The sequence below is a fragment of the Pedobacter duraquae genome (genome assembly GCF_004362245.1).
GTDB classification, from domain to species: Bacteria; Bacteroidota; Bacteroidia; order Sphingobacteriales; family Sphingobacteriaceae; genus Pedobacter; species Pedobacter duraquae.
Map to the genome: position 1 here is coordinate 346,029 of NZ_SNWM01000005.1, position 57,523 is coordinate 403,551.

The following is a 57,523-nucleotide window of genomic DNA, read 5'->3' on the forward strand; positions in this document are numbered from 1 at the left end:
TGGATACCTGCTCAATACAATCAATTATTTTGTCGAACGCAAAGGTACCCTTCACGGAAATTTCGCTTCGAATTCAAACTATATTCTGGTAGATGAGTTTATGGCGCTTAAAAGCGGAGATAATAAAGATCAATCCCTGGCTATTGAATATGCTAAAGCTGAAAATCCTAAAAGTAGTGGGGTGATTATTGTTCCTAAAAACCTGGATGTATCCCTGACAGTAAATGCCAAGAAAGTTGGATTCAAAGGACTTGAAATTAATCAGCTCAATGGGCAGGCAGCGGTCACAGGCGGACAGATATTTTTAAAGAATACGGCCTTTAACCTTATCGGGAGCAGGATGAATATCGATGCACGGTACAAAGATGAAACGCCCTTAACATCAAACTTCGATATTGCATTTAAGGTGCAGGATTTTAACGTCCAACGTGCGTATAAGGAAATTGATATGGTGCGCGAGTTGGCAACATCTGCAAAGGATGTGACGGGGATTGTTTCTTTAGATTATAAACTTAAGGGCGATTTCAACGAAAATATGATGCCCATCTATCCTTCATTGGAAGGAGGCGGTGTGGTTAACTTACGGGATGTAGCAGTTAAAAACCTGAAAATGCTGTCGGTAATCGGTGATAATGTTGGCGCCGATGCGTTTAATAATCCTGATATGAAAGGTGTCAATATTTCCACGCAGATCAAAAATAACCTGATCCATATCGATGAGTTTAAATTTAAAGTGTCAGTACTCAGGCCTTCTATCAGCGGTACAACGAGTCTTAATGGACTCTTGGATATCCTGGTTAAAGTAGGGCTTCCGCCAGCGGGATGGATCAGTATCCCTGTTGCAGTAATCGGAACGGCAGAAAATCCAAAGATTAAGTTTTTTAGCCGCACTGGACAGGGGATCTTAACCGCAATTTATAACAGGAAAATCAACAAGGTGATCCGCGGAGAAAAACGTGATGTTAAAAAGTCTGGTAGCGAGCAAAGGCAACTTAAACGGGCGCAGGAGAAGAAAGCTGAAGCTGCGGAAAAACAAGTTAAAAGGAATGTTCAGGGTTAAAAAGGTGTGGAATTGGGATCGTGCGGAGGAAATAATGATGCTGTTTTCTTCCTCAAATCTTTGAAGAAAAGATTTGCATGTCATCAAACAACATCATTATTTCTAGAACACGTCTCCGAAGGTGTGGAGCTGAAGATGCAGGGTCCATATTTATAGGTCATCAACAACCTAATTGTTTCTAGGCTGTCTCATCAAAATCCCCCAGTTTGCGGGATTGTGGGATGCTTTAAGGAGCTCTACTTTTGGGTATTATTAATCCCTGATGAAAAGAATTCTCCTCCTTATTTGTTTCAGCATCCTGGTATGCGCCTGTAAAAAAAATCCAAATCATGACAGCCTTATTGAACCTGCAAATACTAAAGGATCACTCTCAGGGATATTACTCCCGCTTGGGGCATCCGCTAACATTTACGCCACGGATGTACAAGGAAAAATTTACACAGCATCGGTCAATACAGTCGTCGGATCTTTTCAATTTGATCAGCTACCTGCCGGCGATTATCAATTATCCGTCCCTCCAAGCACGATTTATTACCCGCTAACAAACAGATCAGTCAGGGTATTAGCCGGCCAAACAATTGGTACAGGCCCAATCATGCTTGATCAGGTTCCTGGTGCGATGGGAAGTGTTAGCGGAACACTGCTGCCCGTCGGTTCTGGTACAAGTGTAACTGCCACTAACAAAAAAACAGGCCAAGCATTTGTTGTGATACCTGAGAAAGCCTATGGCGGTTTTAATCTTGGGTTACCAAGCGGCGATTATACCCTCAGTTTTACTGTGGCTGCACCGCTTGAATCTCCTGATGAAGTTTCCATAACGATTTCAGGCAAACCAGTAAGTTTGGGAACCATGAACTGCAAGCCAGGTAACTCAGGAAGTATCACAGGATCGTTTAATCCTGTTGCCAGCGCAGCAACTATTCAGGCCATTCATAATCTATCAGGTACGGTAACTTCCGGCTTTATAGATCGGTATAAAAATACATTATTCTTTCCAGTACTTTTACCCGGTACTTATACCATAAAAACCACTGCTTACACACCATACCTTTCGCCTGCTGATATTACAGCGGTGGTTACTAAAGGCAATACCACGGATGTTGGTATGATCACCTTGCCTTACAATACAGATGTTCGGATATTAAGTTATAAAATGAACGGTCTTGCCACGGTGCGTTATAATCCACCTGCAACTTTTATAGATGGAGTACTTAAATTTTCAGTAAGTACATCAAATCCACCCGCTACTCCCGAAAGCCGCAATTCTTCTTCAACAGCTATGGTGTTTTCCCTCGACGGAATTACTGGTCCTGGCAAATATAACTTTACCGGTACAAATGTATCCAACATGAGTTATACGGCAACTACCTCTAATGGGTACTCAAAAACGGTCACAAACTGGGGTGTTTATGGGCCCGGTGCTTCCGCCCAGGTGGAGATCACCGCAATAGATGCTGCAAAACGTACAATTAAAGGAAAATATGCTGCTGTTCTTGTGGCCGATAAAATAGGAACCGCTAACAAATCAATCACCGAAGGTGAATTCTACTTGAACTATTGATAACATCGTTTGAAGATCCTAAATTCGATAATGATGTCATTTGATCAATTAGTAAGTTATTTCCTGCCCGCAGTAATGCGACAGAATAAAACCCACCCCCAGCATGATGAGTTCAGAGTGATCGTCAGTTCGGCGCTATTTGCCATCCCGCTGATGTTTCTTTTTCCTGTATTCCTATTGCTGCTGCACAAGCCGGTAGTTGGTTACTTCATCAACGATATCCTGCTGATCATCATGCTAATCTCCATTAAAGTATATGGGCATTACCGGATTCCAATGACCATCACGGCACTGGCCACCTATTTCATCATTTATGGATGGATCAGCGATTCGGGTTTAATCTATTCGTCTAACGTCGCGATCCTACATATCTACCTCCTTGCAGCCGTATGGGCCGACAGGAAATATGGCTGACTGGCAATATTCGGTAACCTCGCTGTGTTTGGATACATCTACTACCAGACGCTTCATGCCGGGTTGCCAGATATTGTCGACATGACACTCGGCGGACCATTATATGCCTTGGGAATGAACTGCCTCATTACTGTGTTCCTTGGTGGTTTTATGGCCTATCAACAACATGACCAGGAGTGCGACCGTGCCAATATTAGGGCCTTGCAAGACCAGAAAATCAATATCCTGGATGAGGCTGTAAAACAACGTACCGAACAGCTGAATAGCATGCGCGAGTCCATCGCTACAGACTTCCATGATGAAACAGGCAATATGCTGTCGACCATTACCCGGCAGGCGGCACTTCTCAAAATGAAACTTAGTCAGGATCACCAGGTGCAACCTATCGTTGATCAGATCATCATCAACAGCAATGCACTATATGCCAGTAGTAAAGATTTTTTATGGCACCTCAACCATGATAGTGATAATCCGGAGGAAGTCTTTGATTACCTCACTGCTTATGGGCAGTTGTATTACAATCAATTCGATATTGCCTTTTCGTCAAATACCCTCTCAAACATTCTCACAAACGCGGATTTAGATGCGCAACAGTGCAGGCTCCTGCAGCTGGATCCTCGGGCAGCGTTACACATCATTTATATTTTTAAAGAGGCAATGACCAATGTTGTTAATCATGCCGGTGCTACAGAAGTTCAGCTCAGCATGAGTTGTACTGCTGAAGCAATTACTTATATCCTGACTGATAATGGTAGTTGGAAAAATGCCGATGCAGGGACGGAACATTATGGACTCGGTAATATGCAGCGTCGTTGCTTAAACAATCAGTTTGAATTCGACCTGGTCAATGCCTCCCATGGCACGCAGATTATGATCACTGTTCCTGTTAGCACCCCTGAAAATCTCGTACATGGATAAGCGAATTACCATTGTCGAAGATAACAGCAAGATCCGAGAAGGATTTGCTGCAGTTATTGAAAATACTGATGGCTATAGGGTATGCGGTCAATATGGTAATTGTGAAGCAGCTTTGAAGAATCTACACGTAGACCTGCCAGATCTGGTGCTGATGGATATCGACCTTCCGGGGATTGACGGTATTGAAGGGACCCTTCGCATCAAAAAGCTGTATAAAGACTGTATTGTTTTGATCATTACGGTGCTGGAAGACAGTGATAAAGTATTTCGTTCACTTTGTGCAGGTGCAGGGGGTTATATTGTTAAAAATTCTGACACCCACGATATAATTAAAAGCATTGCTGAAGCCCTTACCGGAGGTGCCCCCATGAGTCTGCATATCGCTAAAATGGTTGTACAGTCGTTTGCCCGCGCGCAGGATTCCCCACTTTCAGGACGTGAGCAGGAGGTGCTGCGGGGTATTGCTGAGGGGAAAAGTTATTCCAAGATTGCACTGGATCTGTTTATCAGCAAAGAGACTGTGCGTAGCCATATCAAAAATATCTATCAGAAACTGGCAGTTAATAGTAAGGCCGAAGCGCTGAAGGTTGCCGGGCATAACAAGTGGTTTAGGGGTTGACCGAGCGTGAGGGTGAAATGATGATATTGTTTTCTTCCTCAAATCTTTGAAGAAAGATTTACATGTCATCAAACAACATCATCATTTCCAGAACAGCTCCGAAGAGCGTAGTGCCAGGGTGAAATGATGTATTGTTTTCTTCCTCAAATCTTTGAAGAAAGATTTACATGTCATCAAACAACATCATCATTTCCAGAACACCTCCGAAGAGCGTAGTGCCAGAAGGCATGAAGCCTAAATTCTTATGGCGCTGCTACAAGAAGCACTGCATCGGCAACAACTTTCGTCCCATTTGCGAGGATTTCTATATAGGGATTTCCCGCTCCTGTAAAGGTATATTGGCCCAAGGAAACCCATTCTCCGGAGGTTTGTCCAACCACTTTAACATCTGAATCTTTTAATGTTATGGTTTGTTTTACTTTGCCGTCGAATACGTTAATGGTTGTTTGAGCGCTGTGATCCTCGAGTTTTGGGTAATAGATATATACGGTGTATTTTCCACTTACTGTCTTTCCGGGGCTGTAACGTACAGACTTCACCTGATCTCCACTTGGCAAGGCCTCCAGGTAGTCAGGGCCATAACCTCCTTTTTTCTGAACTGACCATTCGCCGGTAACTGCAACCTGAGCAGTGTTGTTGTCAATCAGAATATCGGGCTTGGTGCCGTCAGCTAAAGGGTTATTCTTGAGTTGCTGTTGTAAACCTTTCACATCGATGTTCTGAACGGCTACTTTCCTGTCTATTGCTTGTGCAGCAGCGATGGCCGCAGACTGGCCCAGCACCATAAACACAGGTTCCATACGAATGGAGCCATAGGCAATATGGGTTGCCGAAAGACAAACCGGAACAATCAAATTTGAAGCTTCACTTTGCTTGGGCACAATAGCTCTGTAAGAGATAGGATAGGGGCCAAAACCACCTTCTTCAACATTGCCTTCGTTTTTTACTACGCCGTTAACTATAAGTCGGTCGCAGTTGTGCGAATCCATTGTATATGCTGCCATGCCCACACCGTCAGTTACTACTTCTTGTCCCTGACAGTGGTGCTGGGTCATCACCAGTTCGCCTTTCATTCTGCGTGCTTCGCGGATATACAGCTGGTGAGACCAGTTTCCGTTATCGGTATATTCATCTTTAGGATATCCCCACGCACTGATTTCTTTTCTGATGTGCTGCGGAACACGCTCATCATGCCCAACAAAATAGAGCAGCCCTTTCGTGTAATCGGTATGGCTCTTCCATATCGCGGCACGTTTCGCATAGTCTGCATCGGGATAGTCCCAATTCATACCGATCATATCTGTTGAGAACCCGTTCCTGTTATTGATATCTGTCTTTTGGTTCGGCATCCCACTCCAGATAAATACATCCTGCAAGGATTTCCAGGTTCTTTTTTCCATTTGCCTGATCAGTAGCTCGTACCGTTCCGGCTGGTAGTTCTCAGGCTTCGTAATGGGAATCATGTTCGCGGGATTATTGGTCAGGCAGATCCTGAAATTATAAGCCTGCACTTTAGCATCACCACTTCCCTTTGCCGCCAAACTCCCCGGGGTTATTCCCCAGAGTAGCCCACTGGCCGCTTCTCCCTTAATTGTGTACGGATCTATGCCCTCTGGTAACTGGTGACCGTTCATGAGCTGTACGCCGTTAAAGGTTTCGTTGTAATCACTGTTGGCCTCTCTGCCAACGGCATACGAAACACCTGCCCTAGCCATCAAATCCCCCTCGTAAGAACAATCTATAAATACTTTGGCGCTTACTTTTCCTCCGGCTTTACTAACAGGGTTTTCCAGTATGATGCCAGTTATCACTGTTCCCTGTTTTTGTACCGAAACAAGCCTGTTCTGGTACATTACGGGAACCTTTCCTTTTTTGATATATTCCTTAAAAAGATTCTCGGCCACATGAGGTTCAAAGATCCACTGTTCAAATCTGCCGTAATGCTGTCCAATTCGTCTGTAGAAATCAAGCGCAAGTCCGCTGATGGCATATTTGTTGCCAATATCAGTCAAACCCAGTCCGCCAGAACTCATCCCGCCCAGGTTTTTACCAGGCTCAACCAGAAGTACCGATTTGCCCAACTTAGCGGCGGTATACGCCGCAATAACGCCCGACGATGTTCCGCCGTAAATGCAGATGTCGTAATTCTTATATAGCGAACTTTGGGCCCTTAAGCCTGCAGTAGGCAACATGATAACGCATAGCATGTACAGCAGTAATTTCTTCATCATTAGTATTTAGGGTTTTGAATCAGTTTGGGGTTAGTTACGATTTCTATATTTGGAATCGGCCAAAGGTAATCTCTGGCGGGATCAAAAGTACGTACTTCGATCACCCTCAGGTCGGCCCGATTGGCTACATTATCATAATTGGCAAGTCCATTTTCATCAATCTGGGGCGCTCCGGCAAGCAATCCTTTCTGTACTCTTCCGTAAAAATTGCCAACCATAGCTTTATCAGCAATCTTCCACCTGCGCAAGTCAGTTAAGCGTAAACCCTCCATAGCAAGCTCATATAAACGTTCTTTTCTAACCAGACTTCTAAATTCTGCGGTGGTCTTTCCTAGTGTTATTATTGGCATATTAACACTGGGACGCGACCGGATCAGGTTGATGGCGTCATATGCCGACTGGTCCAGTTGTCCAAGCTCATTTTTAGCCTCCGCATAAATTAACAGGATTTCTGCATACCTGATCTGGATCACGTTCATGTCAGAGTTTGTACGATCTGCTTTATCCTCCAGATCAACATATTTCTTCCAGCAGTAACCGGTAAAGGTCGCAAAAGCATTGAGGGCATCCTGGTTGTCAACACGTGTAGCCGGCGTAGTATTGTAATTCCAGCATTTCACGCTGTCGCGATGTGTTTCAAACTGGTAATTGTAAAAGATAGATCCGGGCACAGCAATGGTGAAGGTAAGTCGGGGATCTCTGTTTTTGTAGGGCGACTTGGGGTCAAATAACGGTGATTTATCGATATTAAGTCCGTCTGTACAGGTATAGGCATCTACGAGCGACTGTGATGGTACTTTATTGGTAAAACCAAGGCCATTTCTGGATAGCAGATTGTTGGGTGTCGAATGCATCTTTGTTTTCATACAGGGTAGCCTGCAAATTATTTGCGCTTGAAGCAGGTGCATAACTTAATGCGTTCACTTTAGTCTAGACTATCACGCTGTTGATCTTAATAGTTTGGTTATTTGCCAGTGCAAGAGTTTTCCGTCACTTGTTTTAAGTATACCTGCTCTCCGGAACTTGGTTTAACAGCGACATTTTTTTGCTGGGGCGAGTGCAATGAGTTTGTTAACAGAGGCAAAAATGTCAAGAAAAGCCGAATTAATGGAATTCCAAAAAGGAGCATAACTCAACTGTCCAATAAGGATTGTAGCGCATCAAAAATGATGTAGTACATGCGTGTTCAATGTTCTCCAATAGTGGCTCTACTTCCATCCATAATCATTTTCATCTAACGTAGATAACAATGATACCCGCTTCCAGTTTGTTATTTTTAACCCAAGTGCATATACTATTCGTTCAACTCTGGGAAGTCGGCGATTCCCTTTTCGGCGATATGGTTATCATCCTCGCTGAGTATGCCCGCAACTTTTTCGAATAATAGTGCCTCAAAGTAGTCCTGATTATATTCCATATGTAATAAGTAAATGCATTTAAGGTGTAATTAGGTGAATGGTTATTTAAAAGTGATTAATTTTTCCTGTAACAGTTTGACTGCTAATTTCAAATGGGTCTTTATGGAGTTAACTGATACCCCCATTTCCACTGCAGCTTCTTTATATTTTTTATCTTCGAGGTGTACCAGCTTAAATGCTGTTTGCCGTTTTACGGATAATCCGTTTAGTGCGAGATTAATGGCTTGTTCGTTACACAGATCAATGATGAGTTCGGAGTCACCTGCCTTGGTAACTGCTTCTGTATACGCATCAAGCCTCCGCTGTTCCACTTTTCTTGCCCGCAGGCACATCAAGGACTGGTTGTTTACAGCCCTGAAAAGATAAGATTTTAGCGATGTTTTGATGGAAATGTACTGCGACTTTTGCCACATGGCGACAAATAAATCCTGGACTAGATCTTCGGCCTCCATTTCGTTATCAATTATCAGATAAGCTTTGAGGACGAGGGGTTTGTAATATTTTTTAAATACCGCTTCGTAGGCAGTTTGTTTACCGGCAATAAGGTTATTCAATAATATTCGGTCAGAAGCCTCCATTAAAATGAATTAAAGCAGGTGATAAATATATAAGTTTAAAACAGAAAAACAACTAATAGTTGTATTCCTGTTTCGTGGAGGGAGAATTTTCAATTAGCTTCCTGTAAAAGCAATTTGCAATATCAACTGATAGCTTTTTCTACTATAGAGAATACCAGGATGCAGCCGGTGATGAGTTTTCAATTAATTTGATTATGATAAATCTGAAGCTCGGGGTTAAAGTATTACAGGAAAAATTATCACTGTCAGATGAGCGTTCACCCAATATCATAGTAAGTGCATCTAAAAGCTGGTAACCTACTTACACTTAAAATCTTAAATTATGAAAAAAATTATCATGACCTTTTTTTTATTGGCTTTTTACCCTTTTAAAAATGAGGCGGGCAGTATTTCAGGCAATGTTTCAACTACAATTTATTGTGATGCTTATGAGTCTGATTATCAAAACGGTACTATTGAGAATGAACTATTTGGAGGTGAATTAATAGACTACTATATGTGGGTTCAATACGAATCCTGGCCAAGAAATGGGCATGCCTCAGTTCGTTTTGGCAATGAGACGATTGCAGCAACCATAACTAACCCTTCTCAATATTACAGAAACAAGAAACAGTTCACGAAAAATATTGGGATAGACGTGAGCTACGGTGTATATGTAATCGATACTGGTGCGGCTGGTCTTGAAATATCTTGGTAAAAAAATAATATTACATCCTTCTTAAGGACGTTAAATATTTAATTTATAATATTTCAAATACTAAGGGTATGATTAGAAAATTATTAATTATTATAACTCTTTTTACACTTTATGGTGTTTTGTATTTGAAAATCAACTTGAAATCTGACGACATTGTCATTGAAGTTGGTGACTATAAAATAACAAAATATGAGTTAGATGTTCGATTCAAGCGATACTATGATGAATACTATAGTAAAAACAATTGTCCTCCTTTAAACATAGAGTACAAAAAATGGTTTGCGCGTCTAATTAATAATTCGTATATCTTAGCTGACGCACATAAAAATAACCTCTATGAAGATTCAACGACTAAGCAGGCCATAACGTATCTAGAAAGGCGAATGGTTAATCAAAGTTTTGGACTCTATTATGAAAAAAAGATAGCCTCAAAGATACCAATTGATGAGAAAGAAATTGAGAATCTTTATTTGGAGAGAAAGTATAAATACAACATCGACCTTCTAGTATTGCCTGATCGCAGATCTTTAAAGGCGTTGGATTTTGATTATATTAAAGAAAATGGATTTGATTCAAATTTAATCAAACGAAGTGTTCCCAATTCAATGGTAATGAATAATGCAATTCTGTGTTTTCCTAATAGTTTTTTTTCAGAAGTGGAGCGTGATGTAAGGAATTTAAAGATTGGAACTATTAGCTCTCCTCATTCGACAAAAAAAGGGGTTTTTATAATAAAATTGTTAAATATTGATTCTGCTAAAGATTTATCGTTAAAAGAATCACGACAGTTTTTAAAGTATATTTTAAGAAAAGAAGAAATAACGAAAGCAATCACTATCGATGAAAACAGAATTTTAAATGTTGCTAATATAGTTTTCCATGAAGGTGGCTTATCTGTCGTCCTAAAAAAAATCAAAAGCAAATCATTACCGCTCCCCCAGGTAAGACTCGCTGAATATTTTGAGAATGGTCATCGAAAATACTTCTTTTCAAATCAGTTGTTTACTTATCAAAAGTACCTACCACTTAAACCAAATATCCACACGATAGGAGATCTAAAGAAACAAATTAGTAATTTAATAGTTGAGGATAATAAATATAAAGAGGCAATACGAAACGGTTATTTAGACCGACGTTTTTTGACTAGTAAGAAAATATTTTCAGATAACCTTATCTTTAAGACATATTTAGAAAACCTTATAAAGGACAAGACTAGAAAACAGATAGAACATAGGAATCCAAATATTGACACTAGTGCTATTTTGACACGTACGATAGCAAATTTAAAACTTAAATACAAACTAAAGCTGACTTTACAGCCAGATATTTATTACCAAGATCAGAATAAAAGTTCCATAGCGCCAGAGGAACAAGGTCATCGTGAAATCTTTAACTCAAATTAATCATTAGAACCCTTGTTAATATAGGTAAATATGCGACATAGGTCTATCTTTAAAATATTTCATTATAGAGAACAAACTTGATAACAAGTATTTTTTAGCTATCTCTCCGAACTAAAAAATCCATTGGTTGTGCGTTTAAGTGCGGTTTTAACGTCCTGTCGAAGTGGCCTTAATTTGCCAACACGTTCGCGCTCAGATTTTTTTCTTAAATATTAGGGTAATAATCAAACTTTGTAAAATTGATCAATCAATGCACCTATTTTTTGTGCAAGTTCGGGTTTAAGGCGGGTTGTTGAAATCCACTTAGATTGACCGTTTACGATTGTTCTGGAAAGGTTTCCTATGTCAATATCAGCCATCGAAACTCTGTATCGCCCCTTTCCAAGCTCCCTAACATGTACGGCATGACCATTCAGAATAATTTGAAAAGAGCCCATAGTGCAGCTATTTTCATAAATTTAGTATAATTACTTCATTTTATCGTAAAAATACTATAATGTGAATCCAGTTGATTTATTAATTTTTGTTTTAATACCGTTATATTGATTTAATACGTGCATCTGTATATCTTAAATGTCAGAAATTTCGTAAGTGAATTGTTTACCAATGCTTTTATATGCCACATAGAGAATTACAAAGACTTCAGGAAGTACACAGATACCTGAAATTGAAGATTAGCAAAGAGAGTGAGCTACAGGAGATCGCTGAATTTGCTGCTCAAATTTGTGGTACCCCTATTGCGTTAATTACGCTGATAGATCATGACACGCAGTACGTTAAATTCAGAGTTGGTACCGATCTCGCTGAAACAACCAGAACAGATGCTTTTTGCAGTCACGTAATTACACAGGATGAAGTGCTCATCGTACCGAACACTGGCCTCGATTCAAGATTTAGTAACAATCCTTTACGCAAAGGAAAAACAGATATTCAATTTTATGCAGGGGCGCCTTTGAAAACTCAGGATGGTATGAACCTGGGTAGCCTTTGTGTCATCGATCATCAAGCGCGACAACTAACCGATGTTCAGGTTAATATGTTGACGATCCTCGCCAAGCAGGTAATCCACATTCTGGAATTCGATCTCAGTTTACAGATACTGAAAGATCAATACCTGGAAACGAAAAAAAACGAAATCACGCTTAGATCCGTTTTCGAAAGTTCGGGATCCTGTCATATGCTGCTCGATCTGGATCTAAACATGCTCTTTTTCAATAAAACTGTTTATGATGTTATGCTTGATACTTATAAAAAGGAATTGGTTGTCGGTAACAGCATCATGGAAATTATTGACACAGATTTTAGGGATGAGTTTTTATCAAATATCAATAGGGCCTTGGCGGGGGAGTCTATCACCAGAGAGTCTAGCTTAAGGCACGAGGGTAAAGTGTATTTTTGGCGATTCAATTACTTTCCCGCTTATAATTCAGCGCATGAAATTATTGGCGTTTCCTATAATGCCACTGATGTAACTGATATCAAAACCGCTGAGGCACAAACTATAGAACACGAGCAAATGCTCAAAGCTATCGCCTTTATGCAGGCACATGAAATCCGCAAACCTGTATCTTCAATTTTAGGCTTGATGAACTTAATTAAGCTTGATCCAGAACTGGCAGCTAAAGAAGAAATAATGATGATGGACCTGGCCGTTGCTGAGCTCGATGCGTCAATTAAAAAAATCGTATCTTCAGCAAGTGCGAGCTGAGTGCTGTCATTAAAATGAAATTGCAGACCTTTATCTTATTTATTTCTAAATTGCTCGGGTGTCTGCCCGGTTTGCTTCTTAAAAGAAGTAACGAAATAGGAAAGACTTTCGTAGCCTAACTCATTAGCGACTTCATTAACGGATAAATTTGTATACTGCAATAAACGCTGCGCCTCAACGATAATGCGCTTTCGGATCAATGCACCTGCTGTTTGTCCGGTTTCCGATCTGCAAATCTTATTCAGATAATTCGGACTCAGATTTAATAGATCAGCATAATGAGAAGGCATTTTATTCATTGTAAAGTGTCTGTCTATCAAAGTCTCAAATTGGTGGATCTTTTCTTGCTTGATGTTTTTACTTTTCAGAAATCCGGATGGATGATATAGCCTGTCCAGTTCAAATAAGATAATATTCAGATAAGAACGAAGAACAGTTTCAGCTTCCGAACGCCCCAGCGTAAACTCTCCATAACATAAGCTGATCAGCTCGTGCCAGTGTATGGATTGATCGGTTAGGTCAATATGCGGCACTGCTTCCCTTTTTAAAAGAGAGAACTGGTTTAGGATATTTGCATTATATCTGAGTAAAAAAAACTGTTCTGTAAAGCAGATGATATATCCTTTAGCCTCGCTATTTATAGCTATGCAGGAAATACAGTCCGGTTTAATAATAATCGCCGTTGCATTGTAATTTAAGGGAATACGTTGCTTGTCGACCAGAACTTCCCCGAAAGCGGTTTCTATCAGCATGATCATATAGAAGTTCTGCCTGTGCGGATGTCCCAGAGTTGGGAGCTTATCCGCAAAACCACCTAATCCTCCCATCCAGAACTGCTTGCCCTCGTCACCAAAGATGCCAATGCTATAAACTGGTAATGCTGATGCTTGCATAAATGTCAGCGTTAAAACGGTACAGACATATGGACCATTACACGATTTCCTGCATAGGCCCTGCCGCCAGCCAAATTTTGCGAGCGTACATTCTGATAATTGGCACCAAAAGAAAACCCTTTCATAGAAACCTCAACACCTGCAACGGCTGATAATGAATGTCCGCCGGAAACAGCCACCTCGTACTTCCCGGCTTCTACATCTTTTACTGCAGTTTCATAGAGCACGCCGATATTTGGTGCTACGGTAACTTTGTTCGCAATCCTCAATTTGTAATAGGCCAATACATTTGATGTGAATTTATTTCCATAACGGTAGTCGTACTTGTTTTCGGTGTTGATCTTGTAATTCACGTTGGCATTAACTCCCATATCATTATACCGGATGTCATAGGCCGCATTCAGCGTAAAATCGATACTGGCTGTGCCCAACTGGAAATTATTGGGAGATTCACTAATAGCTAAGCGTTCGGAAGGCTCATACTTGCCGGTAGGTACTTTAACGCCTGCACCAACCCAGAGCGACTGCACCAGCAAACGTTCTCCAACCACGCCCTTGTGGTCAAACAGATTATAGTAGCCCATCACCGCTATGTCGCCCAAGCCTGTCTTTGTTCCATCTCCAGCCTGGCTCTCCCGCTTGTTAAAATTGTAAGGCAAAAATGCCAATACCCTAAACTTAGATCCAAAGTTCCAGCCTCCCCACAATTCTGCACTCTGGTAAGTCTCGTCGGCAGTAATAGGTGTCCGTTCCCCCATCGGGCCCAAATGGGTAAGCAAAGTTTTGTACTGATAACGTAGTCCTATAAAACGCTGATTGTACTCTGGTAAAATACCCAGGTAATAACTTCCAACACCACATCCACAGATGTCACATGCCCTGGAAGCAGTTATGCTAACCACCAGCAAAGCCAGTGTAATGATTATTTTTCTCTTCATCGTTATTGTTCTGATAACATTTTATTGTTGATAAATTCCACATCGTTCAAAGTATTGAGGAATGCAGTGATTTTCACCTTCTGATCACTATTCAGCGCGATCCCCAGTTTCCCATTCTGACTAAGCAAAGGATCTAGATTCGGTGTTGCCTGAACTTCAGAATTGTAGTGTTCCAGTACACCTGCAAGCGTTAAAAACCGGCCATCGTGCATGTACGGTGCGGTATACTGCAGGTTCCTGAGCGAAGGAACCTTGAATTTATATTTATCGGTCTCAATCAGCGTAGCGGCATAAAAACCTTTGTCATTGATCACACTGATTCCTAAACCGTTGTTGCGGAAAGATCCGTCGGTAAATAAGGGCTCGGAATGGCAGGATGCACACTTTTCTTTAAAGAGGGTATACCCTGCCTGTTCATCTCCGGTAAAGCTTGCGCCAGCTTCCTTGCGCATCACTTTGTCGTATTTCGAATTACTGCTTACACACATCAGCATAAACTGCGATAAGGCCTTCATAAACCTGGCTGTGGTCACCTCTTCAGTTCCAAATGCTCCCTTAAACATGGCCGTATATTTAGGCAAAGCCCTGATCTTGCGCAACACGTTTTCCAGATTCTCGTCCATCTCTTCATGTGTGGTAATGGGTGTGATCGGTTGTAAATCCAGGTCATAAACCCCACCACCCCACATAAATGCTTTATTCCAGGCCAGATTCATGATTGGAGGCGAATTGCGTGTTCCTAACCGATCATCGATACCATGACTCACATCGTGTCCATGCTGCGTAAATGCGGATGATTGGATATGACAGGAACCACACGTAATTGTGTTATTGCGAGAAAGCCTTGGTTCGTAAAATAAGGCTCTGCCCAACTCAAATCCTGCCTTGGTAACCGGGTTATTGGCCAGTTTATATACTGGTTCTGGAAAATTGGCAGGTTTCTGAAATCCTAGAAATTGCTCAATCTCTTCTTTAATTGGGTTGTCTTTCTTGCAGGCCAATATAAAGAGACCAAGAAAAAACAATACGATCCAGTGTTTTTTATGCATGGTATTTAATTTTCAGTATGGTCATGCTTAAACATTTCAAGAAAATTAGTCGCAATCTTAGCTGTAAAATCATCAAACATCACATTTGGGTGTTCAGCAATTCTGAAGCTATTCTTGCCATTAAAAACCTTCATCACATCTACAAAAAGATGGATGTTGCTTTGCCGGTCTTTTCTCACTTTGGCTATCCCTGCAGCGCTTAAATCCACGGTTATAACTTTAATGTTGTTAAGTGTTGGCGCACTATAACCCCCAAAAAAGCCGACGTGGTATTTCATCTGTTTCTTCCCTGTAGGGTCACCATTGGCATCGTCCGATACGACATTCGAATTTCCTTCAAACTTAAAGAAGATATAGCCGCTGTTCCAGCCCCAGTACATACCTCCATCATCATGACCTCCGCCCGCTGCGGGATCCAACACGCCCGTACGTTTGTCGATCGGCATGGTGCTGCGCAAACTGTCAACACCTAATGTGAAGGTTAGCTTGGTGTAATCACCTTCGGGAACTTTTACCTTGGCAAAACGGGTAGCCTTGTCATCTCCCTTGATCAGGAAATAACTGCTGTCCTGTTTTACAGTATATGCTTTGCCGTCAGCAGTACTTACTTTGATGTTGCTGATAAAATACTGAAGCCTCGAAATAGTAAAGGCTTCGCCAGCCGCATTTTTATAGGGGCTTCCGGTATTGTTAAAAGTCAGGGTCCGATCACCAACAATATTGTCAAATTCAACAGAAAGCGGTGCAAGGTTGGCTTCCTCAAATTCGGGAGCGGGGTCGTCTGTTTTTGAACAGGCAGCCAATAGCATGAACAGGCTGAAAAGCAAAGTCAACCTTAAATTATTTTCAACTATTTTCATTGTGATATTTTTTATGATGTAACTAGTTAGGGTTATTGAATTTTTTATTGTTGATAAACTCGTCGTCAGTCAGTGTATTAAGGAAAGCAATTATAGCTCCCCTCTCGGTGGCGGAGAGGGGTATACCCACGGTTCCCTGATTCTGATAAAGCAGCCGATCAGTAGTTGGGGAAGCTTTAATCCCGGAGTTATAGTGATCCAGCACTTCATCGATGGTCTTAAATCTTCCGTCGTGCATATATGGCGCTGTCAGCAATACGTTTCTTAGCGATGGCGTCTTAAATTTACCCAGGTCAGCAGGATCGAAACTTACCCTGAAACGACCTTGAAAAATGCCATCAAGATCATCGCTAAAAGTTGAGTCAATCCCGTTGTTGTGGTAACCATCATCTGTAAACAGCTCTCCGCTGTGGCAGGATTTACATTTGCTGTTCACCAGCTCCATGCCCAGCAACTCTGCGGCGTTCAAGCTGCCGCCAGATTCGGCTCTTTTGTACTTATCATACCTGGACGTACCAGAAATCATAGTTCGCTGAAATTGAGCCAACGCTTTAACTACGTTTGCAGCAGTGATATCAGCACCAAAGGCTTTTTTAAAAAGCGCTACATACATGGGAATTTGTTTTAATTCGGTCTCCATGACCAAGAGATCCTGATGCATCTCATCAGCACTTGTTAAGGGACCAAATGCCTGTGACTCTAAATTTTTAGAACCGCCATCCCAAAATAGACCTGTTTTTTCCCAGGCTAGGTTAAACAACGCAGGTGCATGCCTTTCCAGCTTTTTTCCCGACGCGCCAAGTGTACTTAGGGCAACACCATCTGTAAAAGCAAGCTCCTGCCGATGACAGGAGGCACAGGAAATTCTGTTATTGCCAGAAAGCCTAACCTCATAAAAAAGCATCCTACCCAGTGCAATACCTTCAGCAGTTAACGGATTGTCCAGATCCTGCTGAGCAGCGGGGAAGTTGCCCGGAACCTCCAACTGTACAGTGTGGGGTCCCAGGTCAGTTTCTTCCGCGGAGTTGTCCTTTTTACAAGAAGCGACTCCGGCCAGTAAAAGCATAAAGACAGTGATACGAAAATTCGAACACCAAGCTGTCATCTAATTATTTTACGGATTTTACTGAAAATACCTTTGTTGCATAGTTAGTTGCCACAGTTGTCATTGCCGCTGCTTGCGAACCTCCTACAGTATTTGTGGAATATACATCTAAACCATCAATCGCTTTGGAGATATCAGCATTCAAGACAATGTTTGTTGCTTTTGTAGAACTGATACGGACAGCTGCCGGAAAATCCAAGGTAACAGTCTTGTAATTTGCATTTAAACCTGTTTCTACCTTCAGTGTTTTTGACGTCGTTCCATTGGTAATTGTTCCGCCCAATGAGGTGTAGATATAGCTTGTTAGCCACATCCATGATACATTGGTCATGCCATTTAATTGAGATAGCTCACCAGTTTGAAGGCTAAGGTTGTCATTGTACTTTTGTTCAACGCCAATTGAAAATCGAATCGATTTGTAATCACCAGCCGGGATTTCTTTCAAGACCACATCTTCTCTTTTTGTAGCCGGGTAAACGGTTGTAGAAAGGTCATTGTTTACTCCTGTAAGATTAATGGCATTGGTTTCCTCAATCAGGTAATAAGATGAAGGAACTTTAAATTCTTCATTTTTGGAATTCACCAGCACGACATTACTTACCCAATAACGCAGTTTATTAAAGGTTAATGTGTTCGAGCCTACAGTGAAGCCTTTATTTAATGCAAAATCCTGACTTCCAAACATGGCATCAAAAGAAACCGTCGCTTTTCCTTCTGACTCAGCCAGAATGTTGTCGTCGTCTTTTGAACAGGAAGTAAATAATAATGCACTTAAACTTATGATGGTTAATAATTTTTTCATTTCAGAAATATGATATAGCGGTGCTAAGCCTATCCCTACAGGATCAGCAATAGCAATTGCCTGAATGTGCATTTTGAGCACAAAACAGTACATGATAAAAAAATAAATGGGTTAGCATTTTGCGGCCAAAAATCGCAGCAGGGCATATCCCTTCAGCTCAACAATATAGGTGAGGAATGAATATTAAGAAAGTGTTGGCTGTGAGGCTGGTGGTGGGTGCAAAACTTCAGCACTACGTTTAGGAAGAGCCGAATGGTTTTCCATTACATATTGCTTTTTCAGTGCCAAGGAATAAGTAAGCTGAACAGGACTTTCTTTTGAGATAAAGTGATCCTGAAAGCCTTTCTTTTGGCCATCCTGAGCTTCTTTCTTCTCCTTTTCTTCAACCTGTTTAATCTTATTCGCAAGATAGCACTTCCCATTACAATGCATTTCGGGTTTATCCCTGTTGATACATAAAGTGCTGGCAATATATTTCTGATTGAGTGTAAAAGCGCTGAATACAAACATCCTGCTGAAGTTAGTCAACATCAGACAGCACAATAATAGGATAGCGATACTGCTTTTAAACATAATCTCCGCAAAGCTAGGTTTAAAACGCAAACTCTACAATGAATTTTCAATTCCTGATTGAATCTCAAAACATTTGGATTGATTATTTGAAATATACCGGCGCGAACAGGTCCCTCTGTCGAAATTTGGTAGCAGACATGTTATTTGATGCGCTTCAACACAATTGTTCCCAGTACTCCCGCCACAATAGAAGCCAGTAAAATGCCATACTTCGCCTGGTCTACAAATAACGGGTTTTTAAAGGCAAGTCCACTGATAAATAAAGACATCGTAAAACCAATGCCGGCAAGTAAAGCCACCCCGATGATGTGTTTCCAGTTAGCCTGATCAGGAAGATTGCCCAGCCCCAATTTAACCATAACCCAGGTAAATAACAGGATTCCGGTAAACTTACCAATAATAAGTCCGGCGGTAACACCAATCGATACCGGATTAATGATGGCAGTAAGTATGTCTGCCCCAATAACAATCCCCGAATTTGCCAATGCAAATAAAGGCATAATCAAGAAAGCTACCCAGGGGTGTAAGGTGTGTTCAATTTTCTGCAGCGGGGTTTCTGCAGCTAAACTTAAATTCTTAACATGTTGTATCGTGTGATGCTGCTCGGGCGTCGTCAGCGTGCTGTTGCTTGGAATTTCTTTATCAAAGTCGTACGACAGTTTTCTAAGGTTTTCTGAATATGCCTTTTCATTGATCCTGGTCACAGCAGGAATGGTAAACGCAACCAGCACCCCGGCAATTGTTGCATGCACACCCGACAGCAGAAATCCAATCCATACACCAATACCTAAAATCAGGTAAAACAGACTGCTGCGTATGCCAAGGATGTTACCTAAAATCAGGCCAACCAGGAAGATCCCTGCAATACCTAACGCCACAAAATTAACTTCAGCGGTATAAAAAAATGCAATCACCATAACTGCACCTAGGTCGTCGGCAACGGCTAAAGCCGACAAAAATACTTTTACAGATGATGGTACATGCTTTCCTGCCATAGAGAGCAGCGCTAGTGCAAAGGCGATATCTGTTGCCATCGGGATGCCCCATCCATGACTTGCCTCCTCACCGTAGTTGATTACATAATAAATTAATGCAGGCACAACCATTCCTCCCAAAGCTGCGGTCATAGGAAGTGCAGCCTTCTTCAAAGTCGACAGTTCACCATCCATAAATTCCCGTTTCAACTCCAGGCCAATCACAAAAAAGAAAATCGCCATCAGTCCGTCGTTGATCCAGATGTGTAGCGGCTTACTTAAATTATAAGTGTCGAAACCTACTGAGAAGTTGATTTCCCATAAGTGGTGATAGCTATTATGAAATGCAGAATTGGCCCATACAATTGCAATTATTACACTAATCAGTAAAACAATTCCACTCGTATATTCCAGATGGATGAACCTATTTACTGGAGCGATTATTTTTTCGATGGGTGTCTTTTTCATGTATAGAAACTTAACGTCAGCTGGCATTCCTGCAAATCTATAGATTAGCGTATGTAAAATAGCAATGATCTTTACAGAAAGTGAACTGGATTTTTGTATGATGTATTTTTGAGGACACTTATTAAAACAATGTCTCTTGAGATATGATGATTATGGAGGTTATTTCTGTCTCCGTCAATGAGGTAACTTATCTTTTAAAACACCATATAGATAGGTTCCCAGTAGTGCACCTGCAATCACTAAAGCCATTGCAGGATAACCATTTCCGAGGTTAACAAACATCGGACCTGGACAAGAGCCTGTCAAAGCCCAGCCAAGACCAAAAATGATCCCGCCAAAAAGATATTTCCTAAATCCAGGGTGTTTGTCTTGGAAAACTATTGGCTGCCCCGTACTGTCTTTTAAATGGAATCTTTTAATTAAAGAAACAGCAGTTACTCCTAATAATATAGCTGTACCGATGATGCCATACATATGGAACGATTGGAACCTGAACATTTCCTGAATCCTGTACCAGGATACTGCCTCGGATTTTGTCATGATAATGCCGAACAGTATCCCGGCAAGTATATATTTAAGTTGTTTCATTCGTTAAAAAATCAAGGGCATAATCAAAAATGTCATCATCAGGCCTCCTAAAAAGAAGCCTATAACCGCGATGAGCGAGGGCAGTTGGAGGTTGGATAGACCAGATATCGCGTGCCCTGAAGTGCAGCCACCAGCGTAACGCGATCCAAAACCTACCAGAAATCCCCCAATCAGTAACATGACCAGATTACCCGGGTTAGTCAGTGCTTTAAGCGAAAACAACTGATCCGGATTCAACTGACCGTTAAATCCGATTCCCAGTTCTTTCAAATCAGCGACGGTTTGATTGGAAAGTTCCATCGGTGCCGGGGTGCTTAAATACCGGGTTGCAATGAATCCACCTATGATGGAACCTAGCAGAAACATCAGGTTCCATACCTGTCCTTTCCAATTAAAATTGAAGAAGCTATGCTTTTTGCCAGCGCCCGCCATGCTACATATCGTGCGCAGGTTAGCAGAAAAGCCAAACGATTTACCGAAGAAAATCAGCATCAGCATTATCAGCACGATCATGGCGCCAGAGAAATACCAGGGCCAAGGCTGTTTGATCAACTCAATCATAAATTATAATTAATGTGAAGATAAATTATTTAATAGTAGTCGGACAAATATAGCTGGTCATGCTTATCTTGCCTTCTCGATGATAAAATAAAGAATGGGATTGAAGATGGGCTGTGAATATGTTAAGTAAAATTCTTGCTAAAAATGTGGTTACCGTGATAACAATGTTTTGTTTCAACGCTGCATACGCACAACTTCCCACAGCCATAGCTAAAACATCCATAGGTTTTTTAATGGGGATCCCTGTCGGGAAATCAACCAATCGATATATCAACGGATACGGAATTTCGGTTAAGTCAGAACGTAATGTTGCCAAATCGCTGAACGTCATCGGATCCGTAGGTTATATGACGTTCCGTTACCGCGACGATATCAAAAAGCGACTGGAAAATCTTGGCGAAGATGTTCATGTAGATGGTGTGGTGCCAATCACAATCGGCGGCCGCTATTATTTTGGTGGCATATATTACGCGGCTCTGGAGGCTGGTACAGCAGTAACTATTGGCGATCAGATAACTTCTTCTTTTTCTTATGCCCCAGGAATTGGTGTGTATCTTCCTTTTTCATCACGCTATGGCGCTGATATCGGCTTAAAATATGAACGCTGGCGACGCAGCAGTGGTGAAGTTTCTTTTGTGGGCATCCGTTTTGCGTTTGCCCTCAGTACGCCATAAAAGCATAGTCATTTGATTTATTTCTGGACCACAAGAATGAGCGAATCTGCCTTGATTCTGTTTTTAAGCCATAAACGTAACCGATTTTGATCAGCAAGGCCAATCACGGCGGAGGTATTGATCAATGCCATAGTAACCGTATCCGTCCTGTTCGAATCCAGATTTCTAAGCTCCACGTTGTTGATTGTGAATGCCTGCAAACCAGGATACAGTGATTTCAGTTCTTTATCCAACTTAGGAATCGGCCGGTTCAGTGCATTGTAATGCTGACTTTTTTGCTTAGTAGTATCGCCTTGATACATCGCCTCCATAATACTGGCTTTGATTTGCGAAATGTCCAGTTCGTTCTTGGCATTCAGACCTTGCCTGATGATCAACTCTGTGTTGTTTAATTTATAAGCCGGCAATTTCTTTTTAAGCGAGTCAATCTGAAGCTTATCCAACTCTGCTCCTAATAGGAGCAAGTCAATTTTATTGCCTTTTGTGCTATAGTTATAAAGCTTGGAAATCACCTGGGTGTCCTTATAGTTAACTTCCTGTTCTACAAAGGCTCGGGCGTTGTTTTCAAAAATACTTTTGTTAACAATTCTATAGGCTAAAAACACACTGGGTGCTGCGGTAATCAGTACAATAATGAGAATATAACGGCGCACCTTTTTTTGATAGGCTTTGTCCTCAAACTCCTTTTTGTGAAAATTCAGGTACCTAACGATCAGGTAAGTGGCCACACAAATGAATACGCTGTTGATAAAATACAGGTACATCGCGCCAGCAAAAAAGTATAGATTTCCGGAAGCAATACCATAACCTGCTGTGCAGAGTGGCGGCATCAATGCCGTGGCGATGGCCACGCCGGGAATTACATTGCTTTTTTCCTTTCTGGTTGCAGCAATAATTCCTGCAAGTCCACCCAGCGCAGCGATAAAGACATCCCAAATAGAGGGAGAGGTGCGCGATAAAAGCTCAGACGATGCATCATGTAAAGGTGTTACATAGAAATATAATGTTGAAGTGAGTACGCTGATAACCGTTGCTATTGCCAGATTTCGCACTCCTTTTTTTACCAGCTCATAATCATTAATCCCAATACCCAGGCCTATTCCCATAATCGGCCCCATCAACGGAGAAACCAGCATAGCCCCAATTATTACTGCTGTAGAATTCAGGTTTAGACCGATCGATGCGATAAAAATAGCAAAGATAAGGGTCCATAAGTTGGCTCCCCTAAACTCTACATTTCTTCTGATTGACTCAATAGTGTCTGATTCTTCGGCGTTGTCTTCATGGAGACTAAATCGATAGGAAAAAAACCTTTTTACAGCGGTGTAGATTTCGTTCATAAACTGATACTACAATTTTTTGGCCAGATTTTTCCAATCTGCAAACGCGCTAACGACGATCAACAGACATGATTTGTCTAATCGTACGCATTGATAAGGAGCATGCAGGATGTTGTTTTGGCGTTGCCTCCTGTATGTATGACTATGTCAGATTGAAAATTTGATTTTCATTTTGGACCGAATTAAAATGTCGTCAGTTGTTGATAACATGCCCGGTGACCTAAACAACCGCGTTTTTACAGTCATGCTGTGCGCTGGCGAATCTTTTGAGATGACCTTTGAAAGTTAACTATGGAAAGTAGCGAATGGTCGCCAATTGAAAACGAACTTCTGTCAAAATATATGATTGCCTACGCAGACATTTGGGCGGACGTACTTTTAAATAAAAATCTTAATAGACACCTGCGGAGTATACAAGAAGATCTTGTCCACCTCAACGAGCTTATAGATGGAAAGGAACAACTTCAACAAAATGCCCTTCCCATTTATCGCATAACCAATCAGCTTTTCAGGATGCAGGATGTAGTCAGAAAAAAAGTAGACGCTACTCTGAAGGGCATTCAATCATAGTTTGTTGTGCAGGTCTTCTCACCTGGTTGAGGTAGTGAATCTATTGTCAAATTGTAAGTATTTTAAACTAAGTTGGTCTACTCTTGTTATTTGATGTATAAAAAAACGAGAACTCTAATACATTTGAAATGGAAAATAATGAGAACACAGTAGGCGTTTTGAACGACCTGATCCAAATTAACAATGACCGTGCTGATGGATTTGAAAAAGCATCAGCAGATTTAAAAGATGAGAATATAGATTTAAAGGCAACTTTTGATAAATTGGCTTCTGACAGTAGAACCAATGTAACGGAGCTCGCTGGTTTAGTAGGTAGAAATGGTGAAGATCCAGATACTGGTAACACGATTCTCGGTACTTTGCATAGAGCTTGGATTGATATCAAGGCTAGCTTCGGTGGCGACGACAGACATAGCATTCTTGCTGAATGTGAAAGGGGTGAGGATGCGATTAAAAAAGCTTATAGAGATGCACTTCAGGAGAATGATCTTGGAGATCAGGTAAGAACTGTCCTGCTTAAACAACAAGAAGGTATCAACGCAAGTCACGATGCCATAAAGATTTTGAGAGATGCTCATGCAGCATTGTAAATGTTAAATGATGAGCCGCTGATTGATGTGTCAGCGGCTTTTTTGTTGTTTATTCTCCTGATATAGCTAAATACCTGAAATCGTATTTTATCTATCAGCGCTTAGCTGCGTTTGTGATGTATTTAGTAGAAATCAATAAAAGCAAGGTTCTATTTTTCTTAGCTTCTTCAAAGTTTTGCTTCAATAACTCGCCAATATTTTTATCTGAGAATTTTACAGCCGCCATTTGAAGTAACTGAAAGGATGCAGCCTCTACGTTTTCAATATTTTGTAAGTAAAATAATATGGAAAGATCACGTAAAAATTCGTCGCCATCTTGCGCTTCAATAGCCTCAAAAGCTTCTTCAACAAGCCCTTTCAGACCATTTGCATCTTTAACTGGCAAAGGAGCATCAAGAAGGCTAAAGATGAACGCTATCCTGCTGATCTGCTTTTCTACATTAACTACGGTTTCATCAATTCCATGGCTAAGGTCGGGATCGTTTACCTGATTATTAATTTGCGGTAGTTTTGCTACTAGGTGACATTTTGCAACATATACTTTTGCGAGATGCTCAATAAAAAAAGGTTCGAGTCGCTCAGCATGCAGCCGATTTGTCCCTGAGTTTTCGCCAGATAGATTTGTTGTCATGATTTAATATATGATTGAACTTTTGAAACTAACTCTACCAATCCAAAGGGCTTAAAAATAAAATCATCTGCACCGCATGCTGATGCCATAATATCAAGATCTCGTTCTGCCGAAAGGAGTATGACCGGAATTTGATGGGAGTCTGCATCAGATTTCAATTGCCTGCAAATTTCATCGCCGTTTGCAACAGATCCAATTATTCTAACGTCGAGTAGAGTTAAATCTGGGTGTATTACAGAAATCTGATCGATTGAAGAAACTGATTTAAAGCCGATTACTTCATAACCCTCATTCACAAAAACGATATTTAAAATCTCAAAGATATCTGGATCATCTTCGATGTACAGTATTTTTTTAGACATTTTTTCAAAATTTGTGTTCTGAATTATCGTTCTGAAGACTGAATTTTATCTTAAAATACTTCGACTTAACATCTCGTGCAGCACAATGTTTTAAAATTATTCATTTCAGGAATAATTGCGAAATATTTTGATAAAAATGTACAACAATTGCTTTTTTCAATCAGATCAAACCAAAGCGTTTATACTTTGTTGAGCTATTATGATGTCAAAACCTCAAAAATGGCAAGTTGGTGTAGTCTTGGGAATCGGGGCAGCAGCTCTAGCACTTAATTTAGCGTCCTGCGTATCAATTCCTAAAGGAGCAACTGCAGTTAGGCCTTTTAATAAAGATAAATACCTTGGTAAATGGTATGAGATTGCGCGGTTCGACTTCAAGTTCGAGAAAAACTTAGATCAGGTTACAGCAAACTACTCGATGAATAACGATGGTTCTATCCGCGTGCAAAACCGGGGCTATAATTTTGTTAAAAAAGAATGGAAGGAAAGTATCGGCAAAGCCAAGTTTGTTAAAGACCCAGAAACTGCGCGCTTAAAGGTTTCCTTTTTCGGCCCATTCTACGCCGGTTACAACATCATCGCCATTGATCCAGATTACAAATATGCACTAATTGCAGGTAATAACCTCAAATATTTATGGTTGTTGTCACGCGAGAAGACCATGCCAAATGATATTAAATCTGCTTATCTGCAACAAGCTGAAAGCTTGGGTTATGATGTGAACAAATTGGTTTGGACCAAACAAAATTAATCTGCTCATACTGATTGACTGGGGTAGTGGGTTGAAAATATTGGTATCGCTTTCTTCCTCAAATCTCTGAGGAAAAGATTTGCATGTCATCAAACCACACCAATATTTTCAGAACTTGCTTCGAAATTGGTAACTGAATCGTTCATTTTAATTATCTTCGTTTCAGTCGCCATCCTGTAAACGCTCATGCAGAAAATAATCATCCTGTACCTAACCCTGTGTCTGCCGGCAGCGCTGTTTGCACAAGATGAAAATTATGCTTCCGACCGTCCTGGACTTACCGATGCGCCAGACCTGATTGGTAAAAAGACCTGGCAAATTGCATCCGGTGCAGATATTTCCCGCTATAACCATTATGGTGTTTACCAGCTCTCTACCAATACCCTGAAGTATGGGCTCAGTAAACGTTTTGAAGCCAGACTTGATCTGGGTTTACAATATGATCCTGAAGCGCATCATTACAGCGTATCGGGCCCATCAGTAGGCATGAAAACGTTGATCACCGGGCAGCACAAGATCATTCCCAAAACAGCATTTATCCTGGAATATTATCCTCCTGGATTTGCTTCCGGTACTACTGCATCCGGACTTGGTATGGAATTCTGTTTCAGTCATACGCTCAAAAACGGAAATAGCTTTTATTATAATTTGGGCTCCAACTGGCTGGATCTCTCCCAAAAGGCAACGTTAAATGCATTGGCAGGCTACTCCTTAAACTTAAATTCGTTATGGAATGTCTTCGCAGAAATATATGTATATAAAGCACCGTCCATTCGCTTAAATTATGTCTCTGACCTTGGTGTTACCTTCCAGGTAACCAAGCTACTGCAGTTCGACTTTGCTGCCGGACTGGATATTGTTCATCCAGCCGGAAATTCTTATTTTGATGGTGGAATTACCCTCAATTTTTAACTCTTACCCAGCTGGAATTCATGCGCGAATAATGACCAAAGTATTTTTCTTAAATGCAGAATTATTATTTACCTTTCAAGCTTAAATATTAATTCAACCGCCTGGTTTGAATCATATGGCTTAACGTTTAACCTGTATCTTCAATCATGTCTATAAAAACGCACATATTGCTACAAAAAAAGAAAAAAAACATCCTCGAATTGTGGATGAAGAACCAGTTAGCTGATGAGGGTCTTCGGGAAGACTTGATTAGCAACGACGAATTAAGAGGCCAGTCGGAAGAGCTGATCAATGTATTGGTTGGTAATCTTTCAGGCGATAATTTTACCGACTTTGATTCTGATGAATGGAGTCCGGTGATTGAGATCTTAGGCGGCATAGCAATCACACGTGCACGCCAGGGCTTTAGTCCACGCGAAACAGGTAATTTTGTTTTTTCTCTTAAAGAGGCAATTCTTGAGGTGCTTCAGGAGGAAATCAAGGGCGATCCGCAAACCTTATTCACGGAAAGTCTGAAGATCAACCGCTTGATGGATAACCTAAGCATCATCACTTTCGAAACCTTTATCAAAGGTCGTGAGGAAGTGATTTTGCGTCAGACCGATGAGATCACGGAAATCTCTACTCCAGTAATCCGTGTTTGGGACGGCATCCTTGCACTGCCAATTATCGGCACACTGGATAGTGCACGCACCCAGGTCGTGATGGAAAATCTACTGCAAGAAATTGTTGAAACAGGATCAAGCATTGCAATTCTGGATATTTCGGGTGTACCTGCAGTAGATTCTCTGGTAGCTCAGCATTTGATTAAAACAGTTAGTGCAACCAGGTTGATGGGTGCTGAATGTATCATCAGCGGAATCCGTCCGGAAATTGCACAAACAGTAGTTCACCTGGGTATCGATCTGTCAAACATCATCACCAAGGCTACACTGGCAAGTGCATTAGCCTACTCGTTCAAAATCATGAAACTAGAGGTAAAAAGAGCAGGTGCCGTCAATAAATTTTAAGCTCAATATTAATGGATAAAATACCTATTTTAAGATTAGGAGCCTACCTGCTGGTCAGCATTCAGGTAGATCTTTACGATCGCCTGGCGCTCACATTAGAGGCCGACCTGGTGCAGATGGTCAATAAAACCGGTGCTAAAGGGGTGTTGATTGATATCTCTGCGGTTTCTATTGTGGACTCATTTATGGGCCGCATCATAGGCAACATCGCCAGTATGTCAAAAATTCTGGATGCTGAGACTGTTGTAGTCGGCATGCAACCCGCCGTAGCCATCACATTGATCGAGCTCGGCCTGCCTTTAAAAGGCGTACACACTGCACTCGATATGGAGAAGGGTATGAATCTGCTAAAAACAATGATAGGAGATTCTTCAGGGGAGGAAGATCAAGAAACTGATCCTGATTACGATGACACTATCGCTTAGCAAGGATACGATCCAGGTTACAAAAGAGCAGGATGTGGTGTTCCTGAAAAATCGCGTAAAGGAAACTGCCGTCAAAATCAAGATGGGGCTGGTTAACCAAACCCGTCTGCTTACTGCGGCCAGCGAGCTGGTCCGTAACATGATGCGCTATGCCAATGGCGGTGCCTGCATCATTGAAGTGGTTTCCAGTGGAAGAGCCAACGGGGTCCGCCTCACCTTTTCAGACAGTGGTCCGGGTATTCCGGATCTGGATGCGGCCATGCGCGATGGATTTTCTACCGGCAAAAGTTTGGGACTGGGCCTTCCTGGAACAAAGCGCCTGATGAACGAATTTAATATTAAAAGTAAAGTAGGAGAGGGTACAGTGATCACGATAATAAAATGGAATTAATGGTTGACGCAACGCACATTAGTTTTCCTGCCGACGACCGTAGTTATTTTTCTTTGATCAAAAAGGAGATACACCGGCGTGCGGTAGACCTGGGGATGAATGCAGCAAGAATTGCTGAACTTGACCTCATTGTTGCAGAAATGACCTCCAATCTTTTTAAATACAGCGATGGGGGCGAATTGTTACTGGGTACATTCTCCAACGGGGGATTACCCTATATCGAGCTTATCAGCATTGATAGCGGTCCTGGTATGGCCAACCCTGCCCGGATGATGCAGGATGGTGTATCCACCAGCAACACTCTGGGCCATGGCCTCGGCAGTATGAAAAGACTGTCGGATGATTTTGCCGTATATTCGTTGCTTGGTTGGGGCACCATTGTGCTGAGCAGGGTTTATAGCGAGCCATCAAAGGCAAAAGAAAGGGGGCAACTCCTCATCCGTCCCATTGTGGTGTACAAGCCTGGCGAGAAAACCAGTGGCGATGGCTGCATCTACAAACTAACCACTCAATATACCAAAATTATGCTGGCCGATGGCCTTGGGCATGGCCCGGAGGCTAACCTCGCTGTAAATGAAGCTGCGGCAGCCTTTAAGGTGTTTCCAGATACCAGCCCTACAGAGACACTCCGGTTTATCCATGCAGCCATCAAGAAAACCAGAGGCGCCGTCATCACGATAGTTAACTTTGACCATGCCTCAAAAAACTGGACCATTGCCGGAATTGGCAATATTGCCAGCCGCTTTTCCGGGCCAGTCAACTTTAAAAACAACATGTCCTATAATGGCATCGTGGGGCACAACATCCCGGGATCCATGAACGACCAAACGTATTCTGGTGAAGAATTTAATCAGGTAATGCTCTGCTCTGATGGTATCAAAACCAGAATTGAGATGTCAAAGTATCCGATGATGTATAAATACGATGCCACAATTTTAGCGGCAGCAATCTACAAGGATCACGCACGCCGTACTGATGATATGTCTGTTCTAATCGCCAAAATTAAATGATTACCGTCGTATCCATAACACTCGAAAATGAAATGGACCTGGTGCTAGCGCACAAGCGTACCATGAAAGTTGCCGAAAAACTGGGGCTAACGATGTCCACGCAAACGACATTCGCAACGGCAGTTTCCGAGATCGCCAGGGTTGTTATCGATTATTCTGATTCGGGTGTACTGACCATCGGTCTTGAACAACAAAAAACAAGGTATAGCCTGGTTGCCTGCGTCAATTTTGATCCTGATATTCAGTTCACCAATTCCGATGCGGGTTTCTATTACGCGCAGAAACTTGTTCCTGAATTTACCTTCACTAAAGGAACCGAGCAGAGCGAGATTACGATGAAGATCGGTATTCCGCGATCACTGAAACTGGATAAGCTTAAAATTACTTTATTGCAGCGCTATTTTGAAGACCTAGAGCCTTTAAATGCGTACGACGAGATCAAGCAGCGCAATATTTCGCTCCATAAAATTACTGATCAGCAGGAAGAGGAACTCAGGCGTTCTAAGATTATTGATGAACAAAAAACGGAATTCATCTCTATTGCCAGTCATGAGATCAAAACGCCGATGACGGTATTAAAGGCCTATACCCAAGTGGCGAAATCGACCTCCGAACCGATCTCTGATAAGCTCAGGGATCTGCTAGGTAAAATAGACCTGCAATCTACTAAGTTAATGACCTTAGTGTTGCAGCTCATGGACATCTCTAAGATTGAGCATGGCAGTCTGGAGTACGACAGGAAGCGTACTTCTTTGAACGATTTCCTTACTGCGCAGGTGCAGGTTATGCAGAGCATTCTGCCGCATAATGAGCTGAGCACAAATTTATGTGCCGATGTAGACGTAATGATCGATGAATTGCGGATGGAGCAGGTTTGTTCCAACCTGATCGGTAACGCCGCAAAATATTCGGGTAAAAATACCAACATCAGGATCTTTACTGCAGTTCTTGATCATGCTTATATGACGGTAGGCATCACTGATCAGGGCATGGGTATATCTGAGGATAATCTGAACGCTATCTTTAATAAGTTTTATCGTACTGAAGATGTGCTTAAAACACATTCAGGACTCGGCATGGGTTTGTATGTTACTTCGAAGATTATTAAAGATCATGGTGGTAGGATTTGGGCTGAAAGTAGTGTTGGTGAAGGGTCTACTTTCTTTTTTACGCTGCCAAGGGTTTAAGTCAGGGATGTGCAGGTGAAATAATTGATGTTGTTTTCTTCCTCAAATCTTTGAAGGAAAGATTTGTATGTCATCAAACAACATCAATTATTTCCAGAACACGTCTCTGAAGGGGGGATCCGAAGAATGCAGAGTTTATGATATACGCTATGCCAAACAACATCAATTATTTCCAGAACACGTCTCTGAAGGGGGGATCCGAAGAATGCAGAGTTTATGATATACGCTATGCCAAACAACATCAATTATTTCCAGAACACGTCTCTGAAGGGGGGATCCGAAGAATGCAGAGTTTATGATATACGCTATGCCAAACAACATCAATTATTTCCAGAACACGTCTCTGAAGGGGGGGATCCGAAGAATGCAGAGTTTATGATATACGCTATGCCAAACAACATCAATTATTTCCAGAACACGTCTCTGAAGGGGGATCCGAAGAATGCAGAGTTTATTATTCGCACGGCCAAACAAAATCAATTATTTCCAGAATACGTCTCTGACGGTGTGCTACTCTTCTTGAAACCAGCAGGCAGGGAGAAGTAAAATTTTGATCCATGTCCTGGCTCACTTTTAACCTGAATGGTGCTGTCGTGATACCGCAATATCTCTGCTGTTAAATACAAGCCGATGCCAAATCCAGATACGTTTTTTGTTTGCTGATTGACTACGCGGTAAAATCTTTTAAATAAGTCTTCCTGATCCTTTGTACTGATCCCAATCCCACTATCGGATACCGAGATCTCCAGATTTTCGTCAATGCTTTTACAGCCTATAATAATCACGCTACCTTTCGGAGAATATTTAACAGCGTTGTTGATCAGGTTTCCGAGTACCTGAGCAATTTTATTTCTATCGGCATACACAAAAGCATTTTCGCATTCGTTCATGATTATTTCATGGGTTTGAAAATTTAGTCGGGCATCTTCGATGATTTCAATCAGCAGTTCATGAACATTAAATTCGTTCTTTGTTAAGGTCAGTTTTCCATCAGAAATGCGCGCGTCATTAAGCAAATTCTCGATCAAGGTCGACATGATGTTGGCTTGGCGCTCTACCCGCGTAAGTGCATTGATCTTGAAATTATCATCTTCTTTTTGTGCCCTCTCCAAAAGCAATTGGATATATGATTTGACCGTCGTTAGTGGAGTTTTAAACTCATGACTTGCAATAGTGATGACATCCAGCGCTTTAACATCTGTAGCATTTGGATGTGTCTGTTCTAGTGTTTGTAGCTCCATCTGGAGTGTTACCAGTGCTGTAACATCGTTTGCCCAACAAAATATGCCTGTGATTTTTCCACCATCACCATAAAATGGTTGGTATGAGGTGTCAAAGTAATAAGTCTTGACTAGCCCCTCTTTCTCTAGTTTTAATGGTTCCTTTTGGGCATGTGACGGTATTCCAGTGGTGTATGTATTTATTGCCGCTTCAATTGCCGCCTGGTTGTTATTGGAAAATACTTGCGCAAGTGGTAGTCCGATTATAGTGTCATCTTTACCCCAAGCCTTAAATGTGGCCTCATTAGCAAACGTAATGACTAAATTGTGTCCTGAGCAGAAATATCCAGGGAATGGAGCTGCTTGGATCATGGTGCTTACCACCTCCAATGGGCTGATCGGGTAATCCTGTAGCATGTTTTTTTATTTGATCACAAGGTACTGCATTGTGTATAAACAGACCCGCCAATTTATTAGTCATAACTGCCAAATTCTAGTTAGGAAATAATTTTTTTATTTAAAATAAATCTTAATAATTGTTATTGGCGGTTTGTATGCCGTAATTTGCAAGGGCGAAGATATCGCCAGCAATTAAATGGAGAAACTAAGGCCGGTACAAATGTTTGATCTTGAGTATTTTTTTGAACTGTCACCAGACCTGTTGTGCATAGCAGGTTTTGATGGATTTTTCAAGAAGATAAATCCAGCTGTGTCCCAAACATTGGGCTTTTCTACTGAAGAGCTGTTTTCCAGGCCGATCAACACTTTCGTTCATCCCGAAGATCAGGAAATGACCCGGCAAAAGCGGCAAAATATAAAGAATAATGTCCCATTATTAAATTTCGAAAATAGATACCTAAGCAAAGCCGGAGAAATAGTCTGGCTCTCGTGGACATCAATGCCGATTAAAAGAGACAAAGTGGTTTTTGCTATCGCCAAAGATATTACCTACAAAAAGAGACTGGAAGAATTGTGGCGTGTTTCAGCTATTCTTGGTAGTTCGTCCTTGCCAAAAGGTCAAACACCGGAGGAAATCGATCCCTCAACACCGAACCAATATTGGTTGAAAGCATTTGAACAAGCAGTCCGTAAAAATGTGGGTCTGACCGATTTGACGCTAAATGTATTGAGTAGTGAGCTGGCGGTAAGCGAAAGGGTCTTATTCAGACGCGTGCAAGCTTTGTCTGGCCTCACGCCCAATAGACTGGTTCGAGCTATCCGTTTACAAATGGCTTGGGATGCTATTAATACTGGTAAATACCGAACGGTGTCAGAAATATCTGCTATCGCAGGCTTCAAGACACCTGCCTATTTTAGCAAGACATTTCAGGAAATCTACGGAGTGAACGCTTTAGACTTACTTAAAAGTTAACCAAGCGTTCTCGTTTTGTGGTCTGAAGCAACTCCCTATTTTAAGTTTAAAACGTCTAATGGGTCTATGTTAGTAGGGTTAAATGCCCTTTTTAACGAAATGTTATGTTTGTAGCGGTTCAAAAAAACGCTGTAGCAGACATTTATGACATCTAGTTGTAACTGAACATTGCGTAAAAAGAAAATTCTAAAATGCATTTTGTTCGACCAAATAAAATCTTCTTTCAGATTATAAAACCGCAGTTAATCAGTGTTATCGGGGATGATTCCGCTCGATTATTGTTAAAAACCTAAGTTGTTAAATAAAATATACCCCTGATAACATTAGGGTATTTAACTGAAATATAAGATAATGTTAATGTACGTGTATTCCTGAGAGTGCTAAAGCGCCTGTTAATTTCTTATTTTTGTGTCATTGTTACACATTGAATAATCTCAAAAAAATGTCCCTCGATCTCAACACCCAAGCGGACGAAGCCCGCCAACTAAGTTATACCAAAAGAAAATGCAGAAAATGCAAATCATCGCTGGATAGAATTCCCAGGCATTGGTTTATGCGACATTTTTTGGGCTGGGTATCATTTAAGAGATATATCTGCTACGGATGCAAACGAACCTATTGGTGGATTGAATAATCCAGAGGTGGATCTAGTTATAAACTTCCTTGGTTTTAGCGATATCCCTTAAGCTGATGTTATACATGGTATAGCCGATCTCTGTTGGCCCCACCTGGATTTCTATTTCCAGTTGTCCTTTTATATACTGCGTGTAAAGATTCTTGCCGTAAGTTTCAGAACCTTTTAACTTAAATCCAAGCGTTTTAATTTCCTCGATTAGTTTGTTTGATTCTTCAAGCTTAAGCGTGGTAATCGTACAGCCGTAGATTTCATTTTTGAAGGTCATGACAGCGAAACTGAGATAGTTTATATCTTCTCCGTTTTTAATGTACATGCGGTTTTTATTATGCTGAGTCGAATCTAAATCAATCGTACTGGCATAAGTGAACCCCTTAGCAACTAATTGACTTTCAGTTTTGGTTATTGGGTGTGTCAGTCCAAAATACAAATCTTTATATGTTAGTCTTTGAGCGAAGCAGAGTGTGCTGCAAGAGATAAATAAGAGCGTAAATAATGTTTTCATTAGATGTAATAACATCAATGTTGGTCTTAGGTTTTAAGAATTTATGATCATGGATTGTGGACGAAACAAGATTTACCCTAATTCTGTGACAAATATTCAAGTAATTTGCCCTAATTCTGTGACAGTAAATGAAACATTTACCCTATTTCTGTGACAACCTATTTGTAGGATTAAAGATTTCTGAATGTTTACAGCGCAACAGCCTGGGTGAATAATTGGTGTTAATCTTTTTCCTCGGATCTTTAAGGTAAACATTACAGGTGATCGAGCAACACCGATTATTTTAGACAGGACCTGGAAGGAGCTGCCCTGTACTGCGGTGCTGTAGTGAAATAATTGGTATCGTTTTCTTCCTAAAATCTTTGAAGGAAAGATTTGCATGTCATCAAACAACACCAATTATTTCAAGAACACGACTCCGAAATTGGGGTGTCCGGAAGAGCAGGTAGGGGGCAGGACTTGAAGTGAAATAACTGATATCGTTTTCTTCCTCAAATCTTGAAGGGAAGATTTGTATGTCATCAAACAACACCAATTATTTCCAGAACACGTCGCTGAGGGGGGGATCCGAAGATTGTAGCGTTTGTTATATGCGCCAGGCCAACAACACCAATTATTTGTGTTACTGACAGTAAGGTACATCAAATGTACCGCTTACACTACTGCCAGAGGTTTGGTCAGCAAAACTGATTTTTCCGGAAACACGGTCGTTACTGATAGATTGGATTTGTACCATACAGTCGGCGCTTACAAAACCCACAGTGGCATCAGTGGTAGAGTCGTCAAAGCCTAACCAGATGTCGCTACTGGCCTGTGTATAGGTGCCAACTTTTTTGGGCACTCTGAAATAAACGCTATACGTTCTTGTTTCGGCACTTGCACAATTGAAGCTGCTGTTGGCCGAGAGGTTAACCACTACGCGTTCTGTATTGGTAACAACAGATACGTCGGTTCTGGCTCTACCGGCAGCCATCGTAAAAGCTTTGCCATATACTTTTCCGTTAACAACGGCGGTTTCTTGTGGTTGTACTTCATCTTTGCTCTTTTTACAGGCACCTAACGCAGCACATAAACACATAATCAAGGCAAAACTGGTAAAATTTCTCATAGGGATGTTTTTGGTGTTCAACAAGAAATGGTGCTTTTGGTTTTAAAATTTAATTTGGATACAACAATTTTTGTTTGATACTGTTGTTGTCGAAAAAATCATTATGAACACAACGCTACCTTTACGCTCTTGCTTTCAATTCTTGCTAATCGGGTTTTTTATGCTCACCATAAGCTGTAAAAAAAGTGATGGTGCAGCAGATCAGCCAAACACACCTGCCGTGCTGAAAACAAAAATCCTGGGCAAATGGAAATTGATTGGCGGTAGCTACACAACGTATGATGTCAATGGTAAAGTAGTCAATACCACTGATCTTGGCGGGCGAAATCCCATCCCTCTATATGAGTTTCGGGATGATGATAAGCTGTATGTGACGGATTCCGGAGAGCAAAAAGTTTTTTTTTATACGGTGTCTATCACTGCAGAAGGAAAAATGCGGATCTTAATTGATAGTGCGGAGTATTACGACATTGGATCTATCAACAGCACAGACATGATTTGGTTACAAGATCTTAAGGCTAAAGAAGATGAACCGGGAACTATAAAAACTGCACATACGGAGGTTCGCTTTCAAAAGATGTAGTACAATACAAAGTAAGATATACCCAATTATAGCGTTATTTTAAAGGTGGTGCCTGTCCCTACAGTACTTACTACATTTATTTCGCCGCCAAGGGACTCTACCTGGGTTTTTACCATGAACAGCCCTAGGCCAGTTCCCTTTTTTGTCTTATCAAACCGGGTGTACATACCGAAAATCGTTTTTTTATTCGCAACCAGATCTATTCCCATGCCATTGTCTTGAACGGTTATAATCGTATGTCCGCCCTCATTGATCACTGAAATATGGATTACTGGTACTCTTCCCACCATTCTGTATTTGACCGCGTTTGAAAGCAGATTGAAAAAGATGCTGTGCAGATAAGTTTTTATAGTTAGCATCTCGGCTGCTTCAGGTTCAATAGTTACCTCCAGTTTAGCGGAAGTATCACTGATATCCTTGGCTAAGGTGTAGCATATCGCGTCGATAAGGTCTTTGATGTTAACAACTTCCTTTTTACTATTAATGGCTGATTTGGATGATAATATGGTGTTTAAGTCTCGTAATTGCGAGTCCATACGCTCCGCGGATTCAAGCAAAAATTGAGTCATTTGTTTGGCTTCATCTTCCGCTACGCCATTGTTGAGTATTGTTGAAAGGCCCATGATATTGGCAATGGGCGACCTCAGGTTATGAGAGACTATATAATTAAACTGCATCAGCTCATTGTATCTGTGGTTAAGTTCTTCATTTAGCCGATCCCGTTCGAGATCTCCCAGCATACGTGCATTAATATCACGTACAGAGCCATAGAGTTCAGTAATGTTTCCAAATTTATCTTTTACCGGCACGACATAATCTTCCAGCCATATATATTCATCCCTAATGGCATGCTTTACGCGATAGATGCGGGTGGTTGGCTTACCTTTCGAAAACATCCGGCGATTATCTCTAAATAATGCCTTCAAATCGTCAGGGTGGACAAGGTCTATCCAGCCTGTCCGACTTTTTTTCATTGCCTCAACAGTACTTCCCTGGATTTTTTCTATCTGCCAACTCAGGTATGTGAAATGGTTTTCGAAGGTATCATTGGGGTTTAAGGCTACAATGTAAAAAAACTGATCGGAACTTGTCACCATTCGGGAAATGAACTCATTCTTCGTTTCCAGCTCTATCTTATCTTCCTGCTGTTTGGTCACATCTCTCGCAGATCCGTATAAATGCGATATCCTTCCATTCGCATCAGCTTTGGCAACAATCCTGTCTGCTATCCAACGATAACCTTCCTTTTGAGGATGCTTAAATCGGTAAAGGAGTTCAACATTCTTTTCGGTAACTAACTTTTTGTAGCCGTCTTCATACACAAGGTTATCATCAGGGTGAATTCCTTTAATCCATAAGTCGGGATTGGTCTGTACTTGGATGTTACTATACCCGAAAATTTCCAGACATTGCTCGCTTATAAATTCAAATTTCCCCACGGAAATTTGATCTTGATGAATATGCCATGCATACACCACTTCATCTATACTACCGACTATATTCTGCAAAAAAATGTTTTGCGTCTTGGTTTGTTCTCGAAAGTGTCCCAATTCTTCACCCAACATATTTAAACTTTTAGTTACGATATTGAGGTTGCTATCAATATCAATAACCTCAGCTCGCGTATTAAAATTACCTTGACTAAACTCGGTTAATAAGCTAAGTATTTTGTCCAGTTGAAGTTTCTCGATATCTTTTTTGTTCGTCAAAATGTAGTTGGTGTTTAGGTGTTTGAGCGATAGATTGAAAGATTCAAATTGCTTAAAATACACGATCTACAAGTCAAATTCCGAGCCAACAAATTCGAGTAGGGATTAAGAGGAGGGGGCAGGACTGTGAGGGTGAAATTATTGATATTGTTTTCTTCCTCAAATCTTGAAGGGAAGATTTGCATGTCATCAAACAACATCAATAATTTCCAGAACACGTCGCTGAAGGGGGGGGATCCGAAGAATGCAGAGTTTGTTATATGCACTAGGCCAAACAATACCAATTATTTCAGTGCACGTCTCCGAATGCTAAAGTCCGAAACTTTATAGGCTTTTCAGCACTGCTAAGATTTCTGCAGGTTCTGCACGCTTGCGGTAATCGGGATCCACAAAGGCGTACCTGATCATACCGTCAGTATCGATAACGTAAGTTGCTGGGATCGGGAGTTCATTTGTAGCTACGCCGTTGTAGTCTTCAAGCTTATGAAAGTTGTTGTAGATGTCTACCAACTCTTCGTTAAGTGTAAAAGCGATATTGAACTGACGTGCTACTGTGTTGTTGTAGTCTGTAAGGACTTCGAAAGTCAGCTCATTTTTTTCTGTTGTACTTAAGGATTTATCGGGAAGTTCGGGCGACAATGCAACCAGCCTAGCTCCGGCAGCTTTGAACTGCGAAAGATAGCTTTGCAGGTAGCGCAATTGTATGTTACAATAGGGGCACCAACCACCCCGGTACCAACTAAGTATCACAGGCCCGCTTCTGAGGAGGGTGGAAAGTTTGACCGGTCTATTCACTGCGTTGTTTAATTCGAAATCAGGCGCCTTGTCGCCAACAGTTAAGGCTGATCGGTTTGTTGCGCTAACTTCGGCAATGCCATGTTCAAATTTGCTTTGCAGCCCTTCCGGTGCTGCTGCGTTCCATGAATTCTGGAACATTTCTAATTCGTTGGCCAACGAATTAGAAATGTTGTTAAATTGATCTTCCATACCGGTTAGTTTAAAGCTGGAGCTAAAGGCCAGTCTACCGGGATATCTGTTAGCGCGTGCAGGTAGTTGGTGATTATTTTATCGCCAATTACCATCGTTACATCGATCAGGCTGGCTTCGGTATATCCTGCGGCATAGAAGTTTTCGACTACTTCGGCAGGTACATGGCCGCGATTTTCTGTAGTAGCTTTCACGAGTTTAGCTAAAGCGTCTAATTTTGTGTCGAAGCCAATGTTTGCCCTGCGGATATTAAGAATCTGCTCATCGGAAAAACCGTTCATCTTCGCAAACTGGGTGTGAGCGCTTAAACAGTATGCACATGCGTTGATCTGACTTACTACTAAGTTGATCACCTCACGTTCTTTGGCACGGAGCGTTGTTTTTCTGTTTTGTAAGGCAAGGTAATCACTTAAGGCGGTTTCGGAATGTGCGAATATTGCATACAGGTTAGGTACAAAACCTACCATGCCTTGCAGGTTATCAAAAATGGCCTGGTTAGCCGGAGTTACTTCTTCTTTGGTTGGAATTGGGAAATTTTTCATGCGCTCTATTTTTAAATTGTATGTCTGTTGTGTTTGACAATACAAAGGTGCAGCGAATGACAGCGCTGGTGAATAGAGAGAATTCCCGACTACATGTAAGATCTGCCCAAAAGCCAAAAATTATCCTTCAGTTGTTGTGGTCGACTTAGCGTTCCTGAAATCGGAAGGGGCGTAGCCAGTTTGTTTTTTAAAGAAGTTGCTGAAGTACGATGCGTCATCATAGCCGAGGTCGTATGCAATTTCTTTGGCCGATTTGTCGGTATACATCAGCAGGCGCTTACCTTCCAGAATGATCCTATCCTGTATTACTGTAAGCGGCGATTTGTGGTTGTACAAGGCAAAGTAATTGGCCAGTGTTTTAGGAGACTTGTTGAGCTGATCGGCATAGAACTGTACGGTATGTTGCTTGCGATAATTGTTTTCGACCATCAGGTTGAACTTACGCAACACATCCATCTTATCCTCGGTTAGTGATTGATCCTGCAGATATTGTTTTTTCGCTAAGCGTGTGATGATAATAATCAAACGTTTGAGCATCATTTGGAGCATGTCGCGCTGAATCGCGTCGCGGTCTTCAAACTCATCTATGAATACTTGTTGCAGGAGGTTTAGTTTCTTTTGTTGTTGTTCATCCAGAGTGATAAACATTGTTTCGGCAGAGCCGTAAAATAGAAAGCCTACGCAGCTTACCTCTTTATCGTGGTCTACAATGCAATAAAAATTTCGGTTATACTGCCAGGCAATAACTTGTTCGGGCTTCTGGAAAGTAAAAGTTTGATTTACCATCAAAGGGAGAATCGTTTGCGCAGGGAACTGGTGCGTAATTCCATCAATTGTTACCTCTTGCTGCGGTCCGTCGTTTAAGGCGATTGTCAGGAACTTGTCTTTGCGGTCGCGCTGGTAGAAAAGGCGATCGAAGTTTGGTTCATGGATTGTTAGGTGGAGTTCGCCTGCGGAAATTGGATCGATGTACTGGAGTTTCATGAATTTGATTAAAACGCCTTTTAAGTAATGATGTTCGGTGTAATAGCCTAATTAGGCCACATCGAGAACGCTAAGTTAGGTAATGATACTGTGCGGGTGAAATAATTGATATTGTTTTCTTCCTCAAATCTTAAGGGGGAGTGAGGGGACAGGACAGTGTAGGTGAAATAATTGATATTGTTCTCTTCCTCAAATCTTGAAGGGAAGATTTGCATGTCATCAAACAACATCAATTATTTCCAGAACACGTCGCTGAAAAGGGGGATCCGAAGGTTGCAGGGTTTGTTATATGCAATTGCAAATAACACCAATTATTTTCTTCCTCAAATCTTAAAGGGGAGTGAGGGGACAGGACAGTGTAGGTGAAATAATTGATATTGTTTTCTTCCTCAAATCTTGAAGGTAAGATTTGCATGTCATCAAACAACATCAATTATTTCCAGACCACGTCTCTGAAGGGGGGATCCGAAGGTTGCAGGGTTTGTTATATGCATTTGCAAACAACGTCAATTATTTCCAGACCACATCTCTGAAGGGGAAGCCGAAGGGTGCAGAGTTCGTTATTTAGGTGTTTTCAAAATGCATCAATTATGGTAGCCTGCAATTAAATGTAGATCGAGTTAACGGCTGCGGCTAATGCTTTTTCTGTGCTTTCTAGGAGTAGGTTGTTCACTTGATAAAATTCATTGGCTTCACTGAATTCTGTGAAAATCCCCATTTCATAAATATTTTCATCGCTATAAATATTAATGATTAATGCTGAATGAATTATTTGTAGGGCTATTTTGCTGTATTCCTGGGTGGAAGGGATGATGCTGGGATTATCTGGTGTATCCAGATTGCCGATCAGGAAATTATAGGCGATGTTGAAGGTCTCTCCATACTTTTGTAATACCGGGACATTGGAGGTATAGAAGGCGTTTTCAACAATTGCAGATTTGAAATCTTCATGAGCTTCGTTCAGGTTGTAATTGATTCGCGGTTTTACTACTCTACTATGGATGCGCTGCATTTCTGGTTGTTTACCGTATTTCATCTCATAGATATCAGTGAAAAAGGGATATATTGCTTCAATAAACCAAACATTGTAATCTTGTGGATCATCGGTGTCAAAACTAAGTGACAGGCGCTCACAACCATCCTTTTTTAAGAGTTCAAACCAGGATTGGGGATCCTTTGCGATGACCCATTTGGGCGCGAAATCAATTTCTCCAACTCCTAAGCCAATAAATCTTAGATTTTTGAGTCCCCGGAAAACCAGGTTATCCGGGAAATACCGCTTTGGTAACTTACCTGATCTAAAAAATTCGTTTCCATATGTGATCAGGGATATCAGGAGGGCAAGTTCTTTATTGACAGGAAATGATAAGGCTACCACATCCTGTTCATCACCCTTCTTAGGCCAAAAGAAACAAAGTGAGATAAATGGAATCATAAAAAAGGCGGCGGGGGGGGAAATCAGGTCTAATAAGCTCTTGGGTACCCGGTAGCTAAAGCTACTGATGTGTGGGTTGCTTGGCAGGTAGATTAGTTTCGCTTTGAATGGTGCTTCTGCATTTTCGGATACATCAGGAACGGTTCCCCATACAACCTTATCATCTGAATATTTCGTGTGATCAGGTGTGTGGAAAGTGTAATAGTAGGTTGTAGGAATTGAGGAATCGTTAGTATTTAACTTCTGCAATTCCATTTCGGTTACGGTTGCCGTTGTGCTGCGTCCATATTTCAATAACCGATATTGATTGATAGGGTTAACGTCCAGAGCCGCCAGGAATATCACTGTTGGGATTAAAGAAAATATCCCCATTTGGGATATTCTGAGGGCGTTGTCTTTAAGTGTTGCCATGGTGTAATGGTTTCGTATGTAGCAATTTACGAAAATATTTTATAATATATAACTAATAAGTTAAGGGGACAGGACTGTGAGGGTGAAATAATTGATATTGTTTTCTTCCTCAAATCTTGAAGGGAAGATTTGGATGTCATCAAACAACATCAATTATTTCCAGAACACGTCGCTGAAGGGGGGATCCGGGAATGGCAAAGTCCAATATTTGCAAAACAACATCAATTATTTCCAGAACACGTCGCTGAAGGGGGGATCCGGGAATCGCAGAGTCCAATATTTGCAAAACAACATCAATAATTTCCAGAACACATCGCTGAAGGGGGATCCGAAGAGGAAAAGTCATTGATGGTTAGTGAACATGAGATATGATGAGGGGCTCTATCCTAGGGTAGAGCGACTGCAGCCTTCATAAATGCAGGAGTTTGAATATGTTTTTGCGCCAAAAATCATTAAGCCGCTTTAACGTCGACTTAATGATTTATCAGGCAGGAATTTTAAATCTGGCAGTAAAAGCTTTTATACTGAATGCTGGCTGCAAGGACTTTGATTATAAAATCTACCCTATTTATTTAATACCGGCTGCTTTGACGATCACTTTTGCTACTTCTGCTGGTTTGGACAGCATCACGACGTGACTGGCGGGGATATGGTAAGTAGTAGCATGAATCTTTTTGGCCATTTCAGCTTCAACCTGCGGTGATATAATCTGATCATTATCGGCTATGATAAAGAAGCTGGGTTTATTTTTCCACGCTGGTATGGTAATTTTTGCTGTTAACGTACTCACATGGAAACGGCCCTGCACTGCAGCTAAGTTTTTAGCTTCCTGTACAGGCAAGTCCTGCGCAAAGTACTTAACGATGGCTTCTTCCTTCAATTGAATATATCCGTCAGTTATTACCGGGTCGGTAAATCCGGGCACATTAGGTACCTTTCTTTCTACATAGGCTTCCCTGCTGATACTGTCAATGCTTTGCCCCTCGCTCGGTGCATAGGCTGCTACATAGACCAGGGCCTTCACTTTGTCATTGTTCCCGGCTTGGGTAATGACTGCTCCTCCCCAGGAATGACCTACTAGTATAACTTTTCCCTTTACTTCTGAAATGGCCCGCTCTACGGTCGCGACATCATCGTTTAAAGAAGTAAGGGGATTTTGCACGGCAATCACCTGATAACCCTGGTTTTTAAGGATCGGGATAACCTTACTCCAGGACGATCCATCGGCAAAAGCACCGTGAACAAGAATAACCGTCGGTTTTTCCCCTTCTTTGGATGCCGGATTTTGTTGAGCGAATCCCGTGAAGGTAATCAGCACCAATAGGAAAAATGCTGATAAGGTGCTGATCTTTAATTTTGAATTTGTGGTTTTCATAATTTTTGATTTTAAGTTAAGTAATCAGCTTTGTACGGTTCCAGACTGAAAGGCAGGTTTCTATGAAGATCTTTATTTAAAATTCCCTGTCGGTCGGTCCGGTGTTTATCCTTACGATAGCATACAAAGCATTGACGAAAGTATTTGATTTCTCTCAGCTTAGGAGCCATTTAACCATCATGCTGATAATAACAGCCATTATAATTATGATGTTAACTAAGTCCTGTTTTTCAGTTACTTAGCGTCTTGATTCTTTTCCGGTCTCCGGATTTGCACCTGAACTATTAAAAAGCCGCCAGGGAATTGTTAATGCCTGTTAACATTGTGGTTTTCCCTTTTAACACTGGAAAATTTAGTGTTGACTATTTTTAGATTTTTAAAATTTATTTATGGAACGAAAATTTTTATTGGTCGCTTTGACGGCCCTGCTTGCTTGTAAGCAGCCGCAACCTGATGTCCAGGCATTGGGTAACTTGCCTGTAGACAGTATCAAAACTGGTGGAAACCGGCTTATAACGATCGACGGTAAATATAAGGTTTGGACAAAAAAGGTCGGAACGGGAAAGATTAAAGTATTGCTTTTACATGGAGGTCCGGGATTTTCACACGATTATATGGAATGCTTTGAAGATTATTTACCGAAGGAGGGCATGGAGATCTACTATTACGACCAGTTAGGATGCGGTAATTCAGATGCGCCTGCCGATACGTCTTTATGGAATATCCATCGTTATGTCGAAGAAGTAGAACAGGTACGCAAGGGGCTTGGATTGAATGATTTCTATATTGTAGGACATTCATGGGGCAGCATGCTAGCTATGGAATATCTCGATAAATACCAGTCGCACGTCAAAGGTGTTGTACTTTCAAATATGACAGCCAGTATCGGGGATTACGTAGCCTATTCGGAAATCCTGAAGAGCAAATTTTTTACGGCTCGTGACCGGGTTTTATATGATTCCCTGGACCGGCAAAAAGCGTATGCGACACCACAATACATGGAATTGTTAATGGGTAAGCTTTATACACAGGTGATTTGCCGCCTGCCTATAAACAAATGGCCGGAGCCTTTAACGCGCGCATTTAAAAAAGCGAATCAGAAGATCTACATGCAAATGCAGGGAGTGGACGAATTTCACGTTACCGGCAACTTTAAAAACTGGGATTTCTGGTCCAGGCTTCCTCTTGTAAAGGTTCCGGCATTGGTATTGGGTGGTATTCATGATGAAATGAATCCTGAAAGCATGAGAAAAGAGGGGCGTCTGCTGCCAAATAGCCATACCTATCTTTGCCCTGAAGGAAGTCATATGGCTATGTATGATGACCAGCTGCGCTATTTCAGTACCCTAACCAGGTTTTTAAAAGAAGTTGATGAAGGTACTTTCAAGGCTGACATCAAAAAAGCTGACTAAATCCTAAGCGGCCGCGCAAGCGTGGATGCCGGGTCTTTGGAAAAAAACTTATCCTATCATCATTTAAACATTTATTCATGTTCGTTATATCACAAAAAATTATATTTAACACCATTGTCCTGTTGTTCTCAATTACCGGGCTTGCTCAGGCCAAGTCGCTGGTCATAGCCGCAGACAGTGTGCCTGTATTAAACCGGCCAGCGCCGGAGTTCCATTTGAAAAATCTTGACGGTAAAATCGTTTCCTTATCGGATTTTAAAGGTAAAATTGTTGTGCTTGACTTCTGGGCAACCTGGTGTGTGCCATGCCAGGAAAGCTTTCCGGCAATGGAAAAAGCTCAGAAATATTTTGCCGACAATAACAATGTAGTATTCTTATATATTGATACGCGTGAAACCTCTGCCGACTTTTTGAAAATTGTAAAGGCACAAATGAAAAAGCGACAGTACCCATTCCATGTCCTTATCGATGAGACAGGTCCAGCAGGGTTGCAGAATAAACAATACCTGATCTATGGCATGCCGGGAATACCTACGAAATATATTATTGACAAAAAAGGGATTATCCGATATGAGCTGATTGGTTTCAATCCAAAACAGTCGGCAGACGAAAATGCGGCAGAATTGATCAATTTGGTAGAACGCACTAAAACAATGGGTGACTAATGATACTATGCCTTTTTTATCGACTATTAACCATCATTAGCTACATATCAATAACTTATCTTTAAGATCATTATCATTATTGCGTACGCGTGAAAAAGAGACTGCAATTTATTTTCTTGATTGCTTCGGTTACGGCCGGTGGAATCATATTATGCCAACTATACTGGGTTTACTTTAACTATAACATCAGCAGGAAAAATTTTTTACAGTCGGCAAATTACGCGCTCAGGAAAAGTGTTGACGAATACCAGCTGGCCCAGAATAAGTTGCCCACTTCACTTAAGCACAAAAATCCTACCCTAACTTTTTTCATGCGGACGTTACCGGATAATGATTCCCTGGCATTAGATACGCCGGATTCTAAACGGCGTTTTAGCGCAGAGTTTGCTACAGTCGCCGTAGACAGGCAGCACCTTCCTGAAGTTATGGCTTTGGTGGGTAGGTTGTTGTCTCAGCAAAAGCACATCCCACTCAATTTGGATACCTTAACGACGATTTTTAACAGGCAGTTAAGAAATAATCGTATAAACAAACGTTTCCGGCTGTATGCAGACAGGAATCAAAGCATAATTTCAGAAGAACAAGTAGCTGCTGTAGTGAATTTTTATAAAGATCCGGTTATCATCCATGCCGAAATGATTGATGGACAGCATTACCTGTTGACCAGTAATTTTTTACCGGCGCTGGTATCTTCCTTGATGGTGCTATTATCCGCAGGGAGCCTTTATTACATGAGCAAAATTATTAAACGGCAGATGATGCTGGATACGATGAAATCTGATTTTATTAATAACATTACGCATGAACTGCGTACACCAGTCACCATTTTAAAGTCGTCGAATGAAGCACTGGCAAGTTTCGGTGCGGCAGATAATCCGGAAACGCTCAACAGGTACCTAAAGATCAATGCCGCTGTATTGGAGACGCTGGATACAGATATTGAACGAATGCTGGAATTCGGCCGGTCTGAAGCGCACAAGCTTAAGCCGGTATATGAAAAAGTGTTGCTATTTGAAGCTATTCAAAAAGTAACAGAACGCTTCGCAATGATCGAAAATTTAAATATCCGCATAGAGCTGGACACTTCGCTGGAAATTATGACCGATCGCTGTATGCTCGGTACGATACTGGTCAACCTTATTGACAATGCGATCAAATATTCTCCCGGCGGAGCGCAGCTCGTGATTTTAGCGGAAAAGCTGCCAAAGGGCTGGAATTTATCCGTCCGTGATCATGGACAGGGGATACCTGCTGCAGCATTGCCTCACATTTTTGATAAGTTTTACCGGGTGTCTACAGGAGATATCCATGAAGTTAAGGGCTATGGTATCGGGCTTGCTCATGTGGGGCAGTTAGTTGCGGCAATGGATGGAAACATTCGTGTATACAGTAAATTAGATCGGGGCACGACATTTAAACTCACTTTTAATAGATATGAAAAAAATAGATGTGCTGCTGGTTGAAGATGAGCCGGTATTAGCAGGGATTGTAAAAGAATCTCTTGAAAAGCGCGACTTTATTGTTCACGTTGCCAGCAATGGAGTTGAGGGCTGGACAATGTTTAAGACCGTAAGACCTGATGTTTGTGTGATTGATATCATGATGCCACGTAAGGACGGTTTTACCCTGGTAACAGAGATCAGGGTGATTGACGACCAGCTTCCGATCATCATTTTAAGTGCACGAACACAAACTCAGGACGTACTAAAAGGTCTGGAGATTGGGGCGGATGATTATATGAAAAAACCCTTTAGCATGGAGGAACTGATTTTACGGTTAAAAGGATTGGTACGGAGGAAAACACTAGGTTCAGCACCTGCTGCGAGTCCGGAGCTGCTGATCGGCAATTATCGGTTCCGTCACCAGTACCAGGAACTCCTGCTGGGTTCGAAAGCTGTTTTTTTATCGCAGCGCGAAGCAGACCTGCTACTCTTGCTTTTTCAGCATAAAAATGAATTACTCGAGCGGCGGTTAGCGCTCATCAAGCTTTGGGGAGACGATAATACCTTTAATGCCCGAAGCATGGATGTTTATATTACCAGGCTTCGTAAACATTTTAAAGACGAAACTACAGTCGAAATCGTAAATATTCGCGGGTATGGGTACTCACTAAAAATGTAATAGCACTTATCATAAATGTGATATGCAACCAGGCCTTTCGTCATCGAAATTTGTTGAATGCAACATGAACGTAAAAAACAAGTCCCCCAAAGCCCTGATGTAATTCCCGGCATAGCCTGTATGCTACTGATGTTTCAGGCTTATCTGGTTGCACCGTTATCGGCTACCCTTGCTCAAGATTTCCGTTCTTCTATGGTTAATCTTGCAATACCTGCTTTTGCAATCCCTTTCGCCATATCGGCGGCTGGAATGGTGTTATTAAAGCCTGATGCCGACCTGCGCAAACACTTTCTATATTCATTGGCAGCATTGTGCATAGGTACCTGTGTCCTTAGTTTTACTACATCCGCAGTTGTATTTCTGATGATCAGAGCGCTGACAGGACTTGGCACGGGAGCCATGCTGCCGTCGGCATTACTCCTGGCCATACGTCCACATGAAAGAAAACGATCGCTTAACGCTATGGTGCTGATTATTTTTGCATTGGCAACGGGTATGACTTTCGGGCCGAGTATAGGCGGATGGTTGAATGGCCTGATCGGCTGGCGAAACCTTTTCCTAAGTATTGGGATGCTGGCTGCAACGCTTTCTTTAAGTTATTTTCTCAAAGACAGATGGGGCCGGCAGGCAGGCCTGGTGCTATTAGAAATTAAGCCGATCTCAAGACCGGCTTCAGATTGGAAAAGAAGATACACTTACGGTTTCGTATATTTAACAGGGGTGTTTCATTCCGGTGTCTTTGTCTGGATCACTTACTATTTTACTGCCCAATATGGTTTAGATGAATTTCATATCGCTACCGATCTGTTTATTTTCGGCCTTCCTGGGTTCATAGTTGCGATATTGATGTTCCGTTACCAACTAGATAAAAAAGTAATTACTATTCTTTATGCTGCGCTCGGACTAACAATTGCCGGTCTTCTGGTATTAATGGGAAATCTGCCATTGTGGTTAGCAGAATGCTTATTGGGCATTATGTCGTTAGGGTTTGGATGTAGTCAACCCTTATTTATCGGCATCCTTCAAATACCCCGGGCAGGCTTATCGCCAATAGGGCCGTTGGCTAAAGGTTCCGGACTTCTTTTTGCAGGTTATGGCAGCGGTCCATTGATCCTGTTCGCATTGCTCAGCTTTAATTTAACTGCAGCAATGGCTTTTTTGGCAATATTGGTGGCAATACTGGCTTACATCTCCCGCCGGGTGTGGAGTGTAAGCTCTTAGAAATGTCAATCCTGCGGCAATAACTGTCCGGGGCATTTAGGCCAGTTTCGGGCAATGATCTCCTCCAGATACTTTATTTCCTCCGGATATGCTGAATGCTTGCGTTTTCCGAAGTATAGCGTATTCTCAATAGGAGGATTCCCTTCCCAGGCTACTTTCACGGCATTGCCTGCGATTTCGTTGCAACATAGGAAGTCGGGCACAACCGCAAAACCTTTGCCATTAGACAAACAACGCAGAATAGAACCGAGAGAAGGTAAAACATATTTAGGCCTGAAGCTTGGCAACGTATCAAAACTGGCAGTCCAGAAACGGTTTAGATGTTCCATATCGGATGCTGTAGTATAAAAATTCTGAGCGGAAAGCCATGTTTTCAGAGCCGCGCGGTCATCTTTCAGGAGCAGCGCATCAAACGCTGTAGTCTCCGTCTGGTTACCACAGATCAGGACGATCCGCTCTTGCGTGAAAGGTTTGTAGTCCAGGTTATGCTGTGTACCTTTCTGGGGTGTCAGGATCAGGTCTAAAGTGCCATTGGTAAGTTCCTGAAGCATTTGAGGATAAGCGCCAAATCTGGTAACCAGATTAAAGGGTAGTTCGGCTATATGAGCTTCAAGCATATACTGAAAGATCCCGGTAGACATGCCTACGCTAACTGTTGGTTTTTCTGCTTTGGATTTCCGGTGAAGATTGTGTTCTGCCTCTTCCAGCTTGTTCATGTGGTCAATGATAATGTTATATAGCATAGTCCCCCGTTCGGTTGCTATCATTTTCCTGGTATCACGGTCGAAAAGCCTGTGACCGGCATAAGACTCCAGCGAACTTAAATGCAGACTAACACCGGGTTGGGAAATAAATAATGCCTGCGCTGCTGCAGAAAGGGTTCCTGCTTCATAAATTACTTTAAAGGTTCTGAACCATTCTAAATTGATCATCGTTGTAGCTTTTAAGTGTTATAAATAGTATTTGGTTGGTTGTATATGCATGGTTCGAACTCGATTTACACCCGCTCTTTCAGCCAAAGCAGGATATCCCTGATGATGATGCCATTATACTTATCATTCAACAGGTCATGATAATGCCCTTCATATAAATTAAGCTGTTTGTCAACTGAACCCGCATGGTCCAAAAAATACTGGCTTCCGGCAGGCTTTGTTGCCTTATCCGCCGTGCCATGTAAAAGCAGGATGGGAAGCTTAATTGCCGGCATTTCTCTTTTCAAGTACGCAGCGGCAAATAAAAGTTGCTGCATAGTTTTGGCTGGTTGCTTTTCGTTTGCCAACAGCGGATCGCTGTTCATTTTAAATACAATCGATTTATCACGTGAAAAATCTTCATTATTCAGTTTAACCAAGCGCGTATGCGGTATAATACCCGCTAGGAACTTAATTGTCGCAAGCGCAAAAGCGGGCGCAGGAATTTGAAAGGCAAAGCTTTCAGAGATAAGTCCCCGCAGATTAGACTGGTTTTGCACGGCATAAGCTGATGCGAAAACGCCGCCCGCGCTGTGGCCAAATAAAAATATCGGGACAGTCGGACATGCTGATCTGGCGATATCCATAAGTAAATCAATGTCTGCAATCACATCATGATAATCCGCGATATAGTATCGTTCTCCCTCCGAACGTCCGCGGCCGGCAAGGTCCATCACATAACATTCAAATCCATTATCCAGAAGCTGGGCTGCGAAATCCTGATAATATCCACCGTGGGAATTTAATCCATGAATAATAACGATAATACCTTTTGGCTTAGCCTCAGGCATCCAATTCCGGTAAAAGATCTGCTGCCGTTTATGATTGATGAATGTGGCTGTTTTTGGTTGATTTTTCGTTCCCATAACTATAGCATAGTCAAACATGTGCCACAAGCTCAAAAATCCACACCCTTATTTTTAATTTATACAAAGCACTGATAATCAATGTATATCAAATAACTAAGAAATACTTATAGAGAAATTTTATGGATTACCTCCGATTTTTTCGGAGGTAATGCGGTGTATCCTCTGAGAAAATTGGAGTCACATGATGCCCGGGAAAGGCCTGTAGATTGCCATGATGAGCTGCGGAATACTGGATGTCGCTTAGTTTCCAGTCGACCCGGAATAGTCTTCTCTTCTAATACCTAATTTAGCTATCCTGGATTCCAGGGTCGTGGGCTTAAGGTTGAGCAAGTTCGCAGCTCCGCTATTCCCGCGAATCTTTCCTTCTGTTTTTTTGAGAATAGAAATGATATAGGCTTTTTCCGTTTGCCGCTGTTGATGTTTAATATCATCAAGTGTTCCTGTTCCGGTATTGCTGGACGTTTCTGTGGTAACACCGATAAGGTGCTGCTTTAATTGTAATTCAGCATCCCCGCTGTGGAGGATAACTGAACGTTCAAGTACGTTCTCCAGTTCACGAATATTGCCTGGCCATTGGTAAGCGAGCATGGCGTCGATCATCGAAGCGGAAATACCACTGAACTTTTTATGGAAATCACTGCAAAACCGGTGTGCAAAAAAGCTGGCCAGTTCCAGGATATCACTTTTCCTGTCCCGTAATGGGGGCAGGGTAATAGGAAATACATTTAGCCGATAATAGAGATCAAGCCTGAAATTACCATCGGACACTTCTTTTTCTAAATTGCGATTGGTAGCGGCAACGATCCGGACGTCCACTTTTTTTGAGCTATTGCTGCCAACGTAATTGATTTTTCTTTCCTGTAATACCCTCAATAATTTAACCTGCATAGCTAATGGTAACTCACCTATTTCATCTAGAAAGATGGTCCCACCTTCTGCTTGTTCAAAGCGGCCCTTTCTTTTTTCGGTAGCTCCGGTAAATGCGCCCTTTTCATGGCCAAATAATTCTGATTCTATCAGCGTGGGTGGTATAGCACCACAGTTTACTTCGATGAATGGCCCTTTTTTTCTCGATGACAGGTTATGAATGGCCTGAGCAACTTTTTCTTTTCCGGTTCCACTTTCACCAAGTATCAGCACAGACGTATTGTAAGGTGCTACCTGAGTGGCAAAATCTAATGCAGCTAGTAACAAGGGGTGTTTTCCGATGATCCCTTTAAATTCGTTTTGGTTCTCTTTGCCATCATCATTAGTTATCGCATCATTTGATGACGATCCCGGTTCGGGCAACATCATCTTGTCGGTAACCTTGATCAGGCAACTCTTGAAAAGCTTCAAAACAGCTACATGTTTTTGCGTGTAAACACAGCGTTCCTTGCTATGAAAACAATAATTTACGCTTAACCCGCTGGTAGTAACCAACGAGAACATCAGAGACGAGTTGATATTAAAGCATCTGATCCAGGTTTTCTGGAGCGGGCTGAAAGGCGTCAGGTCGTCAGCTATCCCTTCCAAATCCGCGCTGCCCACCGCAGGAAAACTTGCTGTGAGTATTTCGGAAAGTTTGTTGCTGCTCAGACCTGCAATGGTCATGATTTCGTTTTCACCAATGTACTGGTATTCGTCATACCCAATACGTAAATATCCGGAATCGGTGAACTGCCCGGCATTTTCAGGACGACTGCCGGAAACTATGAGGTCAAATGGTATAAATACCCTTATCGCCTGTGCCAACCTTAACAGCTTATGTCTGGCATCAGATTTTTCATTACTGATGTCTGCTAAGTGTTTTTGCAAAAGCAACTCCTGCTGTAATCTGGAGTCCGCAGCAGTCTTTTGCCGGTATAGGGCGATATCAAGTGCGATTAACAGATCTTTCTCCCTGAATGGCTTAACAAGAAACCCATAAGGATCCGTTGCTTTTGCTTCTTCAAGTACAGTCTGGTTGGAATTTGCAGATAGGTAAATAAAAGCGACATTTTTGTCGTTGAGTTTTTTGGCAAGGTCAATACCAGACCGTTTTCCGTTCAAATGAATATCCAGCAACACAAAATCCGGCTGTTCCTGCTGCAGTTGTTTTTCAGCTTCTTCCGCTGAGGAAGCAATACCGGTAACAGTATAGTTTGCCTGCTCTAGAGTTAAGCGTAACGCGTTAGCTACTACAAATTCATCTTCAACGATCAGTATCCTTTTATCCATATTCTCCTATCCTAAATTATGCCTGCGTTATTGCGATACCGCAAAACGGACCGTGATGTGTACGCCATTATTATTTTCAATCTGGAAACTACCTTTTAATTGTTTGGCAAGTCCCTGGATCAGGTCCAGACCAAAAGAATTATGTTCTTTAGCACCGAGCCCCGCAGGTAAACCTCTTCCATTATCCGAGATCTTCAGCAACAAATGCGCAGGCCCATCCGGACCAAGCCATAACTGGACGATCCCCTGCTGACCTTTCAAAAAGGCATACTTGATCGCATTGACGATGCTTTCGGTGAAGATCAGGCCCACTGGAATCACCTGCGAAACATCAAGCACTACCGGAGCTATAGACTGTTCAAAAACAATGTGATTATCTGCATCGAAACTCTCATGCAGGTATTTCACCAGGTCATCAATATATTCGGGCATAGAAATAGTGCCTGTATCATTATCCTGATAGAGCTTTTGATGGATCAGGGACATGGCCTGCATGCGCCGCAAACTATCTTTTATCGCCTGTATAGCAGCATCGTCTTCCAAATAGACAGATTGCGAATATAGCAAACTGGTAACCATCTGCAGGTTGTTCTTTACCCTGTGCTGCACTTCTTTGATCAGCCATTCCTTTTCTTTCATCAGTCGCTCCTGATCATTGAGCTGAGTTTCAATTATTGCGTTTTTTTGGTCGAGTTCCCGCTGATGGATTTTGAAGGACAGGTTGTTGCTGCGCCTGGTCTGGAAAAGCAGCAATAAAAGAACGAAAATGATCACCAATAATGCGCCCCCGGTCAGTATGGTCATTTTTTTTACTAGCGATCCGTGCCTGATATTCTGGTCTGACTGGTCATTTGCTGCAATAAAGCGTACGTTACTTGTATTGGCTTCATATTTTGCGGTCATTACGCCTGAATTTTTAACTTTTCTGTAGTTCATTTCAGATTTTCCATACACCGTTGTCATACAAGCAAGGGTAATAAATACTGCGCGGAAAATCTGCACGGCGAGATTATGAGCTATACTATCAAGTTTAAATTGAACAGCAGATTTCATAAATTTTAGCCGGATAAACCAGGTTATCCTATCGATAAACGAATATACCGAATATTCAATTATATTAAAGGAGAATCTGTGCTGCCTTTTGATTAATCTAAGGCTAAGGAGGTATTTGGTAGGTAAGGGCATAGGAATGATTTGGCTAAAGCTACACATCAAGGCCTGGTCCATGTTTATTTCGCCAATAATCCCGCTAATAACTGTTATCACTAAAATTATAAGCTATACAACTCATTGAAGGCCAATTGTATTTTGTAGCTGGCTCAGGCAGTCATTTGCCATTAGAAAACTGATAGGACTTACTATTTAAATGGCAGATCTATTTTTAGACATCACCATAAATTTGATCAACTTAAGTATAAGCAAAGTTTAAGCATTGAAAAATTGAGCTGATTAAACAAGCTATCCTAAAAAATAAATAAGCAAATTATGAAAACAACAGAAATCAACGATGTATTTTATGTTCGGTACAAAAAGGTCGCGATTGGCAGTATAGAAATATTTTACCGGGAAGCCGGCGACCCGAAAAAACCAAGCATTCTGTTACTTCACGGGTTTCCGTCTTCGTCCCATATGTTCCGCAACCTGATCGAACAGCTCTCCTCAGATTATTTTTTGATCGCGCCCGACTATCCTGGTTTTGGTTATAGCAGCTGTCCCGATCCTGCCGGATTTGACTATTCTTTTGACCACTTAGCAGACATCATGGAGCAATTTATTGATACCCTTAAGTTACACGATATCACTTTTTATATGCAGGATTACGGAGGCCCGGTCGGATTCAGGATCATTACAAAAAGACCCGAATTGGTTAGCAGTATCATTATTCAAAATGCCAATGTGTTTTTAGAGGGATTAGGACCCCATGTACAAAAGATAGCTGCCCTGACAGATGCGCAAGACTTTGCAGGTCTGGATGCAGCAATAGAACATATGATGACACTCGATGGTATTAAAGAACAATACGTTTCAGGTACGCTACATCCGGATCGTATCAGTCCTGACAGTTACTACATGGACCACTTGTTCTTTGAGGAGCCAGGTAAAAAAGCGATTCAAAAAATACTTTTTGCAAATTATGGCAGCAATTTTCCAAAATATCCACAATGGCAGAGCTATCTGCGCGAGCACCAACCACCTATGCTGATTACATGGGGTAAAAATGACAATATTTTTCCCGGTTCCGGTGCATTGGCCTACAAAAAGGAATTGCCTGATGCCGAAGTGCATTTGTTCGATGGCGGGCATTTTCTGCTCGAAGAATATGGGATTCAGGTAGCGCAGCTTATCCGTTCTTTTTTGAACCGTCAGGACATGCTATACAGCAAATAGCTTTGTTTGCGCATTTGTAAATCCTCCATTCCCCGGCTGGCTACCAGCAATCAATACAGCTTATTCCAGTTTAGCGTATAAAACAGAAAGACCACAGGCAACAGTCGGTGGTCTTTCTGTTTCAGGCCGGAAGGGGATGGTTCGGATGCTAAATACTTATATATCAATTTAATAATGATAGCTATAATTAGCGTGATATACAAAATTTTACACTGGCACCTACTTTTGATTGAGGCCGGTAAACAGCAATAATCCGGTAAAAATATATCTAAATAGTAATCATTAATAGTCAAAAACATGAAAAATCAGACAACTTACCATTTTATCGACATCAACGGTGTCAACATTTTCTATCGTGAAGCAGGGCCTAAAGATGCCCCTACTCTTGTTTTGTTGCACGGCTATCCGGCATCGTCTTTTATGTTCAGGAACCTGATCAATCAATTATCGGATAAATACCATTTGATCGCAGCCGACTACCCTGGCTACGGACGAAGTGAGCAGCCGCCTATAGCAGAATTCGACTATACATTTGACAATTATGCGGTAATAATCGAAGAACTTTTAAATAAATTGAACATCAATAAATACAGCCTCTACCTGATGGATTATGGCGCGCCGGTAGGATGGAGGATCGCCTCAAAGAATCCTGAAAAAATTGATACGCTTATTGTTCAGAACGGTTGCGCCTATGAAGAAGGTCTGGAAACTTTTTGGGATCCGTTCAAAGTTTACTGGGCAGACCACAGCAACAAAGAGGCGGAACATACTTTAAGCACTTTCCATCAACCGGATGGCTTAAAATGGCAGTATACACATGGTGTTCCGGATACATCGGTGGTTAGCCCCGACAACTGGGAAATGGATCTTCGCCATTTAGAAAGGCCGGAGAACAATCAGATACAACTGGATATGTTCTATGATTACGGCACCAATCCGCCTAAATATCCAGAATGGCAGCAGTATTTTAGAGACTACAATCCGGAAATGCTGATCGTATACGGAAAGAACGATTACATTTTCCCGGTAAGCGGCGCTGAAGCTTACAAGAAAGACGTTAAAAACCTGGAATTTCACTTGTTTGACGCCGGCCACTTTGCACTGGAAAGCCATGGCAATGAGATCTCGGAGAAAATAAAAGATTTTCTGGATCGTAAAGTTAAACCATAAAGCCCTGCTAACCCTATAATAATGGCTCTCCCGCTATATAGCGGGAGAGTTTCTACGCCCACCATGAGACCAGTTATCAAGATCATTTCAAAAAAAATATTCCGGGTAAAATTACATGGCTCAGATATGCTTTTGATGCTATTAACAGGCGCGGCCAGCGGTTTTTTTTTCTATTGGCACCAGTCCGTTGATCTTGACAACGGCCCGATGGGTTACATGTTCTTATGTGCCGTTCTTTTTTTCTGGTCTCTTCGCAAGGCCGAAACATCAGGTTATCTGCATCAACATACTATAAACAAATTTGAAACACAAAAAACAATAAAAACAATGAAAAAGCTGATTATAACATCGATCCTTGCAGCAACAACACTATG

Annotated in this window: 59 protein-coding genes (2 of these 59 only partly in view); 28 read left to right on the top strand and 31 right to left on the bottom strand. The window is 41.6% G+C overall.

Translation table 11 applies throughout. The annotated features are described in order from the left end of the window. The 5 genes from CLV32_RS19365 to CLV32_RS19385 form a co-directional block, all read left to right on the top strand. Positions 1-1,060, top strand: the 3' end of a protein-coding gene (locus tag CLV32_RS19365; RefSeq protein ID WP_133558606.1) for an AsmA family protein. Its footprint begins 1,829 nt before the window's first position; 1,060 of the gene's 2,889 nt are visible here — the last part of the coding sequence; its start codon lies beyond the left edge, outside the window; it ends in the stop codon at positions 1,058-1,060. A 262-nt stretch (positions 1,061-1,322) separates the two neighbouring features. Continuing rightward, entirely contained in the window at positions 1,323-2,621 is a 1,299-nt protein-coding gene (locus CLV32_RS19370; protein ID WP_133558607.1) for a hypothetical protein, read from the top strand. 30 nt (positions 2,622-2,651) lie between these two features. Continuing rightward, the gene (locus CLV32_RS19375; RefSeq protein ID WP_133558608.1) at positions 2,652-3,035 is read left to right on the top strand and encodes a hypothetical protein; all 384 of its coding nucleotides are present in this window, start codon (positions 2,652-2,654) and stop codon (positions 3,033-3,035) included. Positions 3,036-3,059: 24 nt separating this feature from the next. Then, positions 3,060-3,953, top strand: a complete 894-nt coding sequence (locus CLV32_RS19380) for a sensor histidine kinase (protein ID WP_133558609.1) — start codon at positions 3,060-3,062, stop codon at positions 3,951-3,953. After that, on the top strand, positions 3,946-4,572 hold the full coding sequence (locus tag CLV32_RS19385; RefSeq protein ID WP_133558610.1) for a response regulator transcription factor: 627 nt from the start codon (positions 3,946-3,948) through the stop codon (positions 4,570-4,572). The genes CLV32_RS19380 and CLV32_RS19385 overlap by 8 nt, the downstream gene beginning before the upstream one ends. 242 nt (positions 4,573-4,814) lie before the next feature. Here CLV32_RS19385 and CLV32_RS19390 read toward each other — a convergent pair whose 3' ends face one another. From CLV32_RS19390 to CLV32_RS19400, 4 genes are all read right to left on the bottom strand, one after another. Then, complete coding sequence (locus CLV32_RS19390) at positions 4,815-6,803, bottom strand: FAD-dependent oxidoreductase (RefSeq protein ID WP_133558611.1); 1,989 nt, start codon at positions 6,801-6,803, stop codon at positions 4,815-4,817. Then, positions 6,803-7,669 carry a RagB/SusD family nutrient uptake outer membrane protein gene (locus tag CLV32_RS19395; RefSeq protein WP_166641986.1) on the bottom strand — a complete coding sequence of 289 codons (867 nt, stop codon included), beginning with the start codon at positions 7,667-7,669 and terminating at the stop codon, positions 6,803-6,805. The genes CLV32_RS19390 and CLV32_RS19395 overlap by 1 nt, the downstream gene beginning before the upstream one ends. 428 nt (positions 7,670-8,097) lie before the next feature. Next, the gene (locus tag CLV32_RS23425) at positions 8,098-8,220 is read right to left on the bottom strand and encodes a hypothetical protein (protein WP_262711532.1); all 123 of its coding nucleotides are present in this window, start codon (positions 8,218-8,220) and stop codon (positions 8,098-8,100) included. 42 nt (positions 8,221-8,262) lie between these two features. Then, entirely contained in the window at positions 8,263-8,799 is a 537-nt protein-coding gene (locus CLV32_RS19400) for an RNA polymerase sigma factor (RefSeq protein WP_133558613.1), read from the bottom strand. A gap of 322 nt (positions 8,800-9,121) precedes the next feature. Here CLV32_RS19400 and CLV32_RS19405 point away from each other — a divergent pair, with 322 nt between their 5' ends. Further along, positions 9,122-9,496, top strand: coding sequence for a hypothetical protein (locus CLV32_RS19405; RefSeq protein ID WP_133558614.1), 375 nt, complete (start codon positions 9,122-9,124; stop codon positions 9,494-9,496). Positions 9,497-9,564: 68 nt separating this feature from the next. Then, positions 9,565-10,899: a peptidylprolyl isomerase gene (locus CLV32_RS19410; RefSeq protein WP_133558615.1), complete on the top strand. Its 1,335-nt coding sequence runs from the start codon at positions 9,565-9,567 to the stop codon at positions 10,897-10,899. A gap of 224 nt (positions 10,900-11,123) precedes the next feature. On the opposite strand, the gene CLV32_RS19415 is transcribed toward CLV32_RS19410, so the two are convergent. After that, a complete protein-coding gene (locus CLV32_RS19415; protein WP_133558616.1) occupies positions 11,124-11,336 on the bottom strand; it encodes a hypothetical protein in 213 nt (70 codons plus the stop codon). A gap of 179 nt (positions 11,337-11,515) precedes the next feature. Here CLV32_RS19415 and CLV32_RS19420 point away from each other — a divergent pair, with 179 nt between their 5' ends. Continuing rightward, a complete protein-coding gene (locus CLV32_RS19420; RefSeq protein WP_133558617.1) occupies positions 11,516-12,607 on the top strand; it encodes a GAF domain-containing protein in 1,092 nt (363 codons plus the stop codon). Positions 12,608-12,642: 35 nt separating this feature from the next. Here the strand turns inward: CLV32_RS19420 and CLV32_RS19425 are convergent, their stop codons facing one another. From CLV32_RS19425 to CLV32_RS19470, 10 genes are all read right to left on the bottom strand, one after another. Continuing rightward, the gene (locus CLV32_RS19425; RefSeq protein ID WP_133558618.1) at positions 12,643-13,500 is read right to left on the bottom strand and encodes a helix-turn-helix transcriptional regulator; all 858 of its coding nucleotides are present in this window, start codon (positions 13,498-13,500) and stop codon (positions 12,643-12,645) included. 11 nt (positions 13,501-13,511) lie between these two features. Continuing rightward, a complete protein-coding gene (locus tag CLV32_RS19430; RefSeq protein WP_133558619.1) occupies positions 13,512-14,438 on the bottom strand; it encodes a transporter family protein in 927 nt (308 codons plus the stop codon). Positions 14,439-14,440: 2 nt separating this feature from the next. After that, positions 14,441-15,487: a cytochrome-c peroxidase gene (locus CLV32_RS19435; protein WP_133558620.1), complete on the bottom strand. Its 1,047-nt coding sequence runs from the start codon at positions 15,485-15,487 to the stop codon at positions 14,441-14,443. Between the two features lie 5 nt (positions 15,488-15,492). Further along, positions 15,493-16,347 (bottom strand): MbnP family protein, encoded by an 855-nt coding sequence (locus tag CLV32_RS19440; protein WP_133558621.1) that lies wholly within the window; start codon positions 16,345-16,347, stop codon positions 15,493-15,495. Positions 16,348-16,369: 22 nt separating this feature from the next. Continuing rightward, positions 16,370-17,413 (bottom strand): cytochrome-c peroxidase, encoded by a 1,044-nt coding sequence (locus tag CLV32_RS19445; protein ID WP_243732363.1) that lies wholly within the window; start codon positions 17,411-17,413, stop codon positions 16,370-16,372. 43 nt (positions 17,414-17,456) lie between these two features. Further along, positions 17,457-18,347 carry an MbnP family protein gene (locus tag CLV32_RS19450; protein ID WP_243732364.1) on the bottom strand — a complete coding sequence of 297 codons (891 nt, stop codon included), beginning with the start codon at positions 18,345-18,347 and terminating at the stop codon, positions 17,457-17,459. 90 nt (positions 18,348-18,437) lie between these two features. Beyond that, positions 18,438-18,827: a hypothetical protein gene (locus tag CLV32_RS19455; RefSeq protein WP_133558622.1), complete on the bottom strand. Its 390-nt coding sequence runs from the start codon at positions 18,825-18,827 to the stop codon at positions 18,438-18,440. A 140-nt stretch (positions 18,828-18,967) separates the two neighbouring features. Beyond that, a complete protein-coding gene (gene nhaA / locus CLV32_RS19460) occupies positions 18,968-20,269 on the bottom strand; it encodes a Na+/H+ antiporter NhaA (protein WP_133558623.1) in 1,302 nt (433 codons plus the stop codon). A 174-nt stretch (positions 20,270-20,443) separates the two neighbouring features. Further along, a complete protein-coding gene (locus tag CLV32_RS19465; protein ID WP_133558624.1) occupies positions 20,444-20,857 on the bottom strand; it encodes a DUF6691 family protein in 414 nt (137 codons plus the stop codon). Between the two features lie 3 nt (positions 20,858-20,860). Continuing rightward, positions 20,861-21,418 carry a YeeE/YedE family protein gene (locus tag CLV32_RS19470; protein WP_133558625.1) on the bottom strand — a complete coding sequence of 186 codons (558 nt, stop codon included), beginning with the start codon at positions 21,416-21,418 and terminating at the stop codon, positions 20,861-20,863. A 119-nt stretch (positions 21,419-21,537) separates the two neighbouring features. Between CLV32_RS19470 and CLV32_RS19475 the strand changes: the two genes are divergently transcribed. Beyond that, the gene (locus CLV32_RS19475) at positions 21,538-22,092 is read left to right on the top strand and encodes a hypothetical protein (protein ID WP_133558626.1); all 555 of its coding nucleotides are present in this window, start codon (positions 21,538-21,540) and stop codon (positions 22,090-22,092) included. 17 nt (positions 22,093-22,109) lie between these two features. On the opposite strand, the gene CLV32_RS19480 is transcribed toward CLV32_RS19475, so the two are convergent. Beyond that, positions 22,110-23,432 carry a TIGR00341 family protein gene (locus CLV32_RS19480; protein WP_133558627.1) on the bottom strand — a complete coding sequence of 441 codons (1,323 nt, stop codon included), beginning with the start codon at positions 23,430-23,432 and terminating at the stop codon, positions 22,110-22,112. A gap of 291 nt (positions 23,433-23,723) precedes the next feature. Between CLV32_RS19480 and CLV32_RS19485 the strand changes: the two genes are divergently transcribed. Then, the gene (locus CLV32_RS19485; RefSeq protein ID WP_133558628.1) at positions 23,724-24,002 is read left to right on the top strand and encodes a hypothetical protein; all 279 of its coding nucleotides are present in this window, start codon (positions 23,724-23,726) and stop codon (positions 24,000-24,002) included. A 128-nt stretch (positions 24,003-24,130) separates the two neighbouring features. Next, complete coding sequence (locus tag CLV32_RS19490) at positions 24,131-24,592, top strand: PA2169 family four-helix-bundle protein (RefSeq protein ID WP_133558629.1); 462 nt, start codon at positions 24,131-24,133, stop codon at positions 24,590-24,592. A 94-nt stretch (positions 24,593-24,686) separates the two neighbouring features. On the opposite strand, the gene CLV32_RS19495 is transcribed toward CLV32_RS19490, so the two are convergent. Next, complete coding sequence (locus CLV32_RS19495) at positions 24,687-25,223, bottom strand: DUF892 family protein (protein ID WP_133558630.1); 537 nt, start codon at positions 25,221-25,223, stop codon at positions 24,687-24,689. Further along, complete coding sequence (locus CLV32_RS19500) at positions 25,220-25,585, bottom strand: response regulator (protein WP_133558631.1); 366 nt, start codon at positions 25,583-25,585, stop codon at positions 25,220-25,222. Before CLV32_RS19500 ends, CLV32_RS19495 begins: the two co-directional genes overlap by 4 nt. Before the next feature lie 199 nt (positions 25,586-25,784). Between CLV32_RS19500 and CLV32_RS19505 the strand changes: the two genes are divergently transcribed. From CLV32_RS19505 to CLV32_RS19535, 7 genes are all read left to right on the top strand, one after another. Then, positions 25,785-26,333: a lipocalin family protein gene (locus CLV32_RS19505; RefSeq protein ID WP_243732365.1), complete on the top strand. Its 549-nt coding sequence runs from the start codon at positions 25,785-25,787 to the stop codon at positions 26,331-26,333. A 186-nt stretch (positions 26,334-26,519) separates the two neighbouring features. Continuing rightward, positions 26,520-27,245, top strand: a complete 726-nt coding sequence (locus CLV32_RS19510; RefSeq protein WP_133558632.1) for a transporter — start codon at positions 26,520-26,522, stop codon at positions 27,243-27,245. A gap of 146 nt (positions 27,246-27,391) precedes the next feature. After that, the gene (locus tag CLV32_RS19515; RefSeq protein ID WP_133558633.1) at positions 27,392-28,255 is read left to right on the top strand and encodes an STAS domain-containing protein; all 864 of its coding nucleotides are present in this window, start codon (positions 27,392-27,394) and stop codon (positions 28,253-28,255) included. A gap of 11 nt (positions 28,256-28,266) precedes the next feature. Further along, positions 28,267-28,680 carry an STAS domain-containing protein gene (locus CLV32_RS19520; RefSeq protein ID WP_133558634.1) on the top strand — a complete coding sequence of 138 codons (414 nt, stop codon included), beginning with the start codon at positions 28,267-28,269 and terminating at the stop codon, positions 28,678-28,680. Further along, positions 28,664-29,071 carry an anti-sigma regulatory factor gene (locus CLV32_RS19525; RefSeq protein ID WP_133558635.1) on the top strand — a complete coding sequence of 136 codons (408 nt, stop codon included), beginning with the start codon at positions 28,664-28,666 and terminating at the stop codon, positions 29,069-29,071. The genes CLV32_RS19520 and CLV32_RS19525 overlap by 17 nt, the downstream gene beginning before the upstream one ends. Next, entirely contained in the window at positions 29,071-30,081 is a 1,011-nt protein-coding gene (locus tag CLV32_RS19530) for a serine/threonine protein kinase (protein WP_133558636.1), read from the top strand. Before CLV32_RS19525 ends, CLV32_RS19530 begins: the two co-directional genes overlap by 1 nt. Further along, positions 30,078-31,268, top strand: a complete 1,191-nt coding sequence (locus CLV32_RS19535; protein ID WP_133558637.1) for an ATP-binding protein — start codon at positions 30,078-30,080, stop codon at positions 31,266-31,268. Before CLV32_RS19530 ends, CLV32_RS19535 begins: the two co-directional genes overlap by 4 nt. A 476-nt stretch (positions 31,269-31,744) precedes the next feature. On the opposite strand, the gene CLV32_RS19540 is transcribed toward CLV32_RS19535, so the two are convergent. Continuing rightward, on the bottom strand, positions 31,745-32,905 hold the full coding sequence (locus CLV32_RS19540; protein ID WP_133558638.1) for a PAS domain-containing sensor histidine kinase: 1,161 nt from the start codon (positions 32,903-32,905) through the stop codon (positions 31,745-31,747). A 178-nt stretch (positions 32,906-33,083) separates the two neighbouring features. On the opposite strand from CLV32_RS19540, the gene CLV32_RS19545 reads away from it, so the two are divergent. Further along, complete coding sequence (locus tag CLV32_RS19545) at positions 33,084-33,860, top strand: PAS domain S-box protein (protein WP_133558639.1); 777 nt, start codon at positions 33,084-33,086, stop codon at positions 33,858-33,860. A 647-nt stretch (positions 33,861-34,507) separates the two neighbouring features. Here the strand turns inward: CLV32_RS19545 and CLV32_RS19550 are convergent. Continuing rightward, positions 34,508-34,999 (bottom strand): hypothetical protein, encoded by a 492-nt coding sequence (locus CLV32_RS19550; protein WP_133558640.1) that lies wholly within the window; start codon positions 34,997-34,999, stop codon positions 34,508-34,510. 622 nt (positions 35,000-35,621) lie between these two features. Then, positions 35,622-36,107: a hypothetical protein gene (locus CLV32_RS19555; protein WP_133558641.1), complete on the bottom strand. Its 486-nt coding sequence runs from the start codon at positions 36,105-36,107 to the stop codon at positions 35,622-35,624. Positions 36,108-36,267: 160 nt separating this feature from the next. Between CLV32_RS19555 and CLV32_RS19560 the strand changes: the two genes are divergently transcribed. After that, positions 36,268-36,690, top strand: coding sequence for a hypothetical protein (locus CLV32_RS19560; RefSeq protein ID WP_133558642.1), 423 nt, complete (start codon positions 36,268-36,270; stop codon positions 36,688-36,690). 26 nt (positions 36,691-36,716) lie between these two features. On the opposite strand, the gene CLV32_RS19565 is transcribed toward CLV32_RS19560, so the two are convergent. The 6 genes from CLV32_RS19565 to CLV32_RS19590 form a co-directional block, all read right to left on the bottom strand. Beyond that, positions 36,717-38,399, bottom strand: coding sequence for a sensor histidine kinase (locus CLV32_RS19565; protein WP_133558643.1), 1,683 nt, complete (start codon positions 38,397-38,399; stop codon positions 36,717-36,719). Between the two features lie 324 nt (positions 38,400-38,723). Next, positions 38,724-39,386, bottom strand: coding sequence for a peroxiredoxin-like family protein (locus CLV32_RS19570; RefSeq protein WP_133558644.1), 663 nt, complete (start codon positions 39,384-39,386; stop codon positions 38,724-38,726). Between the two features lie 5 nt (positions 39,387-39,391). Next, the gene (locus tag CLV32_RS19575) at positions 39,392-39,928 is read right to left on the bottom strand and encodes a carboxymuconolactone decarboxylase family protein (RefSeq protein WP_133558645.1); all 537 of its coding nucleotides are present in this window, start codon (positions 39,926-39,928) and stop codon (positions 39,392-39,394) included. Between the two features lie 120 nt (positions 39,929-40,048). Further along, positions 40,049-40,912, bottom strand: coding sequence for a helix-turn-helix domain-containing protein (locus tag CLV32_RS19580; RefSeq protein WP_133558646.1), 864 nt, complete (start codon positions 40,910-40,912; stop codon positions 40,049-40,051). A gap of 604 nt (positions 40,913-41,516) precedes the next feature. Continuing rightward, positions 41,517-42,758: a hypothetical protein gene (locus CLV32_RS19585; RefSeq protein WP_133558647.1), complete on the bottom strand. Its 1,242-nt coding sequence runs from the start codon at positions 42,756-42,758 to the stop codon at positions 41,517-41,519. A 568-nt stretch (positions 42,759-43,326) separates the two neighbouring features. Continuing rightward, complete coding sequence (locus CLV32_RS19590; RefSeq protein ID WP_133558648.1) at positions 43,327-44,133, bottom strand: alpha/beta fold hydrolase; 807 nt, start codon at positions 44,131-44,133, stop codon at positions 43,327-43,329. 389 nt (positions 44,134-44,522) lie between these two features. Between CLV32_RS19590 and CLV32_RS19595 the strand changes: the two genes are divergently transcribed. The 5 genes from CLV32_RS19595 (at position 44,523) to CLV32_RS19615 (ending at position 49,552) form a co-directional block, all read left to right on the top strand. Continuing rightward, positions 44,523-45,545, top strand: a complete 1,023-nt coding sequence (locus tag CLV32_RS19595) for a proline iminopeptidase-family hydrolase (protein WP_133558649.1) — start codon at positions 44,523-44,525, stop codon at positions 45,543-45,545. Positions 45,546-45,622: 77 nt separating this feature from the next. Beyond that, the gene (locus tag CLV32_RS19600) at positions 45,623-46,210 is read left to right on the top strand and encodes a TlpA family protein disulfide reductase (RefSeq protein ID WP_133558650.1); all 588 of its coding nucleotides are present in this window, start codon (positions 45,623-45,625) and stop codon (positions 46,208-46,210) included. A gap of 89 nt (positions 46,211-46,299) precedes the next feature. Next, positions 46,300-47,673, top strand: coding sequence for a sensor histidine kinase (locus tag CLV32_RS19605; RefSeq protein ID WP_133558651.1), 1,374 nt, complete (start codon positions 46,300-46,302; stop codon positions 47,671-47,673). Then, positions 47,645-48,331 (top strand): response regulator transcription factor, encoded by a 687-nt coding sequence (locus CLV32_RS19610; RefSeq protein WP_133558652.1) that lies wholly within the window; start codon positions 47,645-47,647, stop codon positions 48,329-48,331. The genes CLV32_RS19605 and CLV32_RS19610 overlap by 29 nt, the downstream gene beginning before the upstream one ends. A gap of 57 nt (positions 48,332-48,388) precedes the next feature. After that, positions 48,389-49,552 carry an MFS transporter gene (locus tag CLV32_RS19615; protein WP_133558653.1) on the top strand — a complete coding sequence of 388 codons (1,164 nt, stop codon included), beginning with the start codon at positions 48,389-48,391 and terminating at the stop codon, positions 49,550-49,552. 5 nt (positions 49,553-49,557) lie between these two features. Here the strand turns inward: CLV32_RS19615 and CLV32_RS19620 are convergent, their stop codons facing one another. From CLV32_RS19620 to CLV32_RS19635, 4 genes are all read right to left on the bottom strand, one after another. Continuing rightward, positions 49,558-50,484 (bottom strand): LysR family transcriptional regulator, encoded by a 927-nt coding sequence (locus CLV32_RS19620; RefSeq protein ID WP_133558654.1) that lies wholly within the window; start codon positions 50,482-50,484, stop codon positions 49,558-49,560. Between the two features lie 65 nt (positions 50,485-50,549). Further along, positions 50,550-51,389: an alpha/beta hydrolase gene (locus tag CLV32_RS19625; protein ID WP_133558655.1), complete on the bottom strand. Its 840-nt coding sequence runs from the start codon at positions 51,387-51,389 to the stop codon at positions 50,550-50,552. A 243-nt stretch (positions 51,390-51,632) separates the two neighbouring features. Continuing rightward, complete coding sequence (locus tag CLV32_RS23440; RefSeq protein WP_133558656.1) at positions 51,633-53,591, bottom strand: sigma 54-interacting response regulator; 1,959 nt, start codon at positions 53,589-53,591, stop codon at positions 51,633-51,635. A 27-nt stretch (positions 53,592-53,618) separates the two neighbouring features. Further along, on the bottom strand, positions 53,619-54,644 hold the full coding sequence (locus tag CLV32_RS19635; protein ID WP_208111056.1) for a sensor histidine kinase: 1,026 nt from the start codon (positions 54,642-54,644) through the stop codon (positions 53,619-53,621). 432 nt (positions 54,645-55,076) lie between these two features. Between CLV32_RS19635 and CLV32_RS19640 the strand changes: the two genes are divergently transcribed. The 3 genes from CLV32_RS19640 to CLV32_RS19650 form a co-directional block, all read left to right on the top strand. Then, the gene (locus tag CLV32_RS19640) at positions 55,077-55,979 is read left to right on the top strand and encodes an alpha/beta fold hydrolase (RefSeq protein ID WP_133558657.1); all 903 of its coding nucleotides are present in this window, start codon (positions 55,077-55,079) and stop codon (positions 55,977-55,979) included. Between the two features lie 297 nt (positions 55,980-56,276). After that, positions 56,277-57,149, top strand: coding sequence for an alpha/beta fold hydrolase (locus CLV32_RS19645; protein ID WP_133558658.1), 873 nt, complete (start codon positions 56,277-56,279; stop codon positions 57,147-57,149). Between the two features lie 21 nt (positions 57,150-57,170). Then, positions 57,171-57,523 carry the 5' portion of a hydrolase gene (locus CLV32_RS19650; protein WP_243732367.1) on the top strand. 643 nt of this gene lie beyond the right edge of the window, so 353 of the gene's 996 nt are visible here — the first part of the coding sequence; the start codon lies at positions 57,171-57,173; its stop codon lies beyond the right edge, outside the window.

Bases quoted from the DNA above. Each gene is read 5' to 3' on its own strand.
- CLV32_RS19410 (WP_133558615.1), top strand. From the start codon at position 9,565: ATGATTAGAAAATTATTAATTATTATAACTCTTTTTACACTTTATGGT.
- CLV32_RS19490 (WP_133558629.1), top strand. From the start codon at position 24,131: ATGGAAAATAATGAGAACACAGTAGGCGTTTTGAACGACCTGATCCAA.
- CLV32_RS19570 (WP_133558644.1), bottom strand. From the start codon at position 39,386: ATGGAAGATCAATTTAACAACATTTCTAATTCGTTGGCCAACGAATTA.
- CLV32_RS19485 (WP_133558628.1), top strand. From the start codon at position 23,724: ATGGAAAGTAGCGAATGGTCGCCAATTGAAAACGAACTTCTGTCAAAA.
- CLV32_RS19560 (WP_133558642.1), top strand. From the start codon at position 36,268: ATGCTCACCATAAGCTGTAAAAAAAGTGATGGTGCAGCAGATCAGCCA.
- CLV32_RS19430 (WP_133558619.1), bottom strand. From the start codon at position 14,438: ATGAAGAGAAAAATAATCATTACACTGGCTTTGCTGGTGGTTAGCATA.
- CLV32_RS19390 (WP_133558611.1), bottom strand. From the start codon at position 6,803: ATGATGAAGAAATTACTGCTGTACATGCTATGCGTTATCATGTTGCCT.
- CLV32_RS19595 (WP_133558649.1), top strand. From the start codon at position 44,523: ATGGAACGAAAATTTTTATTGGTCGCTTTGACGGCCCTGCTTGCTTGT.
- CLV32_RS19610 (WP_133558652.1), top strand. From the start codon at position 47,645: ATGAAAAAAATAGATGTGCTGCTGGTTGAAGATGAGCCGGTATTAGCA.
- CLV32_RS19450 (WP_243732364.1), bottom strand. From the start codon at position 18,347: ATGTACTGTTTTGTGCTCAAAATGCACATTCAGGCAATTGCTATTGCT.
- CLV32_RS19580 (WP_133558646.1), bottom strand. From the start codon at position 40,912: ATGAAACTCCAGTACATCGATCCAATTTCCGCAGGCGAACTCCACCTA.
- CLV32_RS19540 (WP_133558638.1), bottom strand. From the start codon at position 32,905: ATGCTACAGGATTACCCGATCAGCCCATTGGAGGTGGTAAGCACCATG.
- CLV32_RS19425 (WP_133558618.1), bottom strand. From the start codon at position 13,500: ATGCAAGCATCAGCATTACCAGTTTATAGCATTGGCATCTTTGGTGAC.
- CLV32_RS19505 (WP_243732365.1), top strand. From the start codon at position 25,785: ATGATGTCAAAACCTCAAAAATGGCAAGTTGGTGTAGTCTTGGGAATC.
- CLV32_RS19600 (WP_133558650.1), top strand. From the start codon at position 45,623: ATGTTCGTTATATCACAAAAAATTATATTTAACACCATTGTCCTGTTG.
- CLV32_RS19640 (WP_133558657.1), top strand. From the start codon at position 55,077: ATGAAAACAACAGAAATCAACGATGTATTTTATGTTCGGTACAAAAAG.
- CLV32_RS19415 (WP_133558616.1), bottom strand. From the start codon at position 11,336: ATGGGCTCTTTTCAAATTATTCTGAATGGTCATGCCGTACATGTTAGG.
- CLV32_RS19510 (WP_133558632.1), top strand. From the start codon at position 26,520: ATGCAGAAAATAATCATCCTGTACCTAACCCTGTGTCTGCCGGCAGCG.
- CLV32_RS19575 (WP_133558645.1), bottom strand. From the start codon at position 39,928: ATGAAAAATTTCCCAATTCCAACCAAAGAAGAAGTAACTCCGGCTAAC.
- CLV32_RS19385 (WP_133558610.1), top strand. From the start codon at position 3,946: ATGGATAAGCGAATTACCATTGTCGAAGATAACAGCAAGATCCGAGAA.
- CLV32_RS19620 (WP_133558654.1), bottom strand. From the start codon at position 50,484: ATGATCAATTTAGAATGGTTCAGAACCTTTAAAGTAATTTATGAAGCA.
- CLV32_RS19555 (WP_133558641.1), bottom strand. From the start codon at position 36,107: ATGAGAAATTTTACCAGTTTTGCCTTGATTATGTGTTTATGTGCTGCG.
- CLV32_RS19535 (WP_133558637.1), top strand. From the start codon at position 30,078: ATGATTACCGTCGTATCCATAACACTCGAAAATGAAATGGACCTGGTG.
- CLV32_RS23425 (WP_262711532.1), bottom strand. From the start codon at position 8,220: ATGGAATATAATCAGGACTACTTTGAGGCACTATTATTCGAAAAAGTT.
- CLV32_RS19455 (WP_133558622.1), bottom strand. From the start codon at position 18,827: ATGTTTAAAAGCAGTATCGCTATCCTATTATTGTGCTGTCTGATGTTG.
- CLV32_RS19475 (WP_133558626.1), top strand. From the start codon at position 21,538: ATGTTAAGTAAAATTCTTGCTAAAAATGTGGTTACCGTGATAACAATG.
- CLV32_RS19530 (WP_133558636.1), top strand. From the start codon at position 29,071: ATGGTTGACGCAACGCACATTAGTTTTCCTGCCGACGACCGTAGTTAT.
- CLV32_RS19645 (WP_133558658.1), top strand. From the start codon at position 56,277: ATGAAAAATCAGACAACTTACCATTTTATCGACATCAACGGTGTCAAC.
- CLV32_RS19615 (WP_133558653.1), top strand. From the start codon at position 48,389: ATGCAACATGAACGTAAAAAACAAGTCCCCCAAAGCCCTGATGTAATT.
- CLV32_RS23440 (WP_133558656.1), bottom strand. From the start codon at position 53,591: ATGGATAAAAGGATACTGATCGTTGAAGATGAATTTGTAGTAGCTAAC.
- CLV32_RS19590 (WP_133558648.1), bottom strand. From the start codon at position 44,133: ATGAAAACCACAAATTCAAAATTAAAGATCAGCACCTTATCAGCATTT.
- CLV32_RS19625 (WP_133558655.1), bottom strand. From the start codon at position 51,389: ATGGGAACGAAAAATCAACCAAAAACAGCCACATTCATCAATCATAAA.
- CLV32_RS19515 (WP_133558633.1), top strand. From the start codon at position 27,392: ATGTCTATAAAAACGCACATATTGCTACAAAAAAAGAAAAAAAACATC.
- CLV32_RS19525 (WP_133558635.1), top strand. From the start codon at position 28,664: ATGACACTATCGCTTAGCAAGGATACGATCCAGGTTACAAAAGAGCAG.
- CLV32_RS19495 (WP_133558630.1), bottom strand. From the start codon at position 25,223: ATGACAACAAATCTATCTGGCGAAAACTCAGGGACAAATCGGCTGCAT.
- CLV32_RS19520 (WP_133558634.1), top strand. From the start codon at position 28,267: ATGGATAAAATACCTATTTTAAGATTAGGAGCCTACCTGCTGGTCAGC.
- CLV32_RS19370 (WP_133558607.1), top strand. From the start codon at position 1,323: ATGAAAAGAATTCTCCTCCTTATTTGTTTCAGCATCCTGGTATGCGCC.
- CLV32_RS19435 (WP_133558620.1), bottom strand. From the start codon at position 15,487: ATGCATAAAAAACACTGGATCGTATTGTTTTTTCTTGGTCTCTTTATA.
- CLV32_RS19480 (WP_133558627.1), bottom strand. From the start codon at position 23,432: ATGAACGAAATCTACACCGCTGTAAAAAGGTTTTTTTCCTATCGATTT.
- CLV32_RS19445 (WP_243732363.1), bottom strand. From the start codon at position 17,413: ATGCTTTTACTGGCCGGAGTCGCTTCTTGTAAAAAGGACAACTCCGCG.
- CLV32_RS19465 (WP_133558624.1), bottom strand. From the start codon at position 20,857: ATGAAACAACTTAAATATATACTTGCCGGGATACTGTTCGGCATTATC.
- CLV32_RS19420 (WP_133558617.1), top strand. From the start codon at position 11,516: ATGCCACATAGAGAATTACAAAGACTTCAGGAAGTACACAGATACCTG.
- nhaA (WP_133558623.1), bottom strand. From the start codon at position 20,269: ATGAAAAAGACACCCATCGAAAAAATAATCGCTCCAGTAAATAGGTTC.
- CLV32_RS19440 (WP_133558621.1), bottom strand. From the start codon at position 16,347: ATGAAAATAGTTGAAAATAATTTAAGGTTGACTTTGCTTTTCAGCCTG.
- CLV32_RS19550 (WP_133558640.1), bottom strand. From the start codon at position 34,999: ATGAAAACATTATTTACGCTCTTATTTATCTCTTGCAGCACACTCTGC.
- CLV32_RS19585 (WP_133558647.1), bottom strand. From the start codon at position 42,758: ATGGCAACACTTAAAGACAACGCCCTCAGAATATCCCAAATGGGGATA.
- CLV32_RS19500 (WP_133558631.1), bottom strand. From the start codon at position 25,585: ATGTCTAAAAAAATACTGTACATCGAAGATGATCCAGATATCTTTGAG.
- CLV32_RS19375 (WP_133558608.1), top strand. From the start codon at position 2,652: ATGATGTCATTTGATCAATTAGTAAGTTATTTCCTGCCCGCAGTAATG.
- CLV32_RS19635 (WP_208111056.1), bottom strand. From the start codon at position 54,644: ATGAAATCTGCTGTTCAATTTAAACTTGATAGTATAGCTCATAATCTC.
- CLV32_RS19545 (WP_133558639.1), top strand. From the start codon at position 33,084: ATGGAGAAACTAAGGCCGGTACAAATGTTTGATCTTGAGTATTTTTTT.
- CLV32_RS19395 (WP_166641986.1), bottom strand. From the start codon at position 7,669: ATGAAAACAAAGATGCATTCGACACCCAACAATCTGCTATCCAGAAAT.
- CLV32_RS19400 (WP_133558613.1), bottom strand. From the start codon at position 8,799: ATGGAGGCTTCTGACCGAATATTATTGAATAACCTTATTGCCGGTAAA.
- CLV32_RS19470 (WP_133558625.1), bottom strand. From the start codon at position 21,418: ATGATTGAGTTGATCAAACAGCCTTGGCCCTGGTATTTCTCTGGCGCC.
- CLV32_RS19405 (WP_133558614.1), top strand. From the start codon at position 9,122: ATGAAAAAAATTATCATGACCTTTTTTTTATTGGCTTTTTACCCTTTT.